Below are 57,671 nucleotides of genomic sequence, written 5' to 3' on the forward strand. Positions count from 1 at the left end.
GGACAGGCGAACAGTTTCGCGATATTGCCCATTGGGGAGGCTGGATGTTCGTTTCCGCTATTACGCTTTCATTGGCGCCTATCGTCTCGCTGTTAATTGTTAATTTGGCCTTTGGTGTAATGACAAAAGCTGCGCCACAGCTGAACATTTTCAGCATTGGTTTTTCCATTGCTCAGCTAATGGGGCTGCTGATTATTTGGATAACGCTAGATAACTTTACTGCGCACTTTGAAACCCAATGGTTTAGGGCTGAACAGTTTATGTGTGAATTATTGAATATTTGTCCTTAGACAAGCAATACGCGTCGTTCGCAGAATATGGTATGACTGCGATCAGGTTAGGTGAGTAAACTCGTAACAGAGAAGAACAGACTCGAGCATGGCAGATTCAAGCGAAAAAACAGAAGACCCCACGGGGAAGAAACTCGATGATGCCCGAAAAAAAGGGCAGCTAGCCCGTTCCCGTGAACTATCTACCACCTTGGTGTTAATAGTCAGTGCCGTCATGTTTCTATTTGTTGGTGGCTGGATAGCGGAGTCGGTATTTAAACTTACCCGCAGAATGTTCATTTTATCTCGTGATGAAACCTATGATATCACCCACATGTTTGGCGCGTGGGGCGAGGCATTTTCAGCAGTGGGCCCTGCCGTACTGCTATATATGGTTGTCGCAATGATTGCAGGGATCTACGGCTCTATTGCCCTTGGCGGTTTTAACTTTACGTGGGAAGGGGCAAAGCCTAAAGGCTCTAAAATGAGCCCGATTCAAGGCTTCAAACGCATGTTTGGCACCAATGGCTTAGTTGAGCTTCTTAAGTCTATTGCAAAAGTAGTGGTTATTATCGGCATGGCCATTGGCGCGCTGCTGTTCTTTGAAGATGAAGCGCTGCATTTAGATATGGAGCTTTATCCGGGCAACCTGTTTCACGCTATGGACATACTTAAATGGGCTTTTCTCATTCTAGTATGTGGCATGATCCCCATCGCGCTCATCGATGTGCCTTATCAAATGTATAAGCACAACAAAGAAATGAAGATGACCAAGCAGGAGGTGAAAGACGAAAGGAAAAATGCTGAAGGCGACCCCATGGTTAAAGGGCGTATCCGTCGATTGCAGTATCAGGCTGCAACGAAAAGAATGATGCAAGAAGTCCCTCAAGCTGATGTCGTGGTGACTAACCCTACCCATTTTTCAGTGGCCATTAAATACGATGAAAAAGGAATTAGGGCACCTGTGGTTGTCGCAAAAGGCGCCGATGAGTTGGCCATGCATATCAGAAAAATAGCCACAGCGAATGATGTTCCGCTCATTCCTTCTCCTATGTTAGCGCGGGCAATCTTCTATTCCACAGAAGTGGATGATGAAATACCCAACGCCTTGTTTATGGCGGTAGCGCAAGTTCTCGCCCACGTGTATCAGCTTAAAGCTCACAGAGCAGGTAAAGGTAAACGTCCCAAGCCATTGAAACGGGATCTGCCCATCCCTCCCGAGTATCGCCGATAACACAGCCTTCCCCGCCAAGTTAGCATGAAAAAGATGCGGGAAAATGGACGGTTGTTAAAATAAGAAATGCCGTTAATTTAGGCAGTTAGTGCTGCTGCAGAAGGTGTTTGCTAAAGCTGGCACGTATGTTGAAACCCGCCTATCAGAATAGAATTAAGCGTCAATTTTCTGATAGAGAGACAATACGCAATGCAGTTATCCGGTTATCTTCAGCGTTTCGATAAAAATCAGCTGCAAAATTTCACCAGTGGTTTAGGCGCGCCTATCGTCCTCTTAGCCATAATGGGCATGGTTATTTTACCTATGCCGCCGTTCTTATTAGATGTGCTGTTTAGTTTTAATATTGCCTTGTCTCTGGTCATAATTTTGGTGGCAGTACTCACACAAAAACCTGTCGATTTCGGTATTTTCCCGCTTGTGTTGCTTATCGCTACAGTACTGAGACTGGCATTGAACGTAGCGTCTACCCGTGTTGTTCTGCTTTATGGGCACGAAGGGGGGGATGCTGCAGGTAAGGTTATCGAGGCCTTTGGAGCAGTGGTTATCGGTGGTAACTATGCGGTGGGTATTGTTGTTTTTGCTATTCTTCTAATTATTAACTTCAAAGTGGTTACCGCGGGTGCCGGGCGTATATCTGAAGTAAGTGCTCGCTTTACTTTGGACGCCATGCCAGGTAAGCAGATGGCAATTGATGCCGACTTGAACGCCGGCTATATCGACCAAGACCAAGCCCGTCAGCGCCGAGAAGAAATCACCGCAGAAGCCGATTTTTACGGCTCGATGGACGGTGCGTCAAAATTCGTAAAGGGTGACGCGGTCGCCGGTCTTTTCATTATGTTGATTAATATCGTCGGCGGGTTATTCATCGGCATGATCCAGCACGATTTGAATTTTGGTAGTGCTATTGAAATTTATACCATCCTTACTATCGGTGATGGGCTGGTTGCTCAAATACCTTCACTTCTGCTTTCTGTAGCGACCGCGATAATTGTTACTCGTGAAAACGAAACCCAAGAAATGGGTAAAGAGATCCGCGGACAATTAGGCAACACACAAGCGCTTTATATTGCATCGGGCGTGCTATTTGTGATGGGTATTATTCCAGGTATGCCCCACATTGCATTTTTAGGGTTCTCGTTTTTAATTGCGGGCGTTGCCTATTGGCAGACAGTTCAGCAAAAGAAAAAGGCTGCGGCACCGTCGGTCCCTGATAATGTGATGAAAGACGACACGGTGGCGCCAGAGGTTAAAGAGCTGGGGTGGGATGACGTTCAGCAGGTTGATACTATCGGGTTGGAGGTCGGCTATCGATTAATACCACTGGTTGATAAATCTCAAGGTGGCGAATTGTTGACGCGCATAAAAGGGGTGCGTAAAAAGCTCTCCCAAGAACTTGGTTTTCTTATTCCCCCAGTACACATTCGCGATAATTTAGATTTAGAGCCTAATACCTACACCATTGCTATGCTTGGCGTCACCATTGGCGACTCTGTTATCAGTCATGATGAAGAGTTGGCTATCAACCCCGGGCAGGTCTTCGGCAAATTAGAAGGTCGCGCCACCAAAGACCCTGCGTTTGGTTTAGATGCGGTGTGGATCAAGCCGAATAAACGAGAACACGCGCAAACCTTGGGGTACACCGTTGTTGATGCAGCTACCGTTGTGGCTACCCACCTCAGCCAGTTGTTAACTAACAATGCTTATCAGCTACTTGGTCACGAAGAAGCGCAGCAGTTACTCGATATGCTGGCTAAGCAGCACCCTAAATTGGTGGAAGGTTTAGTACCAGATATCTTGCCGCTAAGCACGGTGGTAAAAGTGCTTCAAACCCTACTATTTGAGGGCGTGCCTATTCGCGATATGCGCACTATTGTTCAAACCTTAAGTGAATACGGCACTCGCAGCCAAGACCCGGATGTATTGGTCTCTGCCGTTCGTATTGCGCTTAAACGTCTTATTGTCCAAGAAATTACCCAAGGGGCAAAAGAGATACCTGTCATAACCTTGGCGCCAGAGTTGGAACAGATGTTGCACCAGTCACTTCAAGCAGGTGGCGAAGATGGCGCTGGTATCGAACCAGGTTTGGCAGACAAGCTGCAAAAATCATTGCAGCAAGCCAGTCAGCAGCAAGAGTTAGAAGGAGAGCCTGCAGTACTCCTAACCTCTGGCATGCTGCGACCCGTTCTGTCTCGCTTCTTAAAGTATTCGGTTGTTGGGCTCCATGTGCTTTCTTACCAAGAAGTGCCTGACGACAAACAAATAAAAATAGTCAGTTCGGTCGGTCAATAATCTGACACTGGGTGATTGGAGAGGTTGCAATGAAAATTAGACGTTTCTTCGGCAAAGATATGCGTGAGGCGTTAAGCCAAGTTAAAGCTGAATTAGGCAGTGATGCAGTGATCATGTCGAACCGCAAAGTTGCCGATGGCATTGAGCTTGTTGCTGCCTATGATAAAGAGCCTGAAGCAAAACTCTTCACTCCTAAAACATCGCCTAAAGCAACCCCTAAAGCATCAGGTCAAAAAGCCGTGCCTAGCTTAAGTGAGATTATCGGTGATGATGGCCCCGACAGTTTAAAAGCTCTGTTAGAAAAGCAGCACGGCGGTAGTGCGCCTTCATCAAGTAATGCTTCAGCATCGCAGTCGCATTCAGCCAACCATAATCAGCCTATGTCTGCAAATGCGAGACATGCCAACGAAATTGCGTCACACCTTGATTTCTCAGAAGCCTTTATTGATGACGTAGAAAGCCAGCACCTTGCACAAGACGAAGGTAGAGCAACAACGTTTCCTGACCACCAAGCGTCAAGCATAGACGAGGCACCCGTCTCTCAATCTGCAGAATTGGCGCAAATTAAAGAAGAGTTAGCGTCGTTGCGCGATGTTTTACAATATCAGGTTGCAGACTTGATGGAAGCGAAAAACAAGCGTCAAAAACCGGTACATCAATACTTGATTACCCGTCTAACGGATATGGGGTTAAGCAGTGCACTTGCCAGTCAGCTAATTAACTATACACCAGCACACTACAATGAACGAGACGCATGGGTGTATCTTCTTAACCTATTGGCTAATCGCATAAATGTGACAGGAAACGATATACTTAGTGCGCAAGGTGCAGTTGCCTTAGTCGGACCGACGGGCACAGGTAAAACAACGACGGTTGCAAAACTAGCTGCTCGCTATGCACAAAAGTACGGTGCAGATTCAGTAGCAATGATTACCATAGATACGTATAGAATTGCGGCCTATGAGCAGCTCGCGACATACGGAAAAATTATTGGTTGTACGGTGAGAAAAGCGCAGACTAGTGAAGAACTTGCGGATTTATTATTCCAACTTCGTCATAAGCGTCTAGTATTGATTGATACGGCAGGGTTTAGCCAACGGGATAGCCGTTTAATTAAACAGATTAAGCAGTTTGATAATGGTCAAATGCCAAAAGTTAAAAAATATTTGGTAGCGCAGGCAAATACACAATATCCTGCCCTACAGCGCATCATTAAGGCTTATGATGATATCGAACTAAGTGGCTGTATTTTCACAAAGTTAGATGAATGCTACTCTTTAGGAGAGGTATTGAGCGCTGCAGTTGAATATCAACTGCCGGTTAGTTATGTCACCGACGGTCAGAAAGTACCTGAAGACATTAAGATTGCGGAGGCAAAATCTTTAGTTTCTGCCGCTGCAAAGCTTTATAAAAAGTACGGTTTGAATCATACTAGTAGCAACAACGCAATTAAAACAGCATAAGCAGTATGATTGACGACCAAGCGAGTAGCTTAAGAAAAATGAAGCAATCACGGTTAATCAAAGTTATCGCCGTCACCGGAGGTAAAGGTGGCGTAGGTAAAACAAACATTACGCTAAACACCGCTATCGCTATGGCGAAGCAGGGTAAGCGAGTTATGGTTCTCGACGCCGACCTCGGGCTGGCGAACGTAGACGTAATGCTAGGTTTGCGGGTTGAGAAAAACCTTTCCCACGTGCTATCTGGCGAGTGCACGCTTGATGAAGTGTTAGTCACCGGCCCCCACGGTATTAAAATTGCGCCTGCCACCTCTGGCACGCAATCAATGGCAGAATTATCGCCAACGCAGCACGCGGGTCTTATCAGAGCCTTTAGTGAATTGCGTTCGCAAATCGATGTACTCATCGTAGATACCGCGGCCGGTATTTCAGACATGGTGTTGAGTTTTTCAAAAGCTTCTCAAGACATCATGGTAGTGGTTTGCGATGAGCCCACCTCGTTAACTGACGCCTATGCCTTAATAAAGATTCTTAATCGTGAGCACGGTGTATTTCGCTTTAAAGTTGTGGCGAATATGGTTCGCGATGTACGGGAAGGTCAGGAATTATTTAGCAAATTAAGCAAAGTGACAGGGCGTTTTTTAGATGTTGCACTAGAATTAGTGGCAACCGTACCTTTTGATGAGAATATCCGCAAAGCCGTGAGAAAACAAACGGCTATTGTTGATGCGTATCCGGGTTCTCCCGCCGCTGTTGCGATTACTCAGCTTGCGAGTAGAGCCCTTACGTGGCCCATTCCGGCACAACCGGGCGGTCACCTAGAGTTTTTTATTGAACAACTCGTTGCAGAAAAAGCAGTAGGAAGTCAGCGTTGAACAGCAAGGCCGCCGCTTATCGTCAACAAACCGATAAATCGCAGTTAGTCGAACGACATGCGTCATTGGTTAAGCGCATTGCGCATCACTTGATTGCGCGATTGCCGGCCAGTGTTCTTGTTGATGACCTGATCCAGTCGGGTATGATTGGTTTGCTAGAAGCTGCGCGTAACTTCGACGGGTCGAAAGGCGCGAGCTTTGAAACTTTCGCAGGCATTCGCATTCGTGGTGCTATGTTAGATGAGATACGTAAAGGCGATTGGACCCCGCGTTCAGTACATAGAAATGGACGTGCTATTACCGAGGCTATTTCACAGGTAGAGAGCGAAACAGGCCGCGATGCGAGAGATTCTGATATTGCTGATAAGCTTAATGTAAGCTTGCAGGACTATCACCAAATGCTTAATGAGGTTAATGCGGGAAAGCTGGTAGGTATTGAAGATTTAGGTGTGTCGGAAGATGTAATTACTACTGAGCAGAGTAGAGGTAGTGATGCGCCGCTTGAAGATTTAATGCAAGGCGCGTTTCAAAAAGCGCTTGCCCATGCCATTACGACATTACCTGAACGAGAAGCAATTGTTCTTTCACTGTACTATGATGAAGAACTGAACTTAAGAGAAATTGGCGAAGTTCTTGATGTTAGTGAGTCAAGAGTCAGCCAAATTCACAGTCAGGCCATGTTAAAACTCAAATCACGAATGAAGTCGTGGCAAGCTGACGAAGAATAGAAATTAATAACAATTAACCCCTCATTGGAGGCTATTTTGGACAAAAGCATGAAAATTCTTGTGGTTGACGATTTTTCAACCATGAGACGTATCATCAAAAACCTGCTTAAAGATTTAGGTTTTTCTAACATCCAGGAAGCGGATGACGGAAGCACTGCATTGCCTATGCTGCAGCAAGGTGATTTTGATTTCGTTGTTACCGATTGGAACATGCCAGGAATGCAAGGTATCGATTTGCTGCGCGCAATAAGAGCCGACGACAAACTTAAGCATTTACCTGTACTAATGGTAACTGCAGAAGCGAAAAAAGAGCAAATTGTTGCCGCTGCACAAGCGGGCGTTAACGGCTATGTCGTTAAACCATTCACCGCTGCAACTTTAAAAGAAAAATTAGATAAAATTTTCGAACGTTTAGGTTGATCCAGACGCTCACCAGATAAATGAGGTTTACTGGATGACAACGAATGTAAACGTTCCAATTTCGTTAGAAGAGGCCAAACAGCTTGTCACCTATCTGGAAGAAGGTGACAACGCGTCTGCTAACGCTCTACTTGAAGCTGCCTCAATGAAGGAAAACGTTGAGCTATTTGCTGAAGTAGGAAAGTTAACGCGTCAACTCCATGACGCGTTAAATAATTTTCAAATTGACGACCGCATCAAAAACTTAGCTACCGACGATATTCCCGATGCACAATCCCGCCTAACCTACGTAATTGAAGAAACCGAAAAAGCAGCTAATACTACAATGGACGCTGTGGAAGCGAGTATGCCGATAGCGGAAATGCTGTCGGCGCGTATCGAAAAAGTGATGCCTGAGTGGAAAAAGCTCATGAACCGCCAAATCGAGTTGGGCGAGTTCAAAGCGTTATGTGCAGATTTAGACGAATTATTGGAAGACGGTTCGCTTCAGTCAGCTAAACTTACACAGTTACTTACCGAAGTATTGATGGCTCAAGGCTATCAAGACTTAACGGGTCAAGTTATCCGTCGCGTTATCGACCTTGTAAAAGAGGTAGAAGATAGCTTAGTTAATATGCTAACCATGTTTGGCGAGCGCGAAGGTGAAGAACAAACTAAACCATCTAGCGTTAAGGCCGATAAGGTTGATGGTGTAGAGGCAGAAGGCCCAATTATTGACGCCGAGAAACGCGATGATGTCGTTTCTGGCCAAGATGACGTAGATGATCTTCTGTCTAGCTTAGGTTTTTAGGGGAGCGGGCGCATGTCGTTTGATGTTGACGAGGATATATTACAGGACTTTCTGGTTGAGGCTGGAGAGATACTTGAACAATTACAAGAACAGCTCGTTGATCTTGAGAACAATCCTGAAGATGCGGATTTGCTGAATGCAATTTTCCGTGGATATCACACAGTTAAAGGTGGAGCGGGCTTTCTTTCGCTCACAGAGTTAGTAGAAATTTGTCACGGTGCAGAAAACGTTTTTGACGTAATGCGCAATGGACAAAGAACCCTAACCCCAGAACTGATGGATATTATTTTGCAGGCCACTGACGTGGTGGTAGAGATGTTTGAGCGGGTTAAAGCTCGCGATCCACTCGAACCTGCAGATGCACACCTTGTCGACTTATTGCACAAATTAAGTCGCCCGGAAACGCCAGATGAAAACATTTTTGGCGCCTCTGAAGAGTCAGCCACTGCACCTGAGTCATTTGCTGCGGAGCCTGAACTTGTCATTGAAGAACCTACAGCGCAAGTGCCTAGCGGCACAAGCGACGGTGGTATTGACGAAATAACCGAAGATGAATTCGAAGCGTTACTCGATGAACTTCATGGTTCAAATGCGCCAGGTCAATCTTCTTCAGCAAGTAAGCCATCAGTCGCGCCAGCATCACCTTCAGCACCCACGACACCGACCGCTGGCGGCGATAGCGACGATATCACCGACGAAGAATTTGAAGCGCTTCTCGACGATTTACACGGCAAAGGCCAGTTCGCAACTAGCGCTGCTCCTGCCTCTGAACCTAAAGCACCGGTAGCGCCCGCACCATCGAACTCAAGCAGCGATGAAGAAATTACTGACGATGAGTTCGAAGCACTTCTTGATCAGCTGCATGGTTCAGGTCAAGGCCCTACGCAACAAAGCGCAGCGCCTATTTCACCTGAGCCACCAGTAGATAAAGCGGCGACTGAAGCTGTTCAGAAGGCTAAACAAGCAGCACCTGTTAAAGCTGCGCCTACGTCAAATTCAGCCGCACCATCTAAGCCAGGCTCAACCGCGAAACCCAAAGCGGCTAGCCCAGCGCCTAAGAAAGATGATAAAAAGGCAGCTGCCGCAGCCCCACCGGCTGAAACCACGGTGCGGGTCGACACTAAGCGTCTAGACCAAATTATGAACATGGTGGGCGAGCTAGTATTGGTAAGAAATAGGCTAATCAGCTTAGGCATAAACAGCAACGACGAAAGCATGTCGAAAGCCATTGCGAACTTAGATGTAGTGACTGGAGACCTCCAAGGTGCGGTGATGAAAACCCGCATGCAGCCTATTAAAAAGGTTTTCGGCCGCTTCCCCCGTGTTGTACGTGACCTAGCGCGAAGCTTGAAGAAAGAGATTACTTTAGAGCTTGTTGGTGAAGACACTGATTTAGATAAAAATTTAGTAGAAGCTCTGGCAGACCCATTAGTTCACTTGGTTCGAAATTCGGTCGATCACGGTATTGAAATGCCTGATGATCGCGCCGCTTCAGGTAAGCCTCGTATGGGAACGGTTAAATTATCTGCTTCCCAAGAGGGCGATCATATTTTACTTACCATCGAAGACGATGGTAAAGGGATGGATGCCGAAAAGCTCAAGGAAATTGCCATCAGCCGTGGCGTTCTCGATGCAGATGCGGCAGCGCGTATGTCAGACGTTGAGGCGTTCAATCTAATCTTTGCACCGGGCTTCTCAACGAAGACAGAGATCAGCGATATTTCTGGTCGTGGTGTCGGTATGGACGTGGTTAAAACCAAAATTAACCAGCTAAACGGTACCGTAAACATTGATTCTCAGTTAGGAAAAGGGACCAGGTTAGAAATAAAAGTGCCTCTAACCTTAGCTATTTTGCCTACGTTAATGATTGTTGTAGGAAAACAGACCTTTGCGTTACCATTAGGTGCGGTGAACGAAATAATAAACATGGACATCAAAAAGACCAACACGGTTGATGGCCAACTAACAATGATAGTTCGTTCAAAGGCAATTCCGTTGTTCTTCCTTGGCGAATGGCTAATTCGTGGCCCTAAAGATATTAATAGAGAAAAAGGGCACGTGGTTGTAGTACAAATTGGTACACAACAAGTTGGATTCGTCGTAGACGCGCTAATAGGTCAAGAAGAAGTGGTAATCAAACCTCTTGATGCTTTGCTTCAAGGCACGCCGGGTATGGCGGGAGCAACCATTACTTCAGATGGCGGGATTGCACTTATTTTAGATGTTCCGAGCCTGCTAAAACGGTACGCGCGTAAACCCATCAAGTAAGGCGATGAATTAATAGGAATAATAATCCATGGTCTTTAAAGTCCTAGTGGTGGACGACTCGACATTTTATCGTCGTCGAGTAAAAGAAATACTCGACGATGATAGAGAGCTTGAAGTTGTTGGGGAAGCAAGAAACGGGCGCGATGCCTTAGAAAAAGCAGAGGCACTTAAACCTGATGTCATAACAATGGATGTGGAAATGCCCGTAATGGACGGCATTTCGGCGGTAAAGGCTATCATGGAAAAACGGCCTACGCCGATCCTCATGTTCTCTTCGCTTACTCATCATGGAGCGCAAGCTACACTCGATGCACTAGAAGCCGGTGCACTCGACTTCTTGCCGAAAAAATTTGAAGATATTGCTCAAGATAGAAAAGATGCATCGCGCTTATTATGTACTAAAGTTAGGTTAATAGCGCGTCGAGGTATTGGCCTTAAGCGTCCATCTTTTAGAGCCACAGAAACAAGAAAGCTACCGGATAACGCACCCAAGCAGGCGTTTTTTAAAACATCGGGGTTACTTTCTGGCCATAAAGACGCGGCAAAACAGCCCACCGTCTCATCTGTAAGGGCGACGGGAAAGCAATATAAATGCTTGGCGATAGGTGCATCTACAGGTGGTCCTGTGGCGCTACAAAAAGTGCTGTCACCACTACCTGCAGAATTCCCATATCCCATTTTTCTTGTCCAACATATGCCGGGCACATTTACCACGGCATTTGCTCAGCGCTTAGATTCAAACTGCAATATAAAAGTAAAAGAAGCTGAGCATGGCGATATAGTGGAGCCGGGCCACGCTTATTTAGCGCCGGGCGGTAAACAGATGTTGTTAGAAACCATAGGCGCGAATAAGCGTATAGCTATTGTCGATGCAAGTGCGAGCGACAAGGTTAATTATAAGCCCAGCGTTGATTTAACGTTCAGCTCGCTGGCCAAAGCCTATGGGGGAGATGTATTAGGCGTCATTTTGACAGGCATGGGCGCAGACGGCAAAGAAGGGTGCCGCATGCTGAAGGACAAAGGTGCGACTATTTGGGCACAAGACCAAGACTCCTGTGTGGTGTATGGCATGCCCCAAGCCGTAGCCGCTGCTAATATATCAAGTAAAAGCATTAATATTGACGATATTAGCAGTTGCGTTCAAACCGAAATGCGATAGCGGCTTGGACACTAACGGAATATAAATCATGAAAGTGTGGACAGTAGCGAATCAAAAAGGCGGCGTGGGAAAAACAACCACAACAGTAAGCCTTGGCGGGTTGCTTGCGCAACAGGGCAAGCGAGTGCTGATGATCGATACTGATCCTCACGCATCACTGAGTTATTATTTCGGCATTGACGCCGAAGCGACAAGTCATTCAGTTTACGACATTTTTATTCAATCAAACGCACTTTCTGCCGATAATGTAATGGACTGCCTTTGTCCCACTAAGTTGGACAACTTATATGTGCTTCCTGCCACCATGGCACTGGCTACATTAGACAGAACCATGGGTAGTGAACAAGGCATGGGCTTGGTGTTAAAAAAAAGCGCTCGCCAAGATAGCAGATGAATTTGACGTAGCGATTATCGATTGTCCTCCCGTGCTAGGCGTATTGATGGTGAATGCACTCGCGGCATGTGACAAAGTTATTGTGCCAACGCAAACGGAATACCTAGCATTAAAAGGTTTAGACAGAATGATCCGCACCATGGAAATAATGGGGCGCTCTTTGAATAAATCATTTGATACAGTCATCATTCCCACTATGTTTGATAAGCGCACAAACGCAGCGTTAGCATCGCGCAAACGATTAATAGACGACTACGGAGAGCGTGTGTGGGAAGGGTTATTCCCGTAGATACTCACTTTAGAGACGCCAGTTTAGTACAGCTGCCAATTTCGGCGGCGTACCCTAAAACTCGTGGTGTGTCAGCCTACGCAAAGCTGTTAGCCGTACTGGAGAATTAATACAAAAATGAGCAAGCAATCGCCTTTCGCCCGTGAAGAAGTGATGGAGGCCTACTTAGATAGCCTTCTCAAAGAACCAGAGACACCTGAAGATGTCACTGCGCGCACGGCTAAATTGCTTGAACAAGCGTCTCAACAGATGACTGAGTCGGCACTGACTCATGTAGACGAGTTGAAAACAGAGGCTGACTCTACGAGCGCTGACCCACAAACCGTAATCGCCGAAAAAGTTACCGCTTTTATCGAGACAGAAAAAGTAGAGGTTTCTGAAGACGAAGCGGCATCGGCAATAGAACCTCAAGTAGAGAGTCAAAATGAAACCGCGTTAAGTGACGCAAACAAAACAAAAATTCCACTAAAGGATACTCTCGGTTTTCGTTTTCAAGCGCTATTCTTTGAGGTCGCTGGTTTAACCTTGGCTGTACCATTAACTACATTAGGCGGCATTCATCAAATTGAAAAGATTGGGCCGCTGTTTGGCAAACCCGATTGGTTTATGGGTGTAATGTTGCATAGAGAGGCTAAACTAAATGTAGTTGACTCAGCTAAATGGGTGATGCCAGAAAAATATGATGAAAACCTCGCACAATCGCTCAACTACCGATATCTTATAATGTTAGGAGAGAGTGTGTGGGGCTTGGCAAGCGAAAAGCTTGTAAATACGGTCAATTTGACCTCCGATGACGTTAAATGGCGCGAGTCCACAGGTAAACGTCCCTGGTTAGCGGGGATGGTTAAAGAGAAAATGTGCGCGTTAATTGACGTTGAAGAATTAATATCTATGCTTAACAAAGGCTTAGGCAGTAACGACCAGACGCCATAGTATCGGGAGCCAGGTTCATGAGCGACGAAAGAATAAATAGCAATGCCACCGACAGTAACGACGAAGTCCTTCAATGGGTAACGTATCGCCTAGGTGATGAAACATATGGTATTAACGTAATGCAAGTACAAGAAGTATTGCGTTATACCGAGATAGCCCCAGTTCCCGGTGCGCCCGACTACGTATTAGGTATTATTAACCTGCGTGGTAACGTTGTGACGGTAATCGATACTCGCGCGCGTTTTGGTTTACCGCCAACAGAAATTACTGACAATACGCGTATCGTTATAATTGAGTCTGACGAACAGGTAGTCGGTATCCTTGTAGATAGCGTGGCAGAAGTGGTTTATCTGAAGTCTTCAGAGATTGATAGTGCCCCTAACGTGGGCACGGAAGAAAGCGCTAAGTTTATTCAAGGCGTGAGCAACCGAGACGGTGAACTACTGATACTTGTTGATCTCAATAAGTTGCTAAGTGATGAAGAGTGGGATGAGCTTAGCAGCATCTAAATAAATGAACGGGCGGCATGGTTAGTCATGCCTCCTGCGTTTCCCCAAGGGTTATATCCATGGATTGGCAGCTCGCTGCACCTACCGTGTTAGAAATTGTATTATGCGTTTTCATCCTTATACTTATCGTTGCTATAGGTGTAATTTACTCGCATGTATGTACACTTCGCGCCGCGCTAAATGATTGTGAAAATAAAAACGCAGAAGCTATTTTACGCGTAGAAGCCATAGCTAATAACGCCAATAATCAGCAAACTGAAGCGCAGGCAAGAACCCTTGTTATTACACGCCACCTGAAAGAACTAGAAGAAAAGCAAACCGATATTGAAAACCATGTTCGTGAGCTGAAGCTTCAAGACCCTTCACTGCGTCTATATCAACGTGCCGCGGAACTAGTGAAGCAAGGGGCAAGTATTGATGAAATCATTGAAGCGTGTGACATTCCGCGTGCCGAAGCTGAAATGTTGGTGATGGTGCACAAGCAACACAGCTAAAAACATTGGCAGAAGGTGATTAATCATTCCAATTCGCTTCTATCGACGAGAAAGTCCCTCCATTACGTTACTCAAAAAAAACGTTTAGACGTCTAGACGTAAAGATGTTGACATATTCCCAGTTATAGACACAATACGGGTATTGTAATTTATCACTGGAGCCCTCTATGCCAATTCGTATTCCTGAGCAGTTACCCGCACAGAATGTACTACTAGGTGAAAACATTTTTACCATGGACATGGACAGGGCGGCTAACCAGGATATTCGTCCTCTTGAAGTGGGTATTTTAAATTTAATGCCGAATAAAATTGAGACAGAAGTGCAACTGCTGCGTCTGCTCTCAAACACGCCACTACAGATAAATGTGGATTTGATCCGCATAGACAACCAAGCGCCCAAGAATACGCCCCAGTCGCACATGGACGCTTTCTACCATGACTTTTCGTCGGTGGCGAACAAAAAGTATGATGGCCTTATTGTTACCGGCGCCCCATTAGCGCTTATCGATTACGAAGAAGTGAAATACTGGGAAACCATGACCACTATTTTGGAGTGGGCGCAGCGCCACGTAAATTCGACGCTTTATCTGTGTTGGGCGGCCCATGCAGCCATGTACCACTTTTACGGCATTACCCGCGAACTGCGAGATGAAAAGTTTTCAGGGGTGTTTAAGCACAAAGTTAACGATCCAAATAATGAGTTATTAAGAGGCTTTGATCCGTCATTCTATGCCCCCCATTCACGCTACGGGCATATCGATACTTCGTTGTACAACAGTGTTGACGGGCTTAACGTGGTCGCAGAGTCTGATGAGGTAGGCGCCTATATTGTCGCCTCTGAAGACAAGCGCATGGTATTTGTTACCGGCCACCCAGAATACGACCCCGATACACTAAAAGACGAGTATTTACGCGACATTGCTGCCGGCCAAACACCGCCCATTCCGAAGAATTATTTTGAAGGAGACGACCCAGCCACGTCTCCCATTGTACAGTGGCGGTCGCACGGCAGTCTATTGTTTACAAACTGGCTGAATTATTATGTTTATCAGACCACGCCTTACGATTTAAGTCAGCTTGCTGAAAAGTCACAGCCAAAGAGGTAGCACGTGAGCAAAAATACAATATCTAGCGCGCAGACAACGCTTACAAAAGCCGCTAAAGAGCGCATTCTTATTCTTGATGGCGCTATGGGCACTATGATTCAGCGTCACAAATTAGAAGAAGATGATTACCGCGGAACACAGTTCTCAGATTGGCACTGTGACGTAAAAGGTAATAACGATATGCTGGTTATTACTCAGCCGGATATTATTTATCAAATTCACTGCGACTACTTCGAAGCAGGCGCTGATATCATTGAAACAAACACCTTTAACGCCACCACAATTGCTATGGCCGACTATGACATGCAGGCCCATTCGCGGGACATCAATGTGGCGGCGGCCAAGTTGGCCAGAAAAGCCGCTGACGAGTTTACTGCGAAAACGCCAAACAAACCGCGATTCGTGGCAGGCGTTTTAGGCCCAACAAATCGCACAGCCTCGATTTCGCCAGATGTCAATGACCCCGGTAAACGCAACGTAACGTTCGATGAACTTGTCGATGCGTACAGCGAGTCTACCGAGGCACTCATTGAAGGCGGCGTAGACTTAATCATGTTAGAAACTATTTTCGACACACTAAATGCCAAAGCCGCAGCCTATGCGGTGGAGTCGGTGTTTGAAAAGCTAGGTAAGTCTTTACCTGTTATGGTGTCTGGCACAATTACCGACGCTTCAGGGCGCACATTATCGGGGCAAACCGCCGAGGCATTTTATTATTCGATGCGTCACATCAGCCCGTTTTCTTTCGGGTTAAATTGCGCCCTTGGCCCCGACTTATTGCGTCAATACGTGGATGAAGTGTCGGCAATCAGTGAATGCTTTATTTCGGCACACCCCAATGCTGGCCTACCTAACGAGTTTGGTGAGTACGATATGGAAGGGCCAGAAATGGCCGAGCACATTAAAGAATGGGCGCAATCAGGGCTTGTGAATATCGTAGGCGGATGCTGCGGTAGTACGCCAGACCACATTCGCGAAATCGCTAATGCGGTAGCGGGTATAGCGCCACGTAACGTACCTGCATTTGAACCTAAAATGCGTTTGTCAGGCCTAGAGCCTTTTGTACACTAGGAGGGCATTATGAGCGCAGAATTTTCCACATTTATTAATATCGGTGAGCGCACCAACGTTACAGGCTCCGCTCGCTTTAAACGCCTTATTCTTGAAGGTGATTATGAAACCGCACTTGATGTCGCTAGACAGCAGGTAGAAAACGGTGCCCAAATCATCGATATCAATATGGATGAGGCCATGCTTGATTCCAAGCAGGCTATGATCACCTTCTTAAACCTCATAGCTTCTGAGCCCGATATTAGCCGCGTACCCATCATGATTGATTCATCAAAATGGGAAGTGATAGAGGCGGGCCTTAAATGCGTACAGGGCAAAGCTATTGTTAACTCAATTAGCTTAAAAGAAGGGGAAGCGCTTTTCTTACATCAAGCTAAGCTCATAAAACGTTATGGTGCTGCAACCGTGGTTATGGCGTTTGACGAAACCGGTCAGGCCGACACCCAGGCCCGTAAAGTCGAGATTTGTCAGCGCAGCTATAAACTGCTGACTGAAGACATCGGTTTTCCGCCAGAAGATATTATTTTTGACCCCAACATTTTTGCTGTAGCTACAGGTATCGAGGAACACGATAACTACGCGGTGGACTTTATTGAAGCTACCCGCGAAATACGTAAAACCTGTCCGTACTCACATATTTCCGGCGGCCTATCTAATATCTCTTTCTCGTTCAGGGGGAATAACCCAGTACGAGAGGCCATGCATTCGGTATTTCTATATCACGCAATTCGTGCGGGTATGGATATGGCTATAGTTAATGCAGGCCAGTTAGAGGTGTATGACGAAATTCCACCTGAACTTCGCGAAGCCGTTGAAGACGTGATTTTAAATCGCAGAAGTGATGCCACCGAGCGTTTGCTAGACATTGCACCTAACTATCAAGGCGACGGTAAGGCTGCAGCAAAAGAAGATTTGAGCTGGCGCGAACAAGACGTAAATAAGCGTTTAGAGCACGCCCTTGTAAAAGGGATCACCGACTATATCATCGACGACACCGAAGAGGCCCGACAACAGGCTGAACGTCCGCTACACGTTATTGAAGGGCCTTTAATGGACGGTATGAACGTAGTAGGTGATTTGTTCGGCGAAGGTAAGATGTTCTTACCTCAGGTCGTAAAGTCTGCCCGCGTAATGAAAAAAGCGGTAGCGCACTTACAGCCCTTCATTGAAGAAGAAAAATCAGACGATGCTAAGAGCAACGGTAAAATTCTACTAGCAACGGTAAAAGGCGACGTTCACGATATCGGTAAAAACATTGTAGGTGTGGTACTACAGTGTAATAACTTTGAAGTTATCGATTTAGGCGTGATGGTACCAGCCGCCACTATTTTGCAAACCGCCAAAGACGAAAACGTAGACATGATTGGGCTGTCGGGGCTGATTACCCCATCGCTTGACGAAATGGTGCATGTTGCGAAAGAAATGGAGCGTCAGGGTTTTGAAATTCCGCTGCTTATTGGTGGGGCAACCACGTCTAAAGCGCATACTGCCGTTAAAATTGAGCAAAATTACCACGCCCCTGTTTCCTACGTACCTAATGCCAGTCGAGCGGTGGGTGTATGTCAGCGCTTACTTAATAAAGCGTCCCGTGACATCTACGCCAAAGAGTTAGCGAAAGAGTACGAAACAGTGCGCGAGCAGCATGCCCGTAAGAAGCCTCGCAGTAAGCCTGTCACGTTAGCGCAGGCTAGAGATAACGCGTTTAAGCCCGACTTTAACACGCTGCCTGTAAAACCTGCGACATTAGGTGTAACCCCTGTTACCGCTGATTTAGCGACACTGCGCAATTATATTGACTGGACACCGTTCTTTTTGACCTGGTCTTTAGCGGGTAAGTATCCTCGAATACTCAACGATGATGTAGTCGGTGAGCAGGCGCAGTCGTTGTTTAATGATGCCAACGCCATGCTAGATAAGATCATTGAAGACAACACGCTTCAAGCGAAAGGTGTTATAGGGCTATTCCCCGCCAATCGCGTGGGCGATGATGTAGAAATTTATAGCGATGAATCGCGCACAAAAGTAAGCGGAGTAGGCCACCACCTTCGTCAACAAACGCTTAAAGACAAGTTCGCTAACTACTGCTTAGCCGACTTTGTGGCTGAAAAGTCGAGCGGTATTGAAGACTATGTAGGCGCTTTTGCGGTCACGGGGGGCATAGGTGAAGATGAGCTGGCTGATAGTTATATTCAAGCAGGTGATGACTACAATGGCATTATGGTAAAAGCCGTAGCCGACAGGTTAGCCGAAGCTTTTGCTGAATATCTTCATGAGCAGGTACGTAAACATTACTGGGGTTATGCAAAGGACGAGGCGCTAAGTAACGAAGCGCTTATTCGCGAAAAATATCAAGGTATTCGCCCGGCTCCAGGTTATGCAGCCTGCCCAGAACATACTGAAAAGCAGCTTATTTGGGATTTGTTGTCTGTTGAAGCGCATACGGGGATGAAGCTCACCGAAAGCTATGCGATGTGGCCCGGGGCGTCAGTTTCTGGTTGGTATTTCGCGCATCCTGACGCTAAGTATTTCGCGGTTGCTAAAATTCAAAGCGACCAAGTAGAGGACTACGCTAAGCGCAAAGGTTGGACGCTAGAAGAGGCCGAGAAGTGGCTTGGTCCTAACTTAAGTGACTAGCGTTGGCTAATAAACAGGTAAAAAAGATGCAATGCGAAAAGCCATTTAGCCAAGCCTGTGAAAATAACAAGCGCGCCATTTTAGGCGTGCTTGAATGCACGTTTGCGAATTGTAAGCAGGTGTTAGAAATAGGCAGTGGCACAGGTCAACATGCGGTGTTTTTTGCCGAACATTTACCCCATCTAATATGGCATACCAGCGACCAGCCTCAGTATCACTCGGGCGTACAAGCATGGCTTGCTGAGGCTAGTTTAGATAACATAAGCGCGCCCGTGGCGTTTACTGTGGGACGCGATGACTTTCCTCATATTGACGTGGACGGCGTGTTTACTGCGAATACTGCGCACATTATGCAAAAAGAAGAGGCAAAACTTCTGATGGAGTTGATTGCCTCGAACCTTCCGCAAAACGGTGTTTTTTGTCAATACGGCCCTTTTACTCACAGGGGTAAATTCACTTCACAGAGTAACCAAGCTTTCCACTTGTCGCTGATAGAAAGAGGCTACGGTGGTTACCGAGATATTGACGAGCTTACCGCTTGGGCAGGCGAGTTGAGCTTAAAAGAAGTGATCGACATGCCCGCTAATAATCACATGCTCATTTGGCAAAAGCGCTAAATGGCATTAATCAAAGGAGTAGCTATGAGCTTTAAAGTAAACCATTATTTCGACAACAAAGTGAGCTCGATTGGGTTTGAGTCTGCGAACGGACCTTGTACATCAGGTGTTATGTCACCCGGTGAGTACACTTTCTCAACCTCACATAAAGAGCTAATGAAAGTGGTAGAAGGCGAGCTTGTTGTCAAGCTACCAAAAAGCGACGAGTGGCAATCTTTTGTAACCGGTACGAGCTTCAATGTGCCTGCCAATGTATCGTTTGATGTGAAAGTTTCTACACCCACCGCTTATCTTTGCTTCTACAGCTAACACCTACCTGGTAATACCGTAGGTCTTCACGAGGGCCGAATACAAGCAAAAGCTCACGGCCCTCATTATTCATTTACCAACTTAAACTTTCGTAGAATTGACTTTCAAAGGTTGTAATATTCTTTCGTATATCTCAAAGTAGTAATAAGCGTAATTAACCCAGTGTTAATAACGCTTTATACCAATAAAGCTAAACCTATAACTTGTGCAAATTCTTATTGTGACGGAAACACACTACAAGTTACGGCGTTTGGTAAACAATGAGAAGTACACATGAAGTCCATATCACTCCAAAAAAAGTTTATGCTTATCGTAGGTGGGAGCATTGCTTTAATGCTACTAATCACTGCCTTTTTTCTAGTTAATACCGTTGCTGATAACACTCGTCTGCGAGTTGAAAAAGAAGTGAAATCGTTAGTTGCACGTGAAGCCAACGACGTTGAAGGCTTTTTCTCTACATATGGCGGCGTGGCCAGTGCGTTTTTAAGCAGCCCTTTTCTACAAGATTTTTTTGCTAAGCACACTTCGCGAGGAGCCTCAGAGAGCCAGCTCGCACAAGCCGAAACAATTTACACTACGTTTGAAAATATCAGCAGCCAAGACCCCATTATTAAATCTGCATTTTTTGGTTCAGCAAAAACCGGTGAATACTTTTACGAAGAAGGGCGGGTAGGCGTTGATACGTCAGGGCCCGACGCCGGTAAAGTGAATGCTGGTTACTTTGCTACAAAGCGCCCGTGGTTTACCACTGCCGTCCAAAAGGGCGAGTTATACGTTACGCCTCCTGCGGTAGACTCTCAAGACGGCAGTGTTTCCGCTGTTGTTCAATCGCCCATATACAAAAACGGAACCTTATTAGGGGTAGGCGGCGTCGATATTCTTATAAGTACGGTAGGCAAAGTCGTGGATGCTATTCGCTATGAAAACCAAGGTACCGCGTTTTTACTCGATGAAAACCAAAACATCGTGTATTTCCCAAAACAAAGCGAAGATTTACCGCTTAGCTCTTCAATACGCAATTTCGACAGTGTATTTGACGACACCCAAGGCTTTGCAAATCTAGCCAGTAACATCGCCGCTAATGCATCGGGTATTGCTCATGTGACGTGGAAAGGAGAAGAGTATGTGGCGGTATTTGAGCATGCCACATTAACCTCTCCTCAAATGAACTGGTCACTAGGTATTCTTATTCCGGCCAGCATCATTAATACGCCCATTAGCAATGCCATTACCACAGCAATAATAGTGGCTATTGTAATCATTGCTCTAATCGCGGTTATTACCTATTTTGCCAGCGCGAAAGTTACACAGCCATTAGTAGAGATGCGCAATGCTATGGCAGAAATTGCCCACGGCGACGGAGACTTAACCAAGCGTTTAGAAGTAAAAAGTAATGATGAAATCGGTGCTCTTGCCTTAGAGTTTAATACTTTTACTGACAAACTAAGGGTATTGCTTAAAGATACGGCGGCAAGTACTAAAGCGGTGTCGGATGCGGCCGACCATTTACGTGATGTAAGCCACGCGACCAGTCAGGAAATTAATCAAGAGCGCAGCCAAGTGGATAATGTGTCGACAGCGGTTACACAAATGGCGGCGACAGTGGTCGAAATTTCTAAAAACGCGGCGCAATCGAGCGACGCCGCAACCAAGGCAGACGAACTTGTGCAAAGCGGAAGTGAGCAAGTGCAGGACGCGATGAAAGAAATTCGTGCCTTAGCAGATGCCATTAGTGACGGCGTCGAAGTGGTTAGCGGTTTAAGTAAAGAGTCTGACAGCATTGGCGCAGTGGTGGACGTTATTAACAGCATTGCCGAACAAACTAACTTGCTGGCGCTAAATGCCGCGATTGAAGCTGCCCGTGCGGGCGAGCAAGGGCGCGGTTTCGCTGTGGTTGCCGATGAAGTACGCTCACTCGCTAGCCGCACTCAAGAGTCTACAACCGACATCAGAAAAATGGTTGAGCGACTACAAGCCATGTCAGAACAAACGAATAGCGTTATGCAACAAGGTCAGGCGCGTTCACAGTCCGGTGTAGAAAAAACTGAAAAAGTGGTAGAAACCTTGCGCTACATTACCCAATCCATTGGTCTGGTGCACGAGCAGAGCACACACATAGCCCTTGCCACTGAACAGCAAACAGAAGTTGCGCAAGATATTAATAAGTCGCTGGTGGCGATAACAGGCTTAAGTGATAGAACGAGCGAACACGCGCAAGAGTTAGCTGTTGAAGCCACCCAACTAAGCGGAGTTTCTAGCGACTTAAAAGAGCTGGTAGGGCAGTTTAAAATTTAAATGTGTAAATCTATCTCTCACCAACAAAGGAAAAGGTGGCGCTGGGCTTGGCTGTTACGCCGGCTCAGTCGAAACGTTCTCAAGGCTTATGCGCCTGAGACAACGCTATAAAATCGTCAACAAAGCCCAACACGTCTTGGGCTTTTCTATGCCCTAAATAAAGGGTTTTTGATACGCCTACCTCTCCAAGTGAGCGATAAGTGAGTAGCTCTCGCTCCTTCGATTCATCAATTAGCCACTTTGGCAGCGCTGTAACTCCACGCCCGGCCGCCACCATTTGCAGGATGATTTCTGTGGTTTCAATCGTTTTGTGTTGCCTAACTGTGCAGTTAGCCGGCGTAAGAAAGTGGGTGAATATATCTAGCCTGCTAAGTTCTACCGGATAGGTAATAAGCGTTTCGTTAGACAGATCTTGTGGCTTTATAAACGGCTTATCAGCGAGCGGGTGATGTTTGTCCATAACCAGTACCTGTTCGTATTCAAACACCGGCGTATAAGCAATAGTATCAAGAGACAAAGGATCGGGAGTTAGCAAAATATCTATGTCGTAGCCGTGTAGTGCTTGAAGGCCGCCAAATGAAAAAGCGCGGCGAACGTCTACATCGACATCGGGGAACGCTTTTAAAAATGGTGCAACCACCTTTAAGAGCCACTCGAAGCAAGGGTAGCATTCCATTCCAATTCGCAAAATACCTTGCTTGCCATCGGCAAACCTACGCAACTGCGCCTCTGTGTGTTCAAACTGGGGCAATACACGATGGGCCAAACCCAGCACACTTTGCCCCGCTTGTGTAAGCGTTAACCGTCGACCTTCTTTTTTCCAAAGAGGAACCTCAAAATGGGCTTCCAGTTTTTTCATTGCATGGCTTAACGCAGACTGCGTTAAAAAGAGTGATTTCGCCGCTTCGGTCATTGTGCCTTCGGCATCAATCGCTCTCACTATTCGTAAATGCTGTCTATCAATCATAATGTGTCACAACGATACTAACGGTTAAGGGCATGTTTGGGTGTATCATTCACAATCGTTACCGCATTGGAAAGACGAGTTTCAATGATTTCTTTAATGATAATTGAGATTTCCCTAAAAGTTTTTCTGCCCGGTGCTGTATTTCTCCACGCCAATGAATGCTGACGCTCAATAGGCATATCTGCAATTTCACACACGTGTAATGCCTCAGGTTTATGTAACTCTGAGTGAATATACAAGCCGGGAAGAAAGGCCACCCCCATTCCCATCACGACCATTTGGCGCAGTGTATCAAGGCTGGTACCTTCATAATCGCGCTGCAAATCTGCGCCAATTTCATCGCAAATACGTTGTACTTGATGGTGAAAGTGGTGTCTGTCTTCCAAAGTCAGTACTTTTTCACCGGTTATTTCTTCTGGTCTAACGAACGCTTTACCTGTTAATTTGTGATCAGAAGGCGTCACAAACTTTAAAGGTTCTTTAAACAGCGGTTGCGTGATGAGCTGTGAATTTTCGCCAGAAAGGGGCGATAGAATAAGATCGTACTCCCCCCGCAATAAGCCGTGTTGCAGGGCGCTTGGTGCCCCTTCACGAACATAAAAACGCAGGCCAGGCTTGCGCTTGTGTAAATCGGGTAAAACAAACGGTAACAAATAAGGGCCAAGAGTAGGCGGGATCCCCAACCGGTATGTCACCACTTCACCTTCCGACAAGTCCCGGGCTATCTCGCTGAATCGCTGTGATGCTTGCAGCACCTCTTCTGCTGCGTCTAACAGCGCTTTACCCTGCGGCGATAATAAGGTTCCCGTGCGAGAACGCTCGAACAGCGTTAGTCCAAGGTGTGTTTCTAACGCATTAATTTGGCTGGTCAGCGTAGGCTGACTAATACCAAGAATTCCCGCAGCCTGCCTAAAGCTTAAATATTTCGCCACAGCCACAAAATAGCGGATTTGGTTAATTGACGGGCTTTTTCCGTTAAATTGCATGGTGTATTTACCCTTCTCTTACTAACCTTAGTAGTAGTGCTGTTTGTAGGGTGATAGTATTTAGCTATCGCGAGTTAGTATATTAAACTATTAATCTATCAGGTGAAACTGGCGTAATTACATAATCATTACAATTATTAAAAAATTGGGAGTTTTATATGGATCACGTTATCTCAGGTGTTGCTAAATTCCAAAAGGAAGTTTACCCGAATAAGAAAGCGACGTTTCAAAAGCTGGCTAACGGGCAAAATCCTGAAGTGCTTTTCATCACGTGTTCAGATTCACGTATTGACCCGAACCTAGTTACACAAACCGACCCAGGTGAACTTTTCATTTGTCGTAACGCGGGCAATATTGTTCCTCCGCACAGCAACCAAACAGGTGGAATGACAGCGTCTATTGAATTTGCAGTGGCTGCTTTGGGTGTTTCACATATTGTTGTGTGTGGTCACACTGACTGCGGCGCAATGAAAGGTGCGATTAACCCTGCTGGTCTAGACTCGCTACCTCATGTTAAAGAGTGGTTGGGCCATTGCCGTGTTGCCACAGACGTAGTTAAAGAGCGTTGTGGTCACGATGAACTTTCTATTGACGATTTAGAAGCGGTAACGAAAGAGAACGTAGTACAGCAGATTCAACACCTACGTACGCATCCTGCGGTAGCTGCAAAAATTGCAACCGGTCAGGTTAAACTTCACGGTTGGGTGTACAACATTGGCACTGGTGAGGTGCTTTATTATAACACCGAGTCGGGTGAGTTTGATGTCATGGACGAGTCTACTGCAGAAGCGCAACTTGCGCGCTCCGAATAAGGCTCATAACTATGGTGAAAATCAATTTTTCTAATTTACGTGGCGATTTTACCGGTGGTTTAACCGCCGGTATCGTTGCTTTGCCACTGGCGCTTGCACTTGGTGTAGCGTCAGGTCTTGGCCCGATGGCTGGCCTTTATGGTGCTATAGCCGTGGGCTTTTTTGCTGCACTTTTCGGCGGTACACCAGCGCAAATTTCAGGTCCTACGGGCCCGATGGTTGTTGTACTCGCAGGCCTTTTTGCAAGTCTATCCGGCGATACTAGCCTTATCTTTACCGCGGTAATATTGGCAGGTGTCTTCCAAATCGTATTCGGCGTACTTGGGGTAGGCCAGTATATTCGCTTGGTGCCGTATCCGGTGATTTCTGGTTTTATGTCAGGCATCGGTGCCATCATTATTATTCTGCAGTTAGGCAGACTGCTAGGCCACGAGCCTCCAGGCGGCACAATTGGTGCGCTATCGTATTTGCCTACAGCGCTTGCTGATATCGACTTTGCCACACTTGCTCTGGGCTTGGGTACTTTAGTTATTGCTTACAAGTGGCCTCCACAACTAGGAAAGTTTGTGCCTGGTGCACTTGCTGCGCTAATCATTGGCACCTTGGTAAGTCTAGCGCTATCTGTCCCTGTACTTGGCGATATTCCCACGGGCTTACCGAGCCTTCACCTTCCGGTGTTTGATCAAAGCAAAGCGCTACTTATTTTAGAAGCTGCTTTTATCCTTGCCGTACTTGGTGCAATTGATAGCCTATTAACCTCACTTGTCGCTGACAACATGACCCGAACTCGTCATGACAGTAACAAAGAGCTTATTGGCCAAGGTATTGGTAACACGTTTGCAGGCCTTATTGGCGGTATTGCTGGCGCAGGTGCAACCATGCGTACAGTGGTAAATATCCGCAGCGGTGGTAAGTACAACGTTTCAGGTATGGTTCACGCGTTGGTATTACTTGCCATTGTACTAGGTCTTAGCCCTCTAGCGGCGCAAATCCCTCATGCTGTTCTTGCCGGCATTTTGGTGAAAGTAGGTTTAGATATCATTGATTGGAGCTACTTAAAGCGTGCACACAAAGGCCCGCGTTGGGACTTCGGCTTGATGATTATGGTGCTTGCCTTAACCGTATTCGTAGATTTAATCACAGCGGTAGGTGTCGGTGTAGTATTTGCGGCATTAGCTTATGTTAAGCAAATTGCTCAACTGCAAATTGAAGAACTCAAGAAGATCCCTGAGTCTTTAAATGACCCTAAGGAAAACGAGTTACTTGAATCGCTAAAAGATAAAGTATCAATCTTTAGTTTCGGCGGCCCGTTAAGCTTTGGTGCAGCGGCTGATTTAGGTCACCACGTACGTGAGCGCGTGCGTCCGGGGGCTACCGTTACTATCCTTGATTTCTCTCGCGTACCGCTAATGGACGTGTCGGCTGCAATGGCGGTTGATACGGTAACTTCAGATGCATTAGCCGCGGGTCGTCAACTTGTTATTTGCGGTGCTAACGCAGAAGTTAACAAAGTGCTGGAGGGCGTAAATGAAGCGCATCCTAGTATTCCTAACTTCGACACGTTACATGACGCCTTGCTTTATGCAAAAAAGCAAGTAGACGGAACTGAAAGCGAACACACCAGTTTTCAAGCCGCAGCGCAGTCATAAAGTAAGAACAAGATAAGATAATCCTTTCCCTTCTTTAGCCCTCCTTCGCGAGGGCTTTTTTTTATGTCTTTTCGCTTATAAAACTTTAGATACTGTGTAGAAGCCAAAAGATTGTTGCTATCGGTTTATTAATTGATTGTTCAATTAAACTTAACGCAACTGTAACAAATGCCCCCTATGGTAGTGGATAACAATTACACAACACTACTGGGAAATGCATGAAAACACACAACAAAATTTCGTTAGCCGTCCTCGCAGCCTTATCGTCAATGAGTGCGTCTTACCTCGTACACGCAGAGGAAGAGAGTGAAGCGACTAATGAACAACGCATAGAAGAGATTACCGTTGTAGGGCGAAGCGTTTCATATGCGAACAATGCGACTAGCGACGATATGTTCAAGCAGCAGGCTAACCTTAGCAGCGTTTTAGCTGCGGTTGATAACCTTCCAGGTGTCCTTATTAACGAAGGCGATACGTTCGGTGCCGATGACTGGTCAACGTCTATTGTTATCCGTGGGTTTCAGGTAAATCTAAATGAACAACAGATTGGCATGACGGTAGACGGCATCGCCAACGGTAACTCTAACTATGGTGGTGGCGCAAAAGCGAATCGCTATATCGATACGGAAAACGTACAAGCGGTTGAAGTATCACAGGGTACCGCCGACATTGCCTCACGTTCTCACGAAGCATTAGGCGGGACACTTAACTTCACGACTATCGCCCCTTCAATGGAACAAGGCTTGGTAACCAGCGTTACTGCAGGTGAGTTTGATGCGTCAAAGTATTATGTCCGTTATGAAACCGGCGAAATTTTTAAAGATACTTACGCATGGATAAGCCTCTCTAGTCAGGAGAGCTCTGACTTTATGCAACAAGCAGCAGAAAATACCCGTGACCACTTAGCCATGAAGTTTATTTCAACGGTGAACGATGTATCGCTTACCGGTTACCTGTCTTATGACGATACTCATGAAGACAATTATCAGCGCATTTACGGCCTAGCGCAATATGAGCAGAACCCCGATTGGGACCAGCTGACTGATGAGTGGACAGGTGTGCCATATCAAGATCAGGCTTACCGTCGCGGTTGGTCAACCCTGCGGGAAAACCTGTTCGCCTATCTTCAGGCAGAGTTCACTATCGGCCAAGTCGACTTTATGACTAATGTGTATTACCACGATAACGAAGGTCGCGGTGAATGGGTTCCGCCTTATATCGTAGATATTACCGATGATGGCACAGCGGGGCATTCTGAACTTGTAGTGGGCAACACGGTTTACGGTGGACAGGAGTTAGGACAAATCTATTTTGTAGATAGACAGGGCAATCAGTTAAGCCCCATTGAAGGGTGTCAAAGTTCGCTTACGTTCCCTTACGGGGGCGCTGGAGCACAATACGACCCGGGCTGTCATGAACAGGGCGCGATTCCAGTTGGTTCATATCGCCACACCCACTACGATAAAGAGCGTGTCGGGGTTAACGCTGACGCTGTGTGGTACACCAAAATTGGCGATTTTGATAACACAGTGCGCTTTGGTATTTGGTGGGAAGATTACGAGCGTGGCGAGTCTCGTGATTGGCATAAAATTACCAATTCATCTATCAGCGTAGACTACGATAATGTGCCTTACTGGGTGCAGTACGACAGAACCTTCCCTGTTGATACGTTAATGTATTATGTTGAAGACGAACTAGATGTTGGGTTTGCTCGCGTTCGCTTAGGTGCCAAGAAGTTTAACGTTGATATCGAGAAAACCGATAACTTTGATGCTTCCAATAACCTTGCGGTAAATACCGATTCAGATACATTATTTTCAGCAGGTATCGTAGCGCCGCTTCCTTATGAAGGACTTGAAGTTTTCGCAGGATATGGGGAAAACTTCGCCGCTATTAAAGATGCTCAGCTTGAGCGTAACGATACTGACCTTCGTTTTATCAAGCCGGAAACAGCAGACAATATTGATGTTGGCTTTCGTTATGCATCACCAGGTTTCAACGCTAGCGTGACCTATTACAATATTGAATTTAACGACCGCATTCAGTTTACCAGTAACGAAACGTCAGAAGGTATCGACTTTTTAGAAGCCGCCGCGGGTGGATATAAGAACGTAGGAGGTATTGAGTCTAGCGGTTTTGAAATCTCTGCTGACATTACGCTTACGGAAACACTTTCACTGTTTACTTCAATAACGCTTAGTGAATCTGAGTATGTAGCAACCGTGGGAAGCTCGGGCACCCAGTACGATACCCTTGCCGAGGCTCAGGCCGCAATTGCCGACCCAGATAATGCCGAGGTGTCATTAGTGGCCATTGAAGACAACACGGTAATAGGCACACCAGATACTATGGCAGTGGTTAGCCTTGATTGGGCGCGCGATAACTACTTCGCCGGTCTTTCTACCAAGTACGTAGACAGCCGCTACCTCGATAGCAACAATGCGGCACAGGTAGATGATTATATCGTTAGCGACTTTTACATCGGCGGTTTTATCGAGAACATTGGCCCCGGTGTTGAAGAGCTTGAAGTACGCTTAACGGTGAACAATCTGTTCGACGAAGATTACGCTTCAACTATCGCCCCAGGCGCATTTTGGATAGGCGCGCCACGCGCTGTAGCAGTGAACGCACGCTTAACCTTTTAATCGTGATATCATGCCTGGGGCAGCGCACCGCTGCCTCAGGTTTATTATTTGATTTAAGGTTTGGAGTTGTAGCATGCCCAAGGTGGGAATGGAGCCAGTTCGTAAAAAGCAGTTAATTGAAGCAACGTTGGAGGTGATGGCAGAGGTTGGCTATCACGGTACGACAATCAGTCTAATAAGCAAAAGAGCAGGGCTTTCTTCAGGAATCATTAGTCATTACTTTGGCGATAAACAGGGGCTGATAGAGGCGACTATGCGCCACCTTCTCGAGGCACTAAAGATCACCAAGCGCATTGATGACCCACTTAAACGCATTGACTTCATCATAGAAAACAATTTTTCTCAAACGCAGGGCGCGAGTTCTGCAACCAATACGTGGTTTAACTTTTGGGCATTGTCACTTCACAACGAAGGCTTGCACCGCTTGCAATGTATAAACCACAAGCGCTTAGAGCGTAATCTCGCTTTCAGCTATCGCAAATTGCTTAAACCAGAACAAGTGAAAAACGCTGCGGCATCGACAGCTGCGTTGATTGACGGCTATTGGTTGCGTTATTCAATGGGAAGCGTAGGTAATGGCGACTTTACAGAAGCGGTTACTCGCTGTAAGCAATATGTGCGAGATCTAATTACTCAATACGCGAAGTAGTAATCGGATTCGTTAAGGTAGGGGACGTTTTTAGCAAGGCTGTTTGACTAGCAATACGCATTAAACGCTGACGGCAGGTTAAAAAAGGCGGTAGGTTCATAGCCTACCGCGCTTTTTGCAACGTACTGGCCCGCCTTGAAGGGGGGCCAGGTTACCTGTTTAATTACCAGATTCTTACGCGCTCTTCTGGTGGAAGATACAAAGCATCACCTGGTTTTACGTCGAATGCTTCATACCAAGCATCGTGATTGCGCGGTGCTTGAGCACGGTAGCGACCTGGAGCGTGTGTACCGGCACGTAGCTGGTTAAGCATGCTCTCTTCGGTGCGTTTTTCTTTCCACACTTGTGCCCATGCCAGGAAAAAGCGTTGATCGCCGGTTAGGCCATCAATAACGGGTGCTTCTTTACCGTTCAGGCTTAGTTTGTAAGCGTGGTAAGCCATAGACAGACCACCCACATCGCCGATGTTCTCACCTAGACTGTTGCGGCCGTTCACGAAGTTACCTTCAATTGGCTCGTATTGACTGTATTGTTCAGCCAGCATGTCTGCTTTTTCTTCAAACGCTGCGCGGTCTGCGTCGGTCCACCAATTGCGCTGAATTCCGTTAGCGTCAGATTTTGACCCTTGGTCGTCGAAGCCATGGCCCATCTCATGACCAATAACTGCGCCAATAGCACCGTAGTTAACGGCTGGATCGGCATTCGGATCGAAGAACGGCGGCTGCAAAATAGCTGCAGGGAATACAATTTCATTGAACGAGCTATTGTAGTAAGCGTTAACGCGCTGAGGTGTCATGCCCCAGCGATTGCGGTCTGTTTTCTCAAGCTCGCGCTCAACCGATTGGTCTTGGAAGAACGTGCGTAGATTGCGAACGTTACCCACTAGGTCTTTATCGCTAATAGTCACGCCGTCAAAAAGCTGCCATTCATCTGGGTAACCAATTTTCGGGTTAAAGGCCATCAACTTTTCTTTGGCGTTAACCTTGGTTTCTTCACTCATCCAGTCAAGGTTTTCAATACGCTCACCGAGTGCAGTACGCAGGTTTTCTACCAGTTCCGCCATTTGCTCTTTTGAGCTTTCCGGGAAATATTCATTCACGTAGATTTTGCCGATAGCAAAACCGAGTGATTCAGTACCAGACATCTGGCTTACCGCGCGCTTCCAGCGAGGGCGAGGCTCTTGCTGACCGCTTAACGTGCGGCCGAAGAAGTCAAAGTTAGCAAGGTAAATTTCTTCTGAAAGGAAGCCTGCGTTGTTAGAAATCGTATGATATTTCAAATACGACTTCCAATCCGCTAAGTCAGCTTCATTGATAATTTTAATCACTTCTTTGACTGGCTCTGGCTGCGTGATATTGAGCTCAGGGACTTTATAACCTGTCTGTGCGAAGTAAGTATCCCAGTCAAAACCCGGGTATTCATCAGATAATTTACTGCGCTCAATTTGGTTAAGCGTTAGGTCGCGATCACGACGCTTTTCCCGTGGCCACTGTATTTGAGCAATTTGTGTTTCAAGCTGAAGAATATCTTGTGCTTTTTCCGCCGCATTTTCCTCCCCAGCAAAGTTAAGCATTTGCTCGATGTGTGCTACATACGCTTCGCGAATTTTAACAAAGCGCTCGCTGTCGCTAAGGTAATAGTCGCGATCAGGAAGGCCCAAACCGCCTACACCCACGCTTAGTTGATATTCGTTGGGGTCTAAGCGGTTGTACCACATTCCGCCGTAGATTGGCGTGCTTGAACCAACAAGCCAGCTATTGCCGAACGCCTTAGTAAGGTCGGTGGTGTTTTCAATACTATTAATTGACGTCAGTACGTCTTCAATGGGCTTAATACCTTTTTCGTTAATGGTATCTGTGTCCATGTATGCAACGAAAAAGTCGTGAACAAGCTGCTCTTCAGCGTTAAGCGAAGACTTCTCCATTAAACCATCAATGATGTTTTTCACCTGCTCTTCACTTCGCTCAGCAAGACCAGTGAATGCACCATAACGGGTTTTGTCTGCAGGCAGTTCATAGTTGTCATACCATGTGCCGCTTGCATACATGAAGAAATCATCACCCGGTTTTACTGCTTCGTTGCGTGCAGATAAGTCTACGCCAAAAGAGCCAAGCTCAGCTTCGCCGTTTGCTTCAGGCGCTTCAACTGCGCTTACCTGATCGTTTGTTTGTTCTTTTGCTTGGTCAGGCTGGCCACAGCCTGTAAGCCCTAGCGAAGCCGCAATAGCTACGGCTAAAAGTTTATATTTCATCGTTTTTCTCTTTGTGATTATAAGTGTCGTCGTTAGGTGCAGTGACACTTGTCGTTTTTAAAGTAGGCACAAATTCCTTGTTAAACGGTAAAGCATTCCGTGCCTGATTAAAATAGCTGCCGATATGCGGGGTTTCTCTGTGTAAAAAGTCTGCTACAGCACGGTGAAACGCCGTATGTCGTAACGTGTGATGTGAGCGACAATAAGTAGGCTCGAAGCCCCGTAAAATTTTATGCTCACCTTGTGTGCCGGGATTGAATAGCGCTAACTGGTGCGCGATTGCAAATTCAATACCTTCGAAGTAACAGCAGGCGAAATGAAGCCCGTCAATCTCTTTTAACGCGCCCCAATATCTGCCGTATAAACCCGTATCGTCAAAAAAGAATAATGCGCTGGCAACAGGCACATCATTTTCAAAAGCAGTGACAATAAGCATATTGTCACTTAAATTTTCAACAAGTTGTTGGAAAAAGACATCATTTAAATATCCCACATGACCACTTCGCTTTAAATAGGTTGCTTTGTAACATTTTGTGAAAAACTGAAGGGTGTCTGGCGTAATGGCTTGGCCTTTTTGATGGCTAAAGCGTATTCCTCGCTCATGTAGTTTTCGACGGCTTTTCTTGATGTCTTTGCGTTTGCGAGACGTTAACGCTGCTAAAAAATCATCGAAGTTTTTATACTGGTAGTTATACCACTGAAACTGAACCGCATAGCGGGTCAAGTAATAAGGGGCAAGCGCAGAGGCATCGCCAAGCGTCTCATTTATTGCATCTTCAGTCTTATCGCTTGAGTGTCCGTGCGGGCTACAGTGTTCCGCTTGGGTCAATAGCTTAGACGTGATTTCATCGGTAAAAAGCCAGTGTAATGAAGACAGTGTCTCGCCATAGACTGACGCAACATAGTCTACAAGCTTGTTTTCAAGTGCATTAAAAAAGGCCGTACCGAACTCAATTTTACCGTCGGTTAAAATTCGAGGGCCAGTGACAGGAGTGAAGGGGATGGCAGATATCCACTTGGGGTAGTAGTCGAGGCCGTGTTGCGCATAGGCATCGGCCCACGCATGGTCAAACACATACTCGCCGTAGCTATGCGTTTTCAAATAGCCGGGAATAATTGCATGTACCGTATCCTCTCCCGCGCCAGTGATCGCGATATGACAAGGCTGCCAACCCGATTCATTGTTGCAGCACTCACTTTGTTCAAGCGCGAGTAAAAAGTGATAGGAAAGAAATGGGCCTGCATCTTGTGCTAGCTTATCCCAGCGCGCTTGGGACAGCAGCGCAACGGAATTTATTATTTTTATCTGATAGTCAGTTGCTGTCATGCTTTGTCAGTCGTGTAGAAATCATCGTTTATTGGCGCAGAGATTATCGCTATTACGTAATATTTAGCGCTAAAATAGCCCTGTTTCTACGTTTTAAACAAAAGAGTAAGTTCATAAAAATGTCAGACTTTGACCGAAAAATCATTACCGACGCGATTACTCGCATGCTGGCACGACGAGAGCATAGCGTTAATGAAATAGCACGAAAGCTGCAACAAAAGGGAATAGCAAGCGAGGCGTTTACGCCTATTTTAGACGAGTTTAAGGATGCAGGAATTCAAAGCGATACGCGTTTTGCAGAAAGTAGAGCCCGCGCCCTTTATATGAAAGGTAAAGGTCCTCGCGCTATCAAGTTAGACTTGCAGCAATACGGTGTTGATGAGGGAACGGCAGAGCAGGCGTTAAACGAAATTGAAGCCGACTGGTTTGAAAGCGCGAGAAACGTAAAGGTAAAGAAGTTTGGCGAGTTTTACGAAACTGAATTTGCGTTAAGGCAAAAGCAGAAACAGTTTCTTCAATATCGCGGTTTTTACCAAGATCATATCGATTACGCGGTCAGCGAGAGTAGCTGCGAGAACTAAAAGTTAAAGTGGTAACTTACAATTTTGCAAAATACACACCTGTTGCAATCACGTGCATGAATATCGACTGTTTTTGTTGAATTTAAGCAAAATTTGGCCCTATCTCTTGGCCGTTACACTTAACAAAATTGCGCTATCCGTGGTATTGTTGCGCAAATTTGTGTGCATTTTAATTATCCCGAGAATTGTAATGCGGCATTGTACATTGAGTAATGGCAAAACGCCCCGATATAAAACTCATTAGAACAGGCAAATCGCACGTCTCGTAAATAGAATAAAGGAAGTTAGGTTTTCAATGACATTATCAACTGCTGACTTACGTAACAAGTTTATCAATTATTTTAAAAGTCATGGCCATCAGGCGGTGGCAAGCTCGTCACTGGTGCCGGCAGATGATCCCACACTTCTTTTCACCAATGCGGGAATGAACCAGTTTAAAGATACGTTTCTAGGTACCGAAAAGCGTAGCTATACCCGTGCAGTATCATCTCAGCGTTGTGTACGGGCAGGGGGCAAACACAATGACCTTGAAAATGTAGGTTATACAGCCCGCCACCATACCTTCTTTGAAATGATGGGTAACTTCAGTTTTGGCGACTATTTCAAGAAAGAAGCGATTGAATTTGCGTGGAACTTTCTAACAAGTGAAGTTGGGCTTCCTAAAGAAAAGCTATTAGTAACCGTTTACTCTGAAGATGATGAAGCGTTCGATATTTGGGAAAACCACATTGGTGTGCCTAAAGAGAAAATTATCCGTATTAGTACGTCAGATAACTTCTGGTCAATGGGCGATACAGGCCCATGTGGTCCTTGCTCTGAGATCTTTTACGATCACGGCGCGCACATTTGGGGTGGTCCTCCAGGAACACCTGAAGAAGACGGTGACCGCTTTATCGAAATCTGGAACCTGGTATTCATGCAGTTTAATAAGCAAGCTGACGGTACCATGGAGCCGCTTCCAAAGCCGTCAATCGATACCGGTATGGGTCTAGAGCGTATTTCAGCTATTTTGCAAAACGTTCACAGCAACTACGAAATCGATTTGTTTCAGAATTTAATTAAGTCTGCAGCCTCAATCGTTGGCACAGAGGATCTTGAAAATAAATCGCTACGGGTTATCGCCGATCACATTCGTTCGTGCAGCTTCTTAATTTGTGACGGTGTTATGCCTTCTAACGAAGGTCGCGGCTATGTGTTACGCCGTATTATACGTCGCGCGGTACGCCATGGGTATCAGCTTGGCGCCAACGACATCTTCTTCTATAAACTGGTTGCTTCTCTTGCTAATGAAATGGGTGAAGCGTATCCAGAGCTAGTTGACCAGCTTCCGGTTATTGAAAAAGTACTGCGCGTAGAAGAAGAGCAGTTTAGTAAAACGCTCGCACGCGGTATGGCAATGCTAAACGACACACTCGCCTCGCTTGAAGGTGATACTGTGCCGGGTGATGTGGTATTTAAACTGTACGATACTTACGGATTTCCAACAGACCTTACTAACGACGTGGCTCGAGAGCACGAGCTTAAAATTGACGAAGAAGGTTTTGAAGCGGCAATGCAGGCTCAGCGCGCTCGCGCACAGCAAGCAAGCAACTTTGGGGCAGATTACAACAGCAAACTTGCCATCGACCATACAACGTCGTTTACGGGCTATACCGATGTGGAAGGCCAGGCGAATGTGGTTGAGCTAATTGCGGACAACGCATTTGTTGAAAAATTAGAAGATGGCCAAGAAGGCGTAGTGGTGTTAGACAGCACGCCGTTCTACGCGGAAAGCGGTGGTCAGGCAGGTGACAAAGGGGTGCTGCGCGTTGCCAACGGTGAATTCATTGTCACTGATACCCAGAAAATGGGTAACGCGTTTGCGCACAAAGGAATAGCGAAAGGCTCTGTTTCTAAGGGCGATACAGCAACCGCCGCCATAGATTCGGCTAACCGCGAAGCCATTAAGAAAAATCACAGTGCTACCCATTTGCTTCACGCGGCGCTGCGCGAAATTTTAGGTGAGCACGTAACGCAGAAAGGTTCATTGGTTGAAGCGCCGCGTATGCGTTTTGACTTCTCGCACTTTGAAGCCGTTACTACAGAACAGCTTGCAGAGATTGAACGACGCGTGAATCAAGAAATACGCGCAAATCATTCACTGGCTACTGAACTAATGGACCTAGAAGAAGCCAAAGCCTCAGGTGCAATGGCGCTGTTTGGCGAAAAGTACGACGAGAAAGTTCGCGTGGTAACTATGGGGCCATTCTCTGTTGAGCTATGTGGTGGTACTCACGTAGCGCGAACTGGCGACATTGGTTTGTTTAAAATTACCAGTGAAGCGGGCATTGCATCGGGTGTTCGACGCATCGAAGCGGTCACTGGCGAGCAAGCAATTGAAGTCGTGCAAACGCAACAAGCGACGCTGTCGTCGTTGTCGTCATTATTAAAAACAGATAGCCAAAATGTACTTGAACGCGTAGTTTCTCTACAAAATCAGACTAAAGAACTAGAAAAAGCGCTCAATTCTGCAAAACAAAAACTGGCGAGTCAGCAAGGTGCTGATATGCTTAGTAATGCAGTAGAGATAAATGGCGTTAAAGTGCTAATCGCTAATTTGGAAGGTGTCGAAGCGAAGTCATTGCGTTCAATGATGGACGATATTAAAAACCGAATTGGCGAAGGTATCGTAGTACTAGGTAGTACTAGGTGTGGCTAACAATGCGAAAGTGAACCTCATTGCTGGCGTGACTAAAAATCTCACTGATAAAGTTAAAGCGGGCGAGTTAGTTAACTTTGTCGCATCACAAGTAGGTGGTAAAGGCGGCGGTCGCCCTGATATGGCTCAAGCGGGTGGCGATAAGCCTGAAAACTTGGGGCAAGCGTTAGATTCGGTTAACGTTTGGTTACAAGATAAGCTATAATTATTTTTGTGTATAACAGTGAGTTTTTGAAGTGACGCAGAAACATGGAGCCACTGTCGCTACCATCGGGTCGTGCCGAAGGGTTAGCAAAATTCAAAGGATTACGTTCAGTATTAAGGAACAGGAGCAAGCGAATGCTTATTTTGACTCGTCGAGTTGGTGAAACACTTATGGTAGGTGACGATGTAACCGTTACTGTACTAGGTGTAAAAGGGAATCAGGTACGTATAGGTGTGAATGCACCAAAAGAAGTTTCTGTGCACCGTGAAGAGATTTATATGCGCATTCAGGCAGAAAAAGGCGGTCAGCCAGGTTCTGCAGAATAATTGCATTATACGCTTCACAGGAAAAGGTCAGCTTATGCTGGCCTTTTTTGTTTGTGTTAACACTTATGACGTGAACGCCGTTGCTATGGCGGTCGTGCTTTTATGGCTGCAACCGCGGATTTTTGCAATACCAACTAAGGTTTGGCAAAGAGTAGGCGGCCACTGTCACTAGAAAGTTTGTTTACAGGCTTTGCGTATTCGCTTAATTGTTCTATACCTTAAAATAGTAGGGCCACCGCTTATAACCGTGTTTGGACGTGTTTTGTGCACGCTTCCTATTAATAACGCGCAGCATGGTACTAGAGGAAACTTTGCAAAATGAAATGGAAATTGGCCTAAAACGCCGTTTTCATTTTATAAAAATATACGATGTTGCCTAATGATCGATTTTGCGCGTTGAAAAAGCGTACGGTAAGGGCAACAGATTTTTTATTTAATTGCTTGTATTGCGAACAAATTACTGGTTTTTTGCACGAATCGTTTAAAATGGCAGCGAGTGAACAATTTCTTTATAAAAAAGGTTTGACTCAGGCCAATGAATCCGTAAAATGCACCCCGCAGTCAAGGAGAGGTGGGTGAGTGGCTGAAACCAGTTCCCTGCTAAGGAACCATACGCATTACGCGTATCGAGGGTTCGAATCCCTCCCTCTCCGCCATTATTATTCGTTGATAGTGACGGTCGACAACAAGTTTTTTGCGCGTGTGTAGCTCAGCTGGATAGAGTACCTGGCTACGAACCAGGCGGTCGGAGGTTCGAATCCTTCCACACGCGCCACTTATTTTAAAGCGTCACCTTTCGAAATAAAATTCGAAAGTATACAAGTTAACGCGTGTGTAGCTCAGCTGGATAGAGTACCTGGCTACGAACCAGGCGGTCGGAGGTTCGAATCCTTCCACACGCGCCACATTGAAGAGCCCACCTTTTTAGGTGGGCTTTTTCATTTCTGCTTCCCTATTTCTTCTATTTGTTTTCCCACTTTCGTGCAAGCGCGCTGATATAAAATTGATTTAAATTAAGTTCGATACGCTTTTATTGCAATTTTATTAAAAAATAATGCATTAAGTTTCATTTTGATGGCTTCTATTCAATTTTAAGTGATTTTTTATGCTGCATTGTTGTGTTTTCAAAACCCTCGTGATACTTATTCAGGTACAAAATAACAATAGGATTGAATATGAATTCGGAATCCGTCGCTAGCTTGCTCGTTGAAGCAGGCTCGCTCATGCTGATAGGAATGGTGTTTGTTTTCTCATTTCTCGGACTTCTTATCGTAGGTATACACTTAATCGCACGCTTTTGCGAAGCTTTCCCCGGTGATATTGAAGAGCCCGCTGTCAACGTAAAAAGAAACAATCAAACGGTACAACCCGGAATAGACGGTAATGTTATCGCCGCTATTTCCGCTGCAATTCATACCCATCGCCAAAATTCAAAAAAATAAGTCTAATCAGGAGTTACCATGTCTAAGCCTCTGGCCCTTACCGAGCTGGTCCTGCGTGATGCCCATCAGTCACTACTAGCTACGCGAATGCGTATTGAAGATATGCTTCCCATTGCGGAAAAATTAGATAAAGCTGGCTTTTGGTCAGTAGAGTCGTGGGGCGGCGCTACCTTTGACGCTTGCATTCGATACTTGGGAGAAGACCCATGGGAACGTATTAGAAAGCTAAAAGCCGCCATGCCTAATACCAAGCAGCAAATGTTGCTACGAGGCCAAAACTTGCTGGGGTATCGACATTACGCTGACGATGTTGTGACTCGCTTTGTAGAGCGCGCCCATGAAAGCGGCGTTGATGTATTTAGAATTTTTGATGCAATGAACGACATCAGAAATTTAAAAACGGCAATTAAAGCAACCATAGACAGCGGTGCGCACGCGCAAGGCACCATTTCATATACCGTAAGCCCAGTGCACAATCTAAAGCTTTGGCTTGATATGGCCAAACAGCTTGAGGACTTAGGCGTTCATTCCATTTGTATTAAAGATATGGCAGGGCTTTTAAAGCCTTACGAATGCGAAGCGCTCATAACAGGGCTGAAGGAAACGGTAAGTGTACCTATTGCCATGCAGTGTCATGCTACGACAGGGTTAAGTACTGCCACCTATCAAAAAGCCGTAGACGCGGGCATTGATATGCTCGACACCGCTATCTCGTCAATGAGTATGACATATGGCCATACCGCCACTGAAACGATGGTATCGATTGTAGAGGGTACAGAGCGTGACACCGGCATCGCATTGCCAGAACTGGAAGAAATTGCCAGCTACTTCAGAGATGTAAGAAAGAAATACAGCAAGTTTGAAGGAAGCTTAAAGGGCGTTGACGCACGGATTTTGCTAGCGCAAGTGCCAGGCGGCATGCTAACCAACATGGAAAGCCAGCTAAAAGAACAGGGCGCTGAAGATAAATTCGAAGAAGTACTAAAAGAAATTCCACGGGTACGGGAAGATCTCGGGTTTATTCCTCTTGTTACGCCAACCTCTCAAATTGTAGGCACGCAATCGGTACTTAACGTACTAACAGGCGAGCGCTACAAGAGCATCACGAAAGAAACCGCTGGCGTACTTAAAGGCGAATACGGCGCCACCGCGGCACCAGTAAATAAAGCGCTGCAAGAGCGTGTGCTTGATGGTGCTGAGCCTGTGACGTGCCGACCGGCTGATAACATTGCCCCCGAACTTGATGCACTAAGTAAAGAGCTTGATGAACTCGCAGAGAAAAAGCAGCTTTCGCTATCAGATGACAAAATTGATGATGTGCTTACTTACGCCTTGTTCCCGCAGATAGGCCTTAAGTTTATCGAAAATCGCGGTAATCCTGATGCGTTTGAACCTGCACCTAGTGCACAGTCATCGCAGTCAGCAGATGTCGCTCAAGTAGAAAAAACTGCAGCAAACACGTCTACATCTGGCAGCGAAACTTACGATGTAAACGTTGATGGTAAGGTGTATCACGTAGAAGTCGCACCATCCGGTACCTTAACAAGCGTAACACCAGCAGGTGCTGCTCAATCATCGGCGCCAGCGTCAGCGAGCAATACTCAGGCATCTGCAAGCACTTCCCAGTCTATTGATGCACCGTTAGCGGGTAACGTATTTAAGATACTCGTTAAAAACGGTGACAGTATTGCCGAAGGTGATGTAGTTATGATCCTTGAAGCCATGAAAATGGAAACGGAGATCCGCGCTGCGTTCACCGGCACGGTAACGGAAGTTACTGTTGGGGAAGGCGATGCCGTGTCCAGTGGCCAACCATTGATCTTATTGGGGTAGGGCATGGATAAGTTAATGGTACTTTGGGATAGTACCGCGCTTGCGCATTTTGAAGCGGGTCAACTGATAATGATGGCGGTTGGCTTTGGTCTTCTGTATTTGGCAATTGTGAAAAAGTTCGAGCCTTTGTTGCTTTTGCCCATAGGGTTTGGCGCTTTACTTACCAATATCCCTATTGCGGGGTTTTCTGAGGTAGGTGGTTTGCTTCACTATATTTATAAAATAGGCATAGATACAGGCGTGTTTCCGCTGCTTATTTTTATGGGTGTAGGGGCTATGACAGATTTCAGTGCGCTTATCGCTAATCCGAAAATGCTGCTACTGGGCGCCGCAGCCCAGTTTGGTATTTTCGCTACGCTATTTGGCGCCATCGCATTGAATCTGATCCCTGGTTTTGAATTTACGCTTAAAGACGCAAGTGCGATTGCGATTATAGGGGGCGCTGACGGCCCCACGGCAATTTTCCTAGCCTCTCGGCTTGCGCCAGATTTACTTGGCGCAATCGCTGTAGCAGCTTATTCATATATGGCATTAGTTCCTATTATTCAGCCCCCAATAATGAAGGCGTTAACCACAAAAGACGAGCGTGAAATTAAAATGGGTCAGCTTCGTCCAGTGGCCAAACGTGAAAAAATTATTTTTCCATTGGCGGTTCTGTTTATGACCATTCTGTTTCTACCGGCAGCCACACCATTAGTAGGAATGTTCTGCTTCGGTAACTTAATGAAAGAGTGCGGGGTTGTGGATCGCCTCAGTAAAACAGCGCAAAACGAACTTATTAATACCGTTACCATTTTCTTAGGATTAGCGGTGGGCTCTAAATTATCGGCAGAGGCATTTCTCACCGTCGAGACTTTAGGGATTTTAGGCCTAGGCGCCATTGCATTTGGCATAGGTACGGCAGCTGGCGTACTGATGGCTAAGCTAATGAGCCGGCTATCGGGCGGAAGTATAAACCCACTTATAGGTGCAGCAGGGGTATCTGCAGTACCTATGGCAGCAAGGGTCGTAAACAAAGTGGGGTTAGAAGCTAACCCTCATAACTTCTTATTAATGCATGCTATGGGGCCAAATGTCGCCGGAGTGTTGGGCAGCGCGGTAGCCGCAGGCATTTTGTTAGCACTTGTCGGCTAGATGCACAGTTAGGCTCTAGCCACGCTCAGAGCCAATACATTGATTGGTAAGTTAATAAGGTAAGGGGCAAAGGGTTTGCCCCTTTTTAATACCCAACGTTAAAACCCACGGTGGGCTTTAACGAATTGTGTTTTGCGGTACTAACGACTGATAAGCAGTGATAAGCTTTTTTGTTCGGGTATGCTGCGGCCATCTGAAAATGGTTTCTGTCTTGCCTTCTTCTACGATTTCTCCACCTTCCATAACAATCACCCTATCTGCAATGTGCCTAACTATACCTAAATTATGGCTTATAAAGACGAATGCCAAACCCAATTCTTGTTGAAGCTGAAGTATAAGGTTTACGGTTTGAGAGCGAATTGAGGGGTCTAATGCCGCGAAAGGTTCGTCAGCTACGAGTACTTTAGGTTTTAAAACAATGGCTCGTGCTAGCGCCACGCGCTGTTGTTGACCATCAGAAAGCATGTGCCGGTAAAAGTAATAATGCTCGCGCAGCAGCCCTACTTTTACCAGCATATCCTCAATAATAGGCTTGCGTTCTGCTTGAGGTAAGCCGGTATTTAAACGTAGGGGCTCATCTAAAATTTTACCCACGGGAACAGACGGATTCATCGACTCCGCGCTGTGCTGCAAAATCATTCTAATATCGTGGGTACGTTTTTGCTGGCCATCTTTGGATTGGTATTTTGCTAAGTATTTGTGAGTATTAATCTCAATTTCGCCCGCGTCAGCCGGCAAGGCACCAACCAGCAGTTTAGCAAGCAGTGATTTACCTGAACGGTTTTCACCGATAATGGCAATGGTTTCGCCGCGCTTTACATTTAAATTCACAGGGCCCAGTTGAAATACTTCTGGCCTTTTTAGCCAGCGTTTCTTTTCATTGTGAATAAACGTAAGGTCTTTTACCTGCATGATATCCATTACAGCTTCTCCATGTGCAGCGGGTAGTGGCAGCTGTAGCTGTGATCATGGATTTTGCGTGCGGCAGGTGTTTGCACACAGGCACGCTGGGCTCGCGGGCATCTAGGGCCTAATCGGCAACCAATTGGTAAATGCTGAAGCGTTGGGATAGAGCCGCTGAGCGTGGGTAGCAGTGACTTAGGGGGCAAGTCTTTCCTAAAGCTCGGCGCGCTGTCCAGCAGTGCTTTGGTATAAGGATGTAACGGGCGCTTTTTGATATGCTTCATTTTACCCGACTCAACGGTCTGACCGGCATATAGAACCGTCATCGAGTGTGACATACTCGCAATTGCCAGCAAGTCGTGGCTCACGAAAAGAATAGATAACGAACGCGTTTGGTTTAGCCGAGTAAAAAGCTTAAGAATTTGTGTTTTAGTGGTGGGCTCCATACCGCGAGTTGGATCATCAGCAATCAATAATTTAGGCTGTGATACTAACGCCATTGCAATCATAAACTTCTGCCCAATGTCGGCAGGTATTTGGTGTGGAAACGCACTTAAGTAATGTTTGTGGTGCTTTATACCCACTTTATGCACCGTACTAATGGCTATCTTTTTACGCTGCTGTGCACGCTGCCAAAACCAGCTTCCTTGAACAAACTCATCAGGGATACTTTCCTCTAGCTGTTCGCCAAGGGTTGCCGATGGGTCTAAGCTCGCCTGAGGATCTTGGAATACAACGGCAATTTCTCGACGCATTACTTCGCGGCGCTGTTGCACCGACATACCTAATAAGTTTTCACCGTTCCAACTCATCCTGTCGGCCGTCAAATTCCATTGATTGGGTAGTGCGCCGCAGATAGCAGAAACAATTAAACTTTTACCCGAACCAGACTCACCCACAAGGGCACGAATTTCGCCGCTACTTACAGATAAGTTAACTTTATCCAGTGCTTTGATAGCGCCTTCACTACTTTGCATTTCTAAGGTGAGATTTTTAATATCAAGCATTGGCATATTAATGACTCACTCTTTTTCGCAGGGCCGAACGCAATCCGTCACCCACAATATTAATGGATAACACCATAAAAAATATTGCCATACCCGGTACGGCTACATTCCAAGGTGCAAGGTAAGCAACGTCTAGGCCGTCGGCTAAAATTACGCCTAATTCCGGTAGGGGAGACTGAGCGCCAAGGTTTAAAAAGCCTAAGGCGGAAATATCTATAACCGCGATGGAAAGCGCAAGGGTACTTTGCACCACCAGCATTTCGGTCATATTAGGCAATATAGAGTGAACGAAGAGTTGCCACTTGCTCGCGCCATCGAGTTTAGAGGCCACTATGTATTCTTTTTTCATCTCTGCCCGCACAAAGCTGCGAGTATGGTGCACGAACTGGGGGATAAGCGCCAATGTAATCGCCCACATGCTATTGACCAAACCTGTGCCTAAAATTGCTACAATAATAATGGCAATAAGCAGAGTAGGAATAGCCATTAACGCATCGAGTAAATGGTTAGCAATACTGGAGCGCACTCCTCGCAACATGCCTGCGAAGGTACCAAGACTAACACCCACTAGCATGGCTAGTACGACGGTAATAAACGCTGAACCTAGCGTTATTCGACAGCCATAGATAATGCGGGTAAAAAGATCGCGACCTAACGCGTCGGTGCCGAACAGGTGTGAAATAGATCCATTGGTTACCCAACTAGGTGGAATTAATAAGCCGTCTATATTTTGCTCTACTGCGTCGTAGGGCGTAATCAGAGGCGCAAAAACGGCGCACACGACAAACAGCGCGAGCATAATCAGGCCCAACATAGAAATGTGGCTTGCTTTAAAAGAGGCCCACGTCCGCTGCCACGGCGACGGATGGAACTCTTCGTCGTACAAACTAAACTGTGGCACGTTCGTATTTCTCTCTGCTTGGGTCAATCATGCGGTTAAACAAATCGATGAGGATTGTTAAAGTTATAACAACAGAAGATACCGCCATCATTCCAATTCGTAAGGCGGGATAATCCCGTTGGTAAATGGCTTGAATAAGCCAATTTCCTATGCCTGGCCATGAAAATAAGGTTTCAACGATCATCGCATTAGTAATAAGCGTGGTAATTTGAATAGCCATTAGGGGCAATATGGGAAGCAGGGCGTTGCGCAATATATGTCGGAAAAATATTTGCCAGCTTGATAGGCCGCGGGACAAAGCGGCTGCAATGTAAGGTCGGTGCTTTACATCAATAACTGAGCGTCGAGTTACTCTTATCATCGATGCGGTAGCGATAGCGCCGATTGAGAAGGTAGGCAATGCAATGTGCGACAGTGCGTCTTTAAACGCCAGAGACTTGTTTTCAATATCAGATAGTAAAATATCGATAAGGATAAAACCAGTTACAGGCTCAATGTCATATAGCAGGCTGATACGTCCAGACATCGGCGCCGCGTCTAACTGCAAACTGAAAATAAGAATGAGTAAAAGGGCAAACCAAAAAACAGGAAAGGAATACGTAGTAATGCTCACGCTATTAATAAGGTGGTCTGACGTTGAATAGCATCGAATTCCAGCGTAATAGCCTAGCGGAACACCAACGAATAGGGCCATTAGCATAGCGTAGGTTGCTAGCTCTATCGTGGCTGGCATCGCGATGCCTACCTCTTCTCTTAGCGGCAGTCCGGACGTAAAGCTATAGCCCCAGTCACCGGTGAGTAGGTTGCCTACATAATAAAAGAACTGAAAAATATAAGACTGGTCTAGCTTGAACTGCCGCTCTAAGGCTGCACGCTGAATGTCGTTTTCTGGCACTAAGCCTGTTAAGTTTTCCAGTGTGTCACCGGGAAAAAGGTAAGCGAGCGAAAAAGAGATAATCGCTAACACCAAAAGGGTTAACACAAATAACGTGCAGTATCTTACGAGAATTTGGATCACAGTGTTTTTTCTACTCCACCAAAGCGTACGCCGCCATAGGGATTAATTGTCATTCCTTCCAACTCATCTCGGTATGCCTGGTAGCGATAGGCATGGGCTATTGGAACTAACGGAAGGCGTTCATACAGTAATCGGTTTACCTGCCGGTAAAGAGCTGTGCGGGCTTCAATATCATCAGTTTGAAGGGCGCTGTTAAGTAATCTATCATAATCTTCGTTACACCACATGGCGCGGTTTGTGCCAGAAGGGATAGCGCCACAGCTTAGCAGCGGGCGATAAAAGTTATCCGGGTCGCCATTATCTGCTGACCAGCCGATAAGCACAGAATCGTGTAAACCTTCTTGTAAATGCCGTCTAAAGGTTGTCCAGTCGTAGCTAACAATGGTTGCTTCAACGCCTACATCATTTAAATAACGCTGAATAAGTTCGGCCATTTTAGTGGCATTGGGGTTATAAGAGCGCTCTACAGGCATGGCCCATATTGTCATTGAAAAGCCAGGTTTTATACCTGCATCTGCCAGTAACTTTCGCGCTAAAACTGGGTTATAGGCCGTATCATCAGCATCGTTTTGAAATGCCCAACTCGCTGCAGGAAGAAGGGTCTTAGCTCGCGTTGCGCTGTCAAAGTAAACGGCTTCTAACAGCGTGTTTTTATCAATGGCCACGGCTAAAGCGCGTCTTACATCGGGGTTGTCAAAAGGCGGACGCTGAGTATTAAAAGCCCAGAAGCCAACATTCAGCCCTGGCTTTTCAGCGAGCGTAAGATCGTCTCTAGCCCTTATTACCTCAAGCTCTGTTTGAGCGGGAAAGGCAGTGGCGTCGCACTCGCCAGTCATTAACTTAGCCAGTCGTAGTGAGCTGCGTGGCGTAATATCAAAAATAAGCTGTTCAACTACGTGTCCGTCTGTCTTTTTAGAAAGACCATCTGCTATCGCTTCGCTGCTATTTTCACTTTTTGCGTTGGTTTCAATATTCTCAATATCGCGGGTAATGTTTGCATTTTCGGTCAATAACCGGGTGCGCCAATAGTTTTCGTGCCTAAGGTACTTTATGAAATGGTCTTTGCGATAGCTATCAAATTTAAACGGTCCGGTCCCGATGGGAAGCTCATCTATTTTGCTCGGTGTGCCGGCGTTGGCCAACTGAGTAGCGTATTCCTCTGACAATATTACCGCGAAATCTGTCGCTAAATTTGCTAAAAACGAGCTATCGCGATGTTTGAGTGTTATCTCTACACGGTAGCCGTTGATCCGTTCGACAGATTCAATGTTTTGAGCAAGGCCAATACTTTCAAAGTAGGGGTAGCGACCGCCGGACACATAGTGATAAGGGTGTGAGTTTAGTCGCCACCTGTCGATGCTAAATATTACATCGTCGGCGTTAAAGTTTCTTGTCGGCTCAAAATAACGAGTAGAGTGAAACGACACGTCTTTTCGAAGCTGAAAGGCATAGGTTAAGCCGTCATTACTTACAAGCCAGCTACTGGCTAAGCTTGGCACAATGCGGCCAGATTCAGGATCGAAATCGAGAAGCCTGTCGTAAAGTTGGTGAGAGGAAGCATCTGACGTTGTGCTTGACGTATCAAGTTGGGGGTTAAACGTCACTGGATTGCTTTCAGAGCAGTAAATAATACCCGTATTGTAAAACGCTTGTTTATTCTGTTTTGCACAGGATGCAACAAGAAGCGCTGTACATAAACATAATGACAAACGCTTTACCAAACTATGGGACATGCTTTACGCCTCGACGCTTTCAGCGGAAGAATCTAGTAAGTTATATTTTTTGAGATAGCCACGCAGCTGATGATATGTCAGGCTCAATTTTTCAGCGGTTTTCTTTTGATTAAACTGACTGTCAGCAAGTGCCTGTTTTATCATATCTATCTCATATTGTTGAGAGCGTTCTTTCAAATCTATGGGATATTCGACAGATTCTTGCTGATTGCTTGGCGTTAAAGGCGTAATGTCAGCGCTTTCTATCACATCTTTTGTATGGTCGGGTTGTGAGGACACGATAGGACTTGCTGACTCAGAAGTGCTTACTCTATCCTTAGTCTTAACTCTACCCTGTGGACGATAAACGGATTCAAAGGGGTCAAGAATGATCTCGTGAACCGGTAGGTGAGGGTTGTTAGTGCGGTAAACGGCGCGCTCAACTACATTTTTCAGTTCTCGAATATTTCCGGGCCAATCGTAATCAAGCAGAGTACGCTTGGCTTTTTCAGTGAAGCCGCTAAAGAGCTCCATCTCCATCTCACGGGCCATATTAATGGCAAAATTTTCCGCTAACATCATGATATCTTCCCGTCGCTCTCGAAGCGGGGGGATGGTAATCACATCGAAGGCTAGCCTATCTAGCAAGTCGGCGCGAAACTCGCCTGCATCGGCAAGGGCAGGGAGATCTTCATTTGTCGCTGCAATAAGCCTTACATCGGTTTTCACTGATTTACTGCCGCCCACGCGTTCAAACTCCCCATATTCGACAACGCGAAGGAGCTTTTCTTGAATTAGACCCGAAGTATTGGCAAGTTCATCGAGAAACAGTGTGCCGTTATGGGCGACTTCAAAACGACCTTCTCGCCGTTTCGATGCACCGGTAAATGCCCCGGCTTCGTAACCGAAAAGCTCACTTTCTAAAAGGCTTTCATTTAGGGCTGCGCAATTCAGCTTGATATAGTTTTGGTCCCAGCGCTTAGATAAGAAGTGAAGACGCGCTGCAATCAGTTCTTTACCTGTACCTCGCTCTCCTATCACAAGGACCGGTTTATCTAACGGTGCTATTTGTGAAATTTGCTCTAGCACTTCTAGAAAACTGTTCGCTTGACCTAGCAAATTGTCTTGCTGACGATACCTACTCATTAAAAACCTCAAAAGTTAGTCATTTCGACCAATTAGTAGTGTAGAACAAAAAATATTGAGAAACGAGCATTATTTGAACTTATAAAAACGGTATGAAAAATAGCGACTTAGCGTAAAGGTAGAGTTGGCAAGCATATTGAATACGATTAATACCAAGAGTAATCTATTTATCAAGTGTGGTGTTTTTTAACACTTACCATTTTTAGCAAGAGGTAATTATTATGGGTATCTTCTCGCGTTTTACAGATATTGTGAATTCGAATATTAATGCGATTTTAGACAAAGCCGAAGATCCTGAAAAAATGGTTAGATTAATCATTCAGGAAATGGAAGACACATTGGTTGAGGTGCGCTCAGCGTCGGCGAAAACCTTGGCCAATAAAAAGAAATAGCCAATCAAATTGCGAAGTACGAAAGCGATGCAAGTGATTGGGAAGCAAAAGCAGAACTTGCTTTAAGTAAAGATAGAGAAGATTTAGCGCGAGCAGCACTGCAGGAAAAGAAAAAGTCTGCAGAAGCCGCAGAGACGTTAAGTAAAGAGCTTGCAATTGTTGAAGAGCAAATCAGCAAGCTTCAAGATGAAATTGGTCAGCTACAAGATAAACTGGCTGACGCGAAGAGTCGTCAAAAAGCCATTATCATGCGCCAGAAAACGGCTAGTTCTCGTCTTGAAGTGAAAAAGACGTTGGACAGCACTAAAGTAGATAATGCAATGGGACGCTTCGAACAATACGAGCGTAAAATTGATGATCTTGAGTCGCAGGTTGAAGCCTATGACTTGGGCAAGAAAACCTTACAAGATGAGTTTGCTGAGCTAGAAGCCAGTGATAAAGTTGAAGACGAACTGGCTGCACTTAAAGCAAAAGTAAAAGGTGCAAATAAAAGCACCGAAAAATCAGAATAAGAAAAATAGGGTGTACCCTTTGTATGCCAAACGCAGCAAAGGGTAAATACATCAGGGTTTGAGGAGAGATTGAGATGGATGAAGGTATAATAGCAATGCTGGTGATGCCCCTTGTGGTTTTCACAATATTTGTTGCTCCCATTTGGCTAATTCTACATTATCGCAGCAAAAAGCAAGTCAATCAGGGCCTTAGCGCTGAAGAGCATGCGTCGTTGAAAAACTTAGCAGAGCAAGCCGAAAAAATGAGCGAGCGCATTGAAACGCTAGAAGCCATTTTAGATAGTGAGGCGCCTGAGTGGAGGAATAGAGCATGAGAAATGGTAAACAGCTCTACCGAAACCCTGAGAATGCGCGTATTGCAGGTGTGTGTTCAGGCGTTGCAGAATACTTCGGTTTAGAAACATGGCTAGTAAGAATTTTAGTCGTTACCGGGTTCTTTTTATTAGCCGGGCCGTTCATTTTTGTCGCTTACATTGCCGCTTGGTTTATTCTAGATAAGAAACCTGCGGGATTAAACGAGGCGCCAACGCCCCCAGTTTTTTCACGGGGAAAAGGCTGGACTAACCCAAACAACGGTCAGGTTAAAAGCCCAAAGGTGGAGGTAAAAACCAAAGTCTGGCAAGCCGGCGAGCCACCTAAACAAGCGTTTCACGATATTCGAAATCGTTTCGAAAAAGCGGAAGAGAGACTTCGCAAAATGGAGACCTACGTCACATCTCGCGAATATCAACTTAATAAAGAAATTAGCCGCTTGTAACCCCCTTCAAAATTCTCTGCTATAAGCAATGAAAGCCGCTTTTTAATAGCGGCTTTTTCTTTTAAAATCAGCTGCTTTTGTTGTTAATGTAAAATTTATGTTACAGTTAAATCTTTACCCCCATTGCGCATTTGTCTTTTACAAGCGGCTAATTTCATTAGACTGATAGGTAAGTTTTTTAAACCTTATTGGTTACAGAAGTTATGCCAAAATCAACGCAATACCAGTCGAGACAATCTGATGAAAATGGGGTCATTCATTGGTCAGATGAAGAGAACCAAATTTGGTCGGAACTGTACGAAAGACAAATTCCGCTGGTAAAAGAAAGAGCATGCCAAGAGTACTTAGATGGGTTAGACCTGTTAAAGCTTAACGAAAAGAAAATTCCACAGCTGCCTGATATCAACAAGGTACTAATGGAAAAGACCGGTTGGCAAACGGCTGAAGTGCCCGCCTTAATCAACTTTGGCGAGTTTTTTAGGTTACTGGCTAACAAACAGTTTCCAGTTGCCACCTTTATTCGCTCCAGAGAAGAGTTTGACTACCTGCAAGAGCCCGACATTTTTCACGAAGTATTTGGACACTGCCCGCTGTTAACCAACCCAGCGTTCGCGCACTTCACACATACTTATGGGAAACTAGGACTGGCGGCGAGCAAAGAAGACCGGGTATATTTGGCGCGGTTGTATTGGTTTACTGTCGAGTTTGGCCTAGTGAGAGCGAAAGGGGGGCTTAAAATATATGGTGGCGGTATCTTATCTTCGCCGGGAGAGACCATTTACGCGTTAGACAGTGATGAACCGTTGCGTAACCCACTTACTGCAGTTGATGCGCTGCGAACGCCGTATCGCATTGATATTATGCAGCCGCTTTATTATATCCTACCTGAATTCGACCACTTATTTGAATTGGCCGAAATGGATATTATGGCATTGGTTGAAGAGGCTAAATCTCTGGGGTTATTTTCCCCACTTTTCCCGCCTAAAGAGAAAAAAGCGAGCTAACACTATTGTTAATTAAATGTGTTTTATATAGGATGCCGCTCGTTGTAGTGGCAGTTTTTTTTAGGCCCGATTTTACTTATCGCTCGTCATTACCTCGCTCTTGCCACTACCAATTTTAACCTTCTGTAACATTTATCTTGTTATCTTTTTGTAAAAGTATGATACTCTGTACATATATGTTTACAAAATAGCTATAATACCCTATGCGTCTAGAAATCAGTTGTCAGGATCGTCTTGGTATTACTCAAGATGTGTTAGATATTCTCGTAACCAAAGAAATAGATTTACGCGGTATAGAAATCGATCCCGCGGGAAAAATTTTCCTTAATTTTCCCAATATAGAATTTGCCGACTTCCAGCATCTCATGCCACAAATTCGCCGTATCGATGGTATTGATGACGTGAAGACCACGCTTTTTATGCCTGGTGAACGTGAAAAGAATCAGCTTTCAGCAATTTTAAGAACGCTGCCTGACCCTGTTTTTTCCATTGATGCCAAGGGAAACATCGTGCTGTGCAACGAAGCGGTAAGCGCGGGCTTAGAAATGCCGACTAGCGACATTGAAGGCACAGAAATTAGTGAAGTCGTAAAAGGGTTTAACTTTACTAAGTGGATGGACGGTAAATCGCCGGGCCCGCAGTCGTCAAAGGTTAAGTTTATTCAGCAAGATTATCTTGCTGATATGTTGCCTATTACCGTACCTGACGGTGATAAAAATATGATTATGGCCGGTGCAGTGGTCATATTGAAATCTGAAATGCGTTTGGGCCAGCAATTTACTGCTTTCCATCAGTCGCCTACGGATAGTTTTGACCGCTTTATTGCGCAGTCACCGTTTATGAAACGCGTGGTGCATGAAGCCAAACGCATAGCCGATTTAGATGCCCCTATTCTTATTTTTGGTGAGACGGGAACAGGGAAGGAAATGATTGCGCGTGCGTGTCATCAATCTAGCCGTCGAAGTGAAGGTGCATTTTTGGCACTAAACTGTGCGTCATTACCCGATAGCGTGGCGGAGACCGAGCTTTTTGGTTATGCGGCAGGCGCGTTTAATCAGCCGAATGCTAAAGTGGGACTTTTAGAGCAGGCGAAAGGCGGCACCCTGTTGCTCGATGAAATTGCTGACATGTCGTCACAGCTTCAGGCTAAATTGCTACGGGTTTTAGAAGACGGTGAATTTAGACGCGTAGGCGATGCTGAGCCGGTTAAAGTGGACGTACGCTTTATTTGCACTACCTGCCGAGACTTAGGTCAGCTGGTTGAGGAGGGGCGATTTAGAAAAGAGCTCTATTATCGCCTCAATGTACTTAGCTTGGTCATGCCATCATTAAAAGACCGCAGGCAAGATATCGTGCCCCTTGCCGAATCGTTTATTGTGCAGCATAGCACAAAACTGGGAAGACGACCGGCGAAGCTTAGTAAGTCATGTGTCGACTTTCTGCAGCAGTATCCGTGGCCTGGTAACGTAAGACAGCTACAAAATGCCCTTTATCGCGCATTGTCGCTGCTGGATGGTAAAGAAATTACTAAAGAAGATATTCAGCTTCCCAGCTGTGCACCTAGCGTAACCTACATTGACGAGAACTTTGAAGGTACCTTAGATGAGGAAGTTAAAAAGTTTGAAAAAGACTTGCTAAAACGCTTATACCCCTCCTATCCAAGTACCCGTCAGTTAGCGAAAAAGCTTGGTTTAAGCCACACGGCGATTGCTAACAAACTTCGTGAATACGGTATTAATAAAGCAACCGTGAAGTTGTAATGACAAGGGCGTGGCGAGCGAGCGTTTATTGCGCTGCGTTATAATAACGCGGGGTTTACGGGCGCAAGCTCGCACGACTTATTTCAACGTCAAACGGTAACTGCCGACCATTTAGCTACAAATAAAATAATGAATAGGTAAATAGCTCGGAAAACCGGCACATGGCTTTTCGCTGTACGTTAACCTCTCTACACGCCTTAATTTTCGTGTTACGAAAAATTTACAATCAACGCAAAGCTAGTGGGATAAAGCGGCGCGTACCTTATTAACGCTTACTGCCGTACACCCTTTCTTACAGGCCAATAAAACTTCGTCACTGTAAGTCTTCTCACCTATACCAACTAGTGGCATAACTATACTTACGCATTTGTATAAAGTGTTGGCGTGCTTGTGCGCTCGTTATTGAGTATGTAGTGAGCGTTAAAAAATATGAAAATAGCCATGCCTGCCAACCGTTTTCGAGGAAAGAAGAATGAAGTTAGCAACCTATAAAGATGAAACCCGAGATGGCTGCCTAATGGTGGTGTCGAAGGACCTTTCTCGAGCATGCAGTGCACAAGACATTGCAAAAACAATGCAGGATGCGTTGGACAATTGGAAGGAAGTTGCGCCACAGCTTCAGATGAAATACCAGGCACTTAATGAGCAAAGTTGCGAAAGCGTGACTTTTGATGAGTCTCGCTGCGAATCGCCGTTGCCAAGAGCATACCAATGGGCAGATGGCAGTGCGTACGTAAATCATGTGGAACTGGTAAGAAAAGCACGTAATGCAGAAATGCCTGAAAGCTTTTGGACAGACCCACTGATGTATCAAGGCGGGTCTGATGATTTTATCGGCCCAAAAGACGACATTATCCTTCCTAACGATGATTGGGGAATTGATTTTGAAGGTGAAGTTGCAGTGGTTACCGACGATGTACCGATGGCATGCACACCGGATAAAGCGTCAGAGCGAATTCGCCTTATTATGTTGGTCAACGATGTATCCCTTAGAGGTCTTATCCCGGGGGAATTAGCGAAAGGGTTCGGCTTCTTCCAATCAAAGCCTGCGTCAAGCTTTTCACCAGTAGCGGTAACGCCAGATGAATTAGGAGACGCGTGGAAAGACAACAAAGTGCATTTGCCGCTGCGTTCAACCTATAACGGTGAACTGTTTGGTAAGCCTGAAGCCGGACAAGATATGACCTTTGATTTTGGGCAGCTTGTTGCTCATGCAGCAAAAAGCAGAAACTTGGGGGCAGGGGCTATCATTGGTTCCGGTACTGTGTCGAACAAACAGGGAACTGACTATGGTTCTGCGATAGCAGAAGGCGGTGTGGGTTATTCGTGTATTGCCGAAGTACGTATGATTGAAACCATTCGCGACGGTAAGCCTTCAACGCCATTCATGCAATTTGGCGACCGAATTCGTATTGAAATGCTTGATGAAAACGGGAACTCAATATTTGGCACTATAGAACAACAGGTAAAACCACTTAGCTAAAATAAGTAGTGGTAACAGCCGCTGATCTAATGAGCCGTATTGCGCGCATGTTGCGAGCAGCGGCAATTAGCCTGATTTAAGGCGTTAAACACTACGATGACCCAGCGCAATGTAAAACAGGCGAGGTAATACCATGAGTATTAAACTTTATGGCTACTGGCGTTCAACCGCCTCTTATCGTGTGCGAATAGCACTAAATTTAAAAGGTGTTGAATATGACTATGTGCCCGTACACTTGGTAAATAATGGTGGGGAGCAGCATAGTAGTGAGTATTCACAGCTGAATCCTGCTCACTTGGTCCCAACGCTGGTCGACGATGATGAGGACATCATTCTCAACCAGTCCTTAGCGATCATTGAATACCTTGATGAGCGATATGAGAGTGAGTATCGTCTTATCCCTGAGCATCGGACAGAACGGGCAAGGGTGCGAGCGTTGGCGCAAGATATTGCCTGCGATATACAGCCTATTGGAAACCTTCGCGTGTTAAATGCGTTGAAAGGAAATTTTGAAGCATCACAGGATGATGTGGCTAAGTGGGCAGCCCATTGGATAACCCTTGGGTTTGACGGTATCGAAAAAAGGCTGCAGACCCAAGCGGGTAAGTTTTGCTTTGACTTTGATGTTACGCTTGCAGATATCTGTTTGGTGCCGCAAGTTTACAACGCTCAGCGGTTTAACGTAGACATGAGCCGCTACCCGCTTATTAGCAAAATAGCAAAAAACTGTAACGAGATTGACGCATTCAAAAACGCAATGTCTGAAAATCAAGTAGACGCCAATTGAGTGGAAGGGGCAGAATATGTACTCTGACCCCCAAACTTGAGCTACTGACGTTTAATGGGAAGCTCGGTGGTATTTTTAACCTGCTTCAATGCAAAGGTTGAGCTTAGGTGGTCAACGAGAGGCAGGTGCGTTAATTTAGTCTTAAGCAAAAACTCATATTCTTCAATGCTCTCTACGATCACTTTTAGCAAGTAATCTTTTTCACCACTGGTGGTGTGGCACTCCACAATTTCATCAATGTTTTGTACCGCACTTTCAAAATCAGTGAGCGAGTCACCGTCGTGGTTTTTCAACGTAACGTAAATAAAAACCGATACACCTAAATTAAGCTTTTTGCTATTGAGCAAGGTGACTTTACCGAGAATAATGCCATCGGCTTCCATCCGCTTTACCCGTCTCCAACAAGGAGTATGAGATAACCCTACGCGTTGGCTTAGGTCGGCCATTGACACCGTGGCGTCTTGTTGAAGAACGCGTAAAATCTCACGGTCAAATTTATCCAATTTCATTAACACTGTTTCCGTCGCTTTTATGATGTTTATTATATATCAAAAGAAATTCTAGGATAGCTATCCTAGAAAAATTGTATTCAATTCTTATGCGTTTCAGTTTGTAAATGTCATTAACAAACTTTGCAACGCCTGTCCTCAGGACAATCAGATACACTTGGCAAAATATTGGTGATCTTTGCGAAGCCCGCAAGTGTAACGCAAAACACCATCAGACTCTCATTTCACCCCAAGTGGATGGTGTGTACTTTTCGTGACAGCGCCATTTTGGGAAAGTTTTAATTCACCACAGTTGTAATAGGGAAAATATGTCAGTTTTTGATCACCCAGAGTTCGATAATCATGAACATGTTGCGTTTTATCACGATGAAGAAGCGGGCCTGAGTGCCATTATTGCTGTACACAATACGAATCTGGGCCCAGCGCTTGGCGGCTGTCGTATGTGGCCTTACGTAAATAGTGGTGAAGCGCTAACTGACGTATTGAGACTTTCAAAGGGCATGACCTATAAAGCCGCCATGGCGAACCTTGAACTTGGTGGTGGCAAATCTGTCATTATTGGCGACCCTCGAAAAGCCAAAACGCCAGAAATGATGAAAGCCATGGGTAAGTTTGTAGAGTCGTTGGGGGGTAAATACTTTACGGCTGAAGATTCTGGTATCTCAGTGACCGACTTACAAACCATGGCAACTGAGTCAGATTACATCGCAGGGGTACACGCAAAATACCACTACGCGGGTGAGGTGCCCGATGGCAACCCTGCACCTTCAACGGCGTACGGTGTGTTTGTTGGCTTAAAAGCCACAGTGGAGTTCGGCCTTAAGCGCAGCTTAGAAGGCGTAAGTGTGGCTATACAAGGTATGGGTCACGTTGGTTATCGCCTTGCTAAGCATCTTCATGAGCATGGCGCAAAACTCTACGTTGCCGACATTTATCCTGAAGGGGTAGAGAAAGCCGTATCTGAACTTGGTGCAACAGCAGTAGCGCCAGAAGAAATCTTAAGTTTAGATGTAGATGTTCTCGCTCCATGTGCATTAGGTGCAGCTATTAACGACCAAACTTTGCCTTTAATAAAAGCTAAGGTTATTGCAGGGGCGGCTAATAATCAGCTGGCTCGCGAGGACATGGGTGAGTTATTGCAGCAAAGGGGTATTCTTTACGCGCCAGACTATGTGATTAACGCAGGTGGTGTTATTGATATCTTCCACCAACGTATGGAAACGAGTTCAAACGAAGCGTTGCGCGCACATATTGAGCAAATCGGCGATACACTGAAAGAAATTTATACCCGTGCAGAGCAAGAGGGGGCGGCGACTAACCGCGTAGCAAACCTTATTGCCGAAGAGAGATTTAATTTAAAGGGTTGAAAACTCAGAGCCAAATAGTCATAATGCGCCCCGCACTCAAGCAGGGGCGAATGACTTTGCTTTGAATGCAGTTTCTATGGTGGGCTTTTGGTCCTCCCGCAATGATACTCTGTGAACTCGGTCAGGCCCGGAAGGGAGCAGCCGCAGCAGACGACTCATGTGCCGGGATGTGGCTGGAGGCCCGCCACCCAAACTTCCTTATTCGCTAATCTCTTTGTTTTTTTCTGTTTCATCCAAATACTTTATTGCTTTACTGATAGCGTGCTCAACGTTCATTTCCATTTGATTTCGCTCGCTCTGTGGTAAGTAAAACGCCATATCAACTTCATACCGAATATAGCGGGGCGGCACTTGGTTTAATGCCAAACAGCATAAATCGGCCAAGTAGTCTGGACTTTTACTTCCATCTAACCCTAGTTTGTTGATTCGCTCGAGTACCAAGTGCTCGTAATAATTATGAATGTCGTCATCTAGCTTCATGTTCCCTACCTTTCTTATTTTCTCTGCGACACATGTTTATTTGTCGTCTTTTTAGTGAGCAATATATACATCATTGTTAGGTGTGTGTATTGAACGGACACATTTTTATACACGTAAAATGTTCGGCTCTGACCTTAGCTATATATCCTTATAATGTATAGCTTGTATTCTGTGGATGTCGAGACATCGGTGCTAGAATTGCGCGCACATTGAAAAAGTTATCAATAAACACGCGTTGGTTTCTCTTCATCTTGATGTAGGAATGAAAACGGTTTATCGAGTGTA

At 45.8% G+C, this 57,671-nt stretch carries 47 protein-coding genes, 3 tRNA genes, 1 other RNA gene and 3 pseudogenes (1 of these 54 cut by a window edge); 42 read left to right on the forward strand and 12 right to left on the reverse strand.

Annotated features, from left to right (window positions below):
• The 20 genes and pseudogenes from fliR to ACX5J7_RS08310 all read left to right on the forward strand — a co-directional run.
• On the forward strand, window positions 1-290 hold the 3' portion of the coding sequence (gene fliR, locus ACX5J7_RS08215; RefSeq protein ID WP_012517676.1) for a flagellar biosynthetic protein FliR. 490 nt of this gene lie to the left of the window's left edge; only the last 290 of its 780 coding nucleotides appear in the window; the start codon falls outside the window, past its left edge; the stop codon is at window positions 288-290.
• A gap of 88 nt (window positions 291-378) precedes the next feature.
• On the forward strand, window positions 379-1,503 hold the full coding sequence (flhB, locus tag ACX5J7_RS08220; protein WP_012517677.1) for a flagellar biosynthesis protein FlhB: 1,125 nt from the start codon (window positions 379-381) through the stop codon (window positions 1,501-1,503).
• A 189-nt stretch (window positions 1,504-1,692) separates the two neighbouring features.
• Window positions 1,693-3,792, forward strand: coding sequence for a flagellar biosynthesis protein FlhA (gene flhA / locus ACX5J7_RS08225; protein ID WP_015066484.1), 2,100 nt, complete (start codon window positions 1,693-1,695; stop codon window positions 3,790-3,792).
• Between the two features lie 29 nt (window positions 3,793-3,821).
• Window positions 3,822-5,255 carry a flagellar biosynthesis GTPase FlhF gene (flhF, locus tag ACX5J7_RS08230; protein ID WP_012517679.1) on the forward strand — a complete coding sequence of 478 codons (1,434 nt, stop codon included), beginning with the start codon at window positions 3,822-3,824 and terminating at the stop codon, window positions 5,253-5,255.
• Window positions 5,256-5,260: 5 nt separating this feature from the next.
• Window positions 5,261-6,127 (forward strand): MinD/ParA family protein, encoded by an 867-nt coding sequence (locus ACX5J7_RS08235; protein WP_012517680.1) that lies wholly within the window; start codon window positions 5,261-5,263, stop codon window positions 6,125-6,127.
• Entirely contained in the window at window positions 6,124-6,855 is a 732-nt protein-coding gene (locus ACX5J7_RS08240) for an RNA polymerase sigma factor FliA (RefSeq protein ID WP_012517681.1), read from the forward strand. The genes ACX5J7_RS08235 and ACX5J7_RS08240 overlap by 4 nt, the downstream gene beginning before the upstream one ends.
• A 36-nt stretch (window positions 6,856-6,891) precedes the next feature.
• Entirely contained in the window at window positions 6,892-7,275 is a 384-nt protein-coding gene (gene cheY / locus ACX5J7_RS08245) for a chemotaxis response regulator CheY (RefSeq protein ID WP_012517682.1), read from the forward strand.
• A 34-nt stretch (window positions 7,276-7,309) separates the two neighbouring features.
• Window positions 7,310-8,065 (forward strand): protein phosphatase CheZ, encoded by a 756-nt coding sequence (locus tag ACX5J7_RS08250; RefSeq protein ID WP_024015887.1) that lies wholly within the window; start codon window positions 7,310-7,312, stop codon window positions 8,063-8,065.
• 12 nt (window positions 8,066-8,077) lie between these two features.
• Window positions 8,078-10,333 carry a chemotaxis protein CheA gene (locus ACX5J7_RS08255; RefSeq protein WP_012517684.1) on the forward strand — a complete coding sequence of 752 codons (2,256 nt, stop codon included), beginning with the start codon at window positions 8,078-8,080 and terminating at the stop codon, window positions 10,331-10,333.
• A 28-nt stretch (window positions 10,334-10,361) separates the two neighbouring features.
• A complete protein-coding gene (locus ACX5J7_RS08260) occupies window positions 10,362-11,492 on the forward strand; it encodes a protein-glutamate methylesterase/protein-glutamine glutaminase (RefSeq protein ID WP_020743071.1) in 1,131 nt (376 codons plus the stop codon).
• A 28-nt stretch (window positions 11,493-11,520) separates the two neighbouring features.
• Window positions 11,521-12,285 (forward strand): annotated as a pseudogene (locus tag ACX5J7_RS08265) (ParA family protein).
• 7 nt (window positions 12,286-12,292) lie between these two features.
• On the forward strand, window positions 12,293-13,108 hold the full coding sequence (locus ACX5J7_RS08270) for a chemotaxis protein CheW (protein WP_012517687.1): 816 nt from the start codon (window positions 12,293-12,295) through the stop codon (window positions 13,106-13,108).
• A gap of 17 nt (window positions 13,109-13,125) precedes the next feature.
• Complete coding sequence (locus ACX5J7_RS08275) at window positions 13,126-13,617, forward strand: chemotaxis protein CheW (protein WP_012517688.1); 492 nt, start codon at window positions 13,126-13,128, stop codon at window positions 13,615-13,617.
• A 59-nt stretch (window positions 13,618-13,676) separates the two neighbouring features.
• Window positions 13,677-14,111 carry a DUF2802 domain-containing protein gene (locus tag ACX5J7_RS08280; protein WP_012517689.1) on the forward strand — a complete coding sequence of 145 codons (435 nt, stop codon included), beginning with the start codon at window positions 13,677-13,679 and terminating at the stop codon, window positions 14,109-14,111.
• A gap of 167 nt (window positions 14,112-14,278) precedes the next feature.
• Window positions 14,279-15,217 (forward strand): homoserine O-acetyltransferase MetA, encoded by a 939-nt coding sequence (metA, locus tag ACX5J7_RS08285; RefSeq protein WP_015066493.1) that lies wholly within the window; start codon window positions 14,279-14,281, stop codon window positions 15,215-15,217.
• 3 nt (window positions 15,218-15,220) lie between these two features.
• Window positions 15,221-16,288: a homocysteine S-methyltransferase family protein gene (locus tag ACX5J7_RS08290; protein ID WP_498706756.1), complete on the forward strand. Its 1,068-nt coding sequence runs from the start codon at window positions 15,221-15,223 to the stop codon at window positions 16,286-16,288.
• 9 nt (window positions 16,289-16,297) lie between these two features.
• Window positions 16,298-18,922: a methionine synthase gene (metH, locus tag ACX5J7_RS08295; protein WP_483379989.1), complete on the forward strand. Its 2,625-nt coding sequence runs from the start codon at window positions 16,298-16,300 to the stop codon at window positions 18,920-18,922.
• 26 nt (window positions 18,923-18,948) lie between these two features.
• Complete coding sequence (locus ACX5J7_RS08300) at window positions 18,949-19,539, forward strand: DUF938 domain-containing protein (RefSeq protein WP_474116443.1); 591 nt, start codon at window positions 18,949-18,951, stop codon at window positions 19,537-19,539.
• A 24-nt stretch (window positions 19,540-19,563) separates the two neighbouring features.
• Window positions 19,564-19,848: a pyrimidine/purine nucleoside phosphorylase gene (ppnP, locus tag ACX5J7_RS08305; protein ID WP_015066495.1), complete on the forward strand. Its 285-nt coding sequence runs from the start codon at window positions 19,564-19,566 to the stop codon at window positions 19,846-19,848.
• Window positions 19,849-20,181: 333 nt separating this feature from the next.
• Window positions 20,182-22,143 (forward strand): methyl-accepting chemotaxis protein, encoded by a 1,962-nt coding sequence (locus ACX5J7_RS08310; protein ID WP_498706759.1) that lies wholly within the window; start codon window positions 20,182-20,184, stop codon window positions 22,141-22,143.
• 79 nt (window positions 22,144-22,222) lie between these two features.
• On the opposite strand, the gene ACX5J7_RS08315 is transcribed toward ACX5J7_RS08310, so the two are convergent.
• Both ACX5J7_RS08315 and ACX5J7_RS08320 read right to left on the reverse strand, forming a co-directional pair.
• Window positions 22,223-23,110 carry a LysR family transcriptional regulator gene (locus ACX5J7_RS08315; RefSeq protein WP_041702608.1) on the reverse strand — a complete coding sequence of 296 codons (888 nt, stop codon included), beginning with the start codon at window positions 23,108-23,110 and terminating at the stop codon, window positions 22,223-22,225.
• Window positions 23,111-23,127: 17 nt separating this feature from the next.
• The gene (locus ACX5J7_RS08320) at window positions 23,128-24,096 is read right to left on the reverse strand and encodes a hydrogen peroxide-inducible genes activator (RefSeq protein WP_015066497.1); all 969 of its coding nucleotides are present in this window, start codon (window positions 24,094-24,096) and stop codon (window positions 23,128-23,130) included.
• 158 nt (window positions 24,097-24,254) lie between these two features.
• Between ACX5J7_RS08320 and ACX5J7_RS08325 the strand changes: the two genes are divergently transcribed.
• From ACX5J7_RS08325 to betI, 4 genes are all read left to right on the forward strand, one after another.
• Entirely contained in the window at window positions 24,255-24,908 is a 654-nt protein-coding gene (locus ACX5J7_RS08325; RefSeq protein WP_012517697.1) for a carbonic anhydrase, read from the forward strand.
• An 11-nt stretch (window positions 24,909-24,919) separates the two neighbouring features.
• Window positions 24,920-26,557 carry a SulP family inorganic anion transporter gene (locus tag ACX5J7_RS08330; RefSeq protein WP_498706762.1) on the forward strand — a complete coding sequence of 546 codons (1,638 nt, stop codon included), beginning with the start codon at window positions 24,920-24,922 and terminating at the stop codon, window positions 26,555-26,557.
• Window positions 26,558-26,775: 218 nt separating this feature from the next.
• On the forward strand, window positions 26,776-29,202 hold the full coding sequence (locus ACX5J7_RS08335; protein WP_498706763.1) for a TonB-dependent receptor domain-containing protein: 2,427 nt from the start codon (window positions 26,776-26,778) through the stop codon (window positions 29,200-29,202).
• Window positions 29,203-29,275: 73 nt separating this feature from the next.
• Window positions 29,276-29,851 (forward strand): transcriptional regulator BetI, encoded by a 576-nt coding sequence (betI, locus tag ACX5J7_RS08340; RefSeq protein WP_015066500.1) that lies wholly within the window; start codon window positions 29,276-29,278, stop codon window positions 29,849-29,851.
• Between the two features lie 163 nt (window positions 29,852-30,014).
• Here the strand turns inward: betI and ACX5J7_RS08345 are convergent, their stop codons facing one another.
• The gene (locus ACX5J7_RS08345) at window positions 30,015-32,102 is read right to left on the reverse strand and encodes a M13 family metallopeptidase (protein WP_024015895.1); all 2,088 of its coding nucleotides are present in this window, start codon (window positions 32,100-32,102) and stop codon (window positions 30,015-30,017) included.
• Window positions 32,092-33,429 (reverse strand): GNAT family N-acetyltransferase, encoded by a 1,338-nt coding sequence (locus tag ACX5J7_RS08350; protein ID WP_278385210.1) that lies wholly within the window; start codon window positions 33,427-33,429, stop codon window positions 32,092-32,094. The genes ACX5J7_RS08345 and ACX5J7_RS08350 overlap by 11 nt, the downstream gene beginning before the upstream one ends.
• Window positions 33,430-33,548: 119 nt before the next feature.
• On the opposite strand from ACX5J7_RS08350, the gene ACX5J7_RS08355 reads away from it, so the two are divergent.
• The 9 genes and pseudogenes from ACX5J7_RS08355 (at window position 33,549) to ACX5J7_RS08395 (ending at window position 41,648) form a co-directional block, all read left to right on the forward strand.
• On the forward strand, window positions 33,549-34,010 hold the full coding sequence (locus ACX5J7_RS08355; protein WP_012517703.1) for a regulatory protein RecX: 462 nt from the start codon (window positions 33,549-33,551) through the stop codon (window positions 34,008-34,010).
• Window positions 34,011-34,305: 295 nt separating this feature from the next.
• Window positions 34,306-36,913 (forward strand): annotated as a pseudogene (alaS, locus tag ACX5J7_RS08360) (alanine--tRNA ligase).
• 134 nt (window positions 36,914-37,047) lie between these two features.
• Window positions 37,048-37,239, forward strand: a complete 192-nt coding sequence (csrA, locus tag ACX5J7_RS08365; RefSeq protein ID WP_012517705.1) for a carbon storage regulator CsrA — start codon at window positions 37,048-37,050, stop codon at window positions 37,237-37,239.
• Window positions 37,240-37,804: 565 nt separating this feature from the next.
• A tRNA-Ser gene (locus ACX5J7_RS08370) sits at window positions 37,805-37,895 on the forward strand.
• Window positions 37,896-37,937: 42 nt separating this feature from the next.
• A tRNA-Arg gene (locus tag ACX5J7_RS08375) sits at window positions 37,938-38,014 on the forward strand.
• Between the two features lie 53 nt (window positions 38,015-38,067).
• A tRNA-Arg gene (locus ACX5J7_RS08380) sits at window positions 38,068-38,144 on the forward strand.
• 270 nt (window positions 38,145-38,414) lie between these two features.
• Window positions 38,415-38,681 (forward strand): OadG family protein, encoded by a 267-nt coding sequence (locus ACX5J7_RS08385; protein ID WP_012517707.1) that lies wholly within the window; start codon window positions 38,415-38,417, stop codon window positions 38,679-38,681.
• 18 nt (window positions 38,682-38,699) lie between these two features.
• Window positions 38,700-40,514: a sodium-extruding oxaloacetate decarboxylase subunit alpha gene (gene oadA / locus ACX5J7_RS08390; protein WP_012517708.1), complete on the forward strand. Its 1,815-nt coding sequence runs from the start codon at window positions 38,700-38,702 to the stop codon at window positions 40,512-40,514.
• A gap of 3 nt (window positions 40,515-40,517) precedes the next feature.
• Window positions 40,518-41,648 (forward strand): sodium ion-translocating decarboxylase subunit beta, encoded by a 1,131-nt coding sequence (locus ACX5J7_RS08395; RefSeq protein WP_498706767.1) that lies wholly within the window; start codon window positions 40,518-40,520, stop codon window positions 41,646-41,648.
• A 117-nt stretch (window positions 41,649-41,765) separates the two neighbouring features.
• Here the strand turns inward: ACX5J7_RS08395 and ACX5J7_RS08400 are convergent, their stop codons facing one another.
• Genes ACX5J7_RS08400 through pspF form a run of 6 tightly spaced genes read right to left on the reverse strand, consistent with a single transcriptional unit; the run spans window position 41,766 to window position 48,335 of the window.
• A complete protein-coding gene (locus ACX5J7_RS08400) occupies window positions 41,766-42,569 on the reverse strand; it encodes an ATP-binding cassette domain-containing protein (RefSeq protein WP_012517710.1) in 804 nt (267 codons plus the stop codon).
• Window positions 42,569-43,564, reverse strand: coding sequence for a peptide ABC transporter ATP-binding protein (locus ACX5J7_RS08405; protein ID WP_020743083.1), 996 nt, complete (start codon window positions 43,562-43,564; stop codon window positions 42,569-42,571). The genes ACX5J7_RS08400 and ACX5J7_RS08405 overlap by 1 nt, the downstream gene beginning before the upstream one ends.
• 1 nt (window position 43,565) lies before the next feature.
• On the reverse strand, window positions 43,566-44,459 hold the full coding sequence (locus ACX5J7_RS08410) for an ABC transporter permease subunit (RefSeq protein WP_012517712.1): 894 nt from the start codon (window positions 44,457-44,459) through the stop codon (window positions 43,566-43,568).
• Window positions 44,446-45,477, reverse strand: a complete 1,032-nt coding sequence (locus tag ACX5J7_RS08415; protein WP_020743084.1) for an ABC transporter permease — start codon at window positions 45,475-45,477, stop codon at window positions 44,446-44,448. Before ACX5J7_RS08415 ends, ACX5J7_RS08410 begins: the two co-directional genes overlap by 14 nt.
• Complete coding sequence (locus ACX5J7_RS08420) at window positions 45,474-47,210, reverse strand: ABC transporter substrate-binding protein (protein WP_020743085.1); 1,737 nt, start codon at window positions 47,208-47,210, stop codon at window positions 45,474-45,476. The genes ACX5J7_RS08415 and ACX5J7_RS08420 overlap by 4 nt, the downstream gene beginning before the upstream one ends.
• A 3-nt stretch (window positions 47,211-47,213) precedes the next feature.
• The gene (pspF, locus tag ACX5J7_RS08425) at window positions 47,214-48,335 is read right to left on the reverse strand and encodes a phage shock protein operon transcriptional activator (RefSeq protein ID WP_012517715.1); all 1,122 of its coding nucleotides are present in this window, start codon (window positions 48,333-48,335) and stop codon (window positions 47,214-47,216) included.
• A 221-nt stretch (window positions 48,336-48,556) separates the two neighbouring features.
• Here pspF and pspA point away from each other — a divergent pair.
• From pspA to maiA, 7 genes and pseudogenes are all read left to right on the forward strand, one after another.
• Window positions 48,557-49,239 (forward strand): annotated as a pseudogene (pspA, locus tag ACX5J7_RS08430) (phage shock protein PspA).
• A 74-nt stretch (window positions 49,240-49,313) separates the two neighbouring features.
• Window positions 49,314-49,553: an envelope stress response membrane protein PspB gene (pspB, locus tag ACX5J7_RS08435; protein ID WP_012517717.1), complete on the forward strand. Its 240-nt coding sequence runs from the start codon at window positions 49,314-49,316 to the stop codon at window positions 49,551-49,553.
• Window positions 49,550-49,996: an envelope stress response membrane protein PspC gene (pspC, locus tag ACX5J7_RS08440; RefSeq protein WP_012517718.1), complete on the forward strand. Its 447-nt coding sequence runs from the start codon at window positions 49,550-49,552 to the stop codon at window positions 49,994-49,996. The genes pspB and pspC overlap by 4 nt, the downstream gene beginning before the upstream one ends.
• Before the next feature lie 203 nt (window positions 49,997-50,199).
• Window positions 50,200-51,000, forward strand: a complete 801-nt coding sequence (gene phhA / locus ACX5J7_RS08445) for a phenylalanine 4-monooxygenase (RefSeq protein WP_012517719.1) — start codon at window positions 50,200-50,202, stop codon at window positions 50,998-51,000.
• 203 nt (window positions 51,001-51,203) lie between these two features.
• Entirely contained in the window at window positions 51,204-52,760 is a 1,557-nt protein-coding gene (gene tyrR, locus ACX5J7_RS08450; RefSeq protein ID WP_012517720.1) for a transcriptional regulator TyrR, read from the forward strand.
• Window positions 52,761-53,232: 472 nt separating this feature from the next.
• Window positions 53,233-54,243, forward strand: coding sequence for a fumarylacetoacetate hydrolase family protein (locus ACX5J7_RS08455; RefSeq protein WP_020743087.1), 1,011 nt, complete (start codon window positions 53,233-53,235; stop codon window positions 54,241-54,243).
• Between the two features lie 133 nt (window positions 54,244-54,376).
• Window positions 54,377-55,030 carry a maleylacetoacetate isomerase gene (gene maiA, locus ACX5J7_RS08460; protein ID WP_333970200.1) on the forward strand — a complete coding sequence of 218 codons (654 nt, stop codon included), beginning with the start codon at window positions 54,377-54,379 and terminating at the stop codon, window positions 55,028-55,030.
• Window positions 55,031-55,071: 41 nt separating this feature from the next.
• Here the strand turns inward: maiA and ACX5J7_RS08465 are convergent, their stop codons facing one another.
• On the reverse strand, window positions 55,072-55,539 hold the full coding sequence (locus tag ACX5J7_RS08465) for an Lrp/AsnC family transcriptional regulator (RefSeq protein ID WP_012517723.1): 468 nt from the start codon (window positions 55,537-55,539) through the stop codon (window positions 55,072-55,074).
• Between the two features lie 308 nt (window positions 55,540-55,847).
• On the opposite strand from ACX5J7_RS08465, the gene ACX5J7_RS08470 reads away from it, so the two are divergent.
• Window positions 55,848-56,906 (forward strand): Glu/Leu/Phe/Val dehydrogenase dimerization domain-containing protein, encoded by a 1,059-nt coding sequence (locus ACX5J7_RS08470; protein ID WP_020743090.1) that lies wholly within the window; start codon window positions 55,848-55,850, stop codon window positions 56,904-56,906.
• An 85-nt stretch (window positions 56,907-56,991) separates the two neighbouring features.
• Window positions 56,992-57,088: signal recognition particle sRNA small type (gene ffs, locus ACX5J7_RS08475), an RNA gene on the forward strand.
• Between the two features lie 16 nt (window positions 57,089-57,104).
• Here ffs and ACX5J7_RS08480 read toward each other — a convergent pair.
• Complete coding sequence (locus ACX5J7_RS08480; RefSeq protein ID WP_012517725.1) at window positions 57,105-57,386, reverse strand: late competence development ComFB family protein; 282 nt, start codon at window positions 57,384-57,386, stop codon at window positions 57,105-57,107.
• Window positions 57,387-57,671 lie beyond the last annotated feature (285 nt).

Source organism: Alteromonas infernus (assembly GCF_902705815.1).

What these genes read in the sequence shown, in the direction of transcription:
- flhB (WP_012517677.1), top strand. Translation starts at nt 379, where the DNA reads ATGGCAGATTCAAGCGAAAAAACAGAAGACCCCACGGGGAAGAAACTC.
- flhA (WP_015066484.1), top strand. Translation starts at nt 1,693, where the DNA reads ATGCAGTTATCCGGTTATCTTCAGCGTTTCGATAAAAATCAGCTGCAA.
- flhF (WP_012517679.1), top strand. Translation starts at nt 3,822, where the DNA reads ATGAAAATTAGACGTTTCTTCGGCAAAGATATGCGTGAGGCGTTAAGC.
- ACX5J7_RS08235 (WP_012517680.1), top strand. Translation starts at nt 5,261, where the DNA reads ATGATTGACGACCAAGCGAGTAGCTTAAGAAAAATGAAGCAATCACGG.
- ACX5J7_RS08250 (WP_024015887.1), top strand. Translation starts at nt 7,310, where the DNA reads ATGACAACGAATGTAAACGTTCCAATTTCGTTAGAAGAGGCCAAACAG.
- ACX5J7_RS08255 (WP_012517684.1), top strand. Translation starts at nt 8,078, where the DNA reads ATGTCGTTTGATGTTGACGAGGATATATTACAGGACTTTCTGGTTGAG.
- ACX5J7_RS08260 (WP_020743071.1), top strand. Translation starts at nt 10,362, where the DNA reads ATGGTCTTTAAAGTCCTAGTGGTGGACGACTCGACATTTTATCGTCGT.
- ACX5J7_RS08270 (WP_012517687.1), top strand. Translation starts at nt 12,293, where the DNA reads ATGAGCAAGCAATCGCCTTTCGCCCGTGAAGAAGTGATGGAGGCCTAC.
- ACX5J7_RS08275 (WP_012517688.1), top strand. Translation starts at nt 13,126, where the DNA reads ATGAGCGACGAAAGAATAAATAGCAATGCCACCGACAGTAACGACGAA.
- ACX5J7_RS08280 (WP_012517689.1), top strand. Translation starts at nt 13,677, where the DNA reads ATGGATTGGCAGCTCGCTGCACCTACCGTGTTAGAAATTGTATTATGC.
- metA (WP_015066493.1), top strand. Translation starts at nt 14,279, where the DNA reads ATGCCAATTCGTATTCCTGAGCAGTTACCCGCACAGAATGTACTACTA.
- metH (WP_483379989.1), top strand. Translation starts at nt 16,298, where the DNA reads ATGAGCGCAGAATTTTCCACATTTATTAATATCGGTGAGCGCACCAAC.
- ACX5J7_RS08300 (WP_474116443.1), top strand. Translation starts at nt 18,949, where the DNA reads ATGCAATGCGAAAAGCCATTTAGCCAAGCCTGTGAAAATAACAAGCGC.
- ppnP (WP_015066495.1), top strand. Translation starts at nt 19,564, where the DNA reads ATGAGCTTTAAAGTAAACCATTATTTCGACAACAAAGTGAGCTCGATT.
- ACX5J7_RS08310 (WP_498706759.1), top strand. Translation starts at nt 20,182, where the DNA reads ATGCTACTAATCACTGCCTTTTTTCTAGTTAATACCGTTGCTGATAAC.
- ACX5J7_RS08315 (WP_041702608.1), bottom strand. Translation starts at nt 23,110, where the DNA reads ATGATTGATAGACAGCATTTACGAATAGTGAGAGCGATTGATGCCGAA.
- ACX5J7_RS08320 (WP_015066497.1), bottom strand. Translation starts at nt 24,096, where the DNA reads ATGCAATTTAACGGAAAAAGCCCGTCAATTAACCAAATCCGCTATTTT.
- ACX5J7_RS08325 (WP_012517697.1), top strand. Translation starts at nt 24,255, where the DNA reads ATGGATCACGTTATCTCAGGTGTTGCTAAATTCCAAAAGGAAGTTTAC.
- ACX5J7_RS08330 (WP_498706762.1), top strand. Translation starts at nt 24,920, where the DNA reads ATGGTGAAAATCAATTTTTCTAATTTACGTGGCGATTTTACCGGTGGT.
- ACX5J7_RS08335 (WP_498706763.1), top strand. Translation starts at nt 26,776, where the DNA reads ATGAAAACACACAACAAAATTTCGTTAGCCGTCCTCGCAGCCTTATCG.
- betI (WP_015066500.1), top strand. Translation starts at nt 29,276, where the DNA reads ATGCCCAAGGTGGGAATGGAGCCAGTTCGTAAAAAGCAGTTAATTGAA.
- ACX5J7_RS08345 (WP_024015895.1), bottom strand. Translation starts at nt 32,102, where the DNA reads ATGAAATATAAACTTTTAGCCGTAGCTATTGCGGCTTCGCTAGGGCTT.
- ACX5J7_RS08350 (WP_278385210.1), bottom strand. Translation starts at nt 33,429, where the DNA reads ATGACAGCAACTGACTATCAGATAAAAATAATAAATTCCGTTGCGCTG.
- ACX5J7_RS08355 (WP_012517703.1), top strand. Translation starts at nt 33,549, where the DNA reads ATGTCAGACTTTGACCGAAAAATCATTACCGACGCGATTACTCGCATG.
- csrA (WP_012517705.1), top strand. Translation starts at nt 37,048, where the DNA reads ATGCTTATTTTGACTCGTCGAGTTGGTGAAACACTTATGGTAGGTGAC.
- ACX5J7_RS08385 (WP_012517707.1), top strand. Translation starts at nt 38,415, where the DNA reads ATGAATTCGGAATCCGTCGCTAGCTTGCTCGTTGAAGCAGGCTCGCTC.
- oadA (WP_012517708.1), top strand. Translation starts at nt 38,700, where the DNA reads ATGTCTAAGCCTCTGGCCCTTACCGAGCTGGTCCTGCGTGATGCCCAT.
- ACX5J7_RS08395 (WP_498706767.1), top strand. Translation starts at nt 40,518, where the DNA reads ATGGATAAGTTAATGGTACTTTGGGATAGTACCGCGCTTGCGCATTTT.
- ACX5J7_RS08400 (WP_012517710.1), bottom strand. Translation starts at nt 42,569, where the DNA reads ATGGATATCATGCAGGTAAAAGACCTTACGTTTATTCACAATGAAAAG.
- ACX5J7_RS08405 (WP_020743083.1), bottom strand. Translation starts at nt 43,564, where the DNA reads ATGCCAATGCTTGATATTAAAAATCTCACCTTAGAAATGCAAAGTAGT.
- ACX5J7_RS08420 (WP_020743085.1), bottom strand. Translation starts at nt 47,210, where the DNA reads ATGTCCCATAGTTTGGTAAAGCGTTTGTCATTATGTTTATGTACAGCG.
- pspF (WP_012517715.1), bottom strand. Translation starts at nt 48,335, where the DNA reads ATGAGTAGGTATCGTCAGCAAGACAATTTGCTAGGTCAAGCGAACAGT.
- pspB (WP_012517717.1), top strand. Translation starts at nt 49,314, where the DNA reads ATGGATGAAGGTATAATAGCAATGCTGGTGATGCCCCTTGTGGTTTTC.
- pspC (WP_012517718.1), top strand. Translation starts at nt 49,550, where the DNA reads ATGAGAAATGGTAAACAGCTCTACCGAAACCCTGAGAATGCGCGTATT.
- phhA (WP_012517719.1), top strand. Translation starts at nt 50,200, where the DNA reads ATGCCAAAATCAACGCAATACCAGTCGAGACAATCTGATGAAAATGGG.
- tyrR (WP_012517720.1), top strand. Translation starts at nt 51,204, where the DNA reads ATGCGTCTAGAAATCAGTTGTCAGGATCGTCTTGGTATTACTCAAGAT.
- ACX5J7_RS08455 (WP_020743087.1), top strand. Translation starts at nt 53,233, where the DNA reads ATGAAGTTAGCAACCTATAAAGATGAAACCCGAGATGGCTGCCTAATG.
- maiA (WP_333970200.1), top strand. Translation starts at nt 54,377, where the DNA reads ATGAGTATTAAACTTTATGGCTACTGGCGTTCAACCGCCTCTTATCGT.
- ACX5J7_RS08465 (WP_012517723.1), bottom strand. Translation starts at nt 55,539, where the DNA reads ATGAAATTGGATAAATTTGACCGTGAGATTTTACGCGTTCTTCAACAA.
- ACX5J7_RS08470 (WP_020743090.1), top strand. Translation starts at nt 55,848, where the DNA reads ATGTCAGTTTTTGATCACCCAGAGTTCGATAATCATGAACATGTTGCG.
- ACX5J7_RS08480 (WP_012517725.1), bottom strand. Translation starts at nt 57,386, where the DNA reads ATGAAGCTAGATGACGACATTCATAATTATTACGAGCACTTGGTACTC.